The following is a 57,253-nucleotide window of genomic DNA, read 5'->3' on the forward strand; positions in this document are numbered from 1 at the left end:
TCCCAGAGTTTTGGGTCGGCACCCGGTCCTTGCAGAGCCTCCCACAAACCGTCGGCGTGACACGCCGGGTCGAGTTTTTCCAGGCGGATGAAACGCCCTTCGAGGGTTTGAACCGACGGTGCCGGAACGCCTTTCCAGTCGGCGAGTGAAATCGACATGCTGCTCTCCTTGAACCTTAAATGGCTTTGCGAAACTGGATGAAACCGGGGCGTTCGGCAATGCGCTCATAGAGCTGAATCGCAGTGGCATTGGTTTCGTGGGTCAGCCAGTGGACCTTGCAGCAACCGTCCTCTTTGGCTGTCGCGTAAACGAATTCGATCAACTGTCGGCCGACGCCAGTGCCGCGGGTTTCAGGCGTTACCAACAGGTCTTGCAGGTAGCAGGAGTTTTCGATGCTCCAGTTCGAACGATGGTAGATGAAGTGCACCATGCCCACCGCTTTGCCATCGGCCCAGGCCAGCGCGGCATGGGTCGGTTCGCTCGGGTCGAGCATGCGCTGCCAAGTGCTTTGGGTGACGGCCTCAGGCAGTTCGGTGTTGTAGAAACGCAGGTACGCTTGCCACAAGGGCAACCAGGCGGCGTGGTCGTCGGCGGTGACCTGGCGGATGTCGATCTGACTCATGTTCATTCCTTAACGCATCAAGTGGGCGAGGGCCTGGTCGTGCACATCAGGGCTGGCGGCAAGCCCCTCGCGCACACCGGCGATGTCTGCAGCGTTGCGGTTCTGGCTGAGCTTGCGTTTGCCTTCCAGGCGCTGGATCGGCAAGGCAAAACCGACGATGGCCTTGAGCATCCCATCAATGTAGTCGGCGGGGGCATCGGCGACTTTCCAAGGACTGGCACGACCCGCTTCATGACGATCAGTCAGCGCGCTGACCAGAGTGCGCAGGCGATCGGCGTCGGTGAACACTTCGGCCGTGCCGTAGGCATGCACGGCGACGTAGTTCCAGGTCGGCACGACTTTGCCGTGCTCGGCTTTGCTCGGGTAAAACCCCGGGCTGACATAAGCGTCGGCACCGGCAAAAATCACCAGGGCTTCGGCGCCGTTCTGCAATTCCCGCCATTGCGGATTGGCCTTGGCGAAGTGTCCATAAAGGGTGCCATTCGGGCCTTGGTCTGAACTCAACAGCAGCGGCAAATGGCTGGCTTGCAGACCTTGCTCCCCGTGTGTGACCAACACCGCGAGGCGGGTGCCGAGTATCTGCTGGTGCAGTTCATGCAAATCATCTATGGCAAAGCTGCTTGGCGTGTACATGGAGATTTTCCTTGGCGAATGCCTGCATCCTAGGCAGGCTATTGGTCTGTTGTAAGAGCCATTAGCGACCAATTTCATAGGTCCATTGCCATGACCAGCGAGCCACTGTCCTTGTCATTCAACCCGGCGGGTATCGAACTCGATCGCCGTCAGGGTTTGAGTCGTCAACTCTATCAAGCCTTGCGAGTGCGAGTGCTCGACGGTCGGCTGGCCAGCGGTACGCGATTACCGGCCAGTCGCGATCTGGCGGCGGCGTTGTCAATTTCCCGAAACAGCGTGGTCCGGGCCTACGATCAGCTCTACGCCGAGGGCTTTATTGAAGGGCGTGTGGGTGACGGGACGTATGTCGCGCAATTGCCTCAATCAGTGTTGCCGGTGAAAAAACCATCCACAAAAGTATCCACAGGGTTGTCAACAGGGTTACCCACAGCCTTATCCACAAATTGGCTGGATTTACCTGTGGTTTCATCCAGCAAAGTTATCCACAGCGGTGCGCTGGGACGCGTGGAAAAGAACCATTTGGCCTTGCCACCGAGTGGTCCGCCTCGTGCGTTTCGGGTCGGTGTACCGGCGTTCGATCTGTTTCCTTTCGAGGTTTGGGCCAAGCTGAATGCGGCTTTTTGGCGTAAACCGGATCTCCAGCAACTGTGTTACGGCGATCCAGCAGGCGACGCGCGCTTGCGCGGCCTGATTGCCGCGTATTTGCGCAGCTCGCGGGGGATGCAGTGCACGGCTGAGCAAATAGTGATCACCAGTGGCGCACAGCAGGGGATTAGCCTTTGTGCACAGCTGCTGGTAGAGCCCGGCGATGGCGTGGCGATCGAGAATCCGGGGTATCGGGCGGCGGGTCATGCGTTCGCCGTAGCCGGTGCGCGATTGCACGGGGTGGCGGTGGACAGCGAGGGCATCGACTGCAGCGAATTGAATGGGCTCAACGATTGTCGACTGGCCTATGTCACGCCGTCGCATCAGTACCCGACCGGGGTGGTGATGAGTCTGGCGCGGCGGCTGGAGTTGTTGGCCTGGGCCGAGCGAACCGAGGGGTGGATCGTCGAAGACGATTACGACGGCGAATATCGTTACAGCGGCGCGCCACTGGCACCGCTGGCTGCGCTTGATCGTCACGGGCGGGTGCTCTACGTCGGCACTTTCGGCAAAGTGGCTTTTCCGGCATTGCGCCTGGGCTATCTGGTGCTGCCACCGGCATTGGTAGACGCTTTCGCCCAGCGTCGCGCGGTCGATGTGCGCCATTCCGAGGTGAGCACCCAGGCCGTCATGGCCGAGTTCATGGCGGCCGGGCATTTCCAGCGGCATATCCGCCGCATGCGCCGCGCCGCGTTGAGTCGTCGCAATACGCTTCTGGCCAACTGGCCCTCGGACATTCCCGGGGTTGGCAGCCTGCCGAGTGTGGCGGCAGGGCTGCATTTGACGGTTTCGGTCGAGAGCCTGGCCCGCGAGTCTGAGCTGGTGGCCCAAGCGGAAGCGGTGGGTGTCGAGATCAATGCTTTGAGCAGTTATTGGCTGCCGGACTCGACCCGGCCAGCGGATCAGCGTGCCGGGTTGGTATTGGGCTTCGCTGCGGTGCCGGAGGCTGATATTGAGTCGGCGCTGATGCGGTTGCGTTCTGTTTGGTGTCGCTGATCAGCCGGTCGGTTATGGATTTGAGCACAGCAATCTTTGTGGGAGCAAGCTCGCTCCCACAGGTTCTGTGCTTTAACTGACTGGCATACGCATCAAGTCCCGGACTTGATCTTGGTCCAGGCTCGGGTCCGCGCTCGTTCGGCATCACGGGGCAGCGGTTGCAGGGTGTAGAGCGTACTCATCGCTGTTTCGGTCGGGTACAGATTCGGGTTGTTGCGGATCGCCGGGTCGACCATTTCGGTGGCGTCCTTGTTCGGGTTCGGGTAGCCGACGAAGTCGCTGACCGGTGCAATCACCTGCGGCTGCAACAAGTAGTTGATGAAGGTGTAGGCGTCTTCCGGGTTCTTCGCGCCTTTGGGGATCGAGAGCATGTCGAACCAGATCGGCGCGCCTTCTTTCGGCAGGCGCATGTCGACGATCACGCCGTTCTTGGCTTCCTTGGCGCGGTTCGCTGCCTGGGAGAAGCTGCCGGAGTAACCGACTGCGACACAGATGTCACCGTTGGCGATGTCGGCCATGTACTTCGAAGAATGGAAGTAGGTGACATACGGACGGATCTTCATCAACAGCGCTTCAGCCTTTTCGTAGTCCGCAGGCTTCTTGCTGTTGGGGTCCAGGCCCAGGTGTTGCAGGGCCAGTGGCAGGATCTCCGATGGCGAGTCGAGCAGGGCTACGCCGCACTGCTTGAGCTTGCTGATGTTCTCTTCCTTGAAGATCAGGTCCCAGCTGTCCACCGGTGCGTTGGCGCCCAGCGCAGCCTTGATTTTGTCCGGGTTGAAGCCGATCAGGATGGTGCCGTACATGTACGGCACGGCAAATTTGTTACCCGGATCGTTGGCTTCGATCAGCTTCATCAGCTTGGGATCGAGGTGGTTCCAGTTCGGCAGTTTGCTGCGGTCCAGTGGCTGGAAAACGCCGGCCTCGATCTGTTTGGCAAGGAATACGTTGGACGGCACGACCACGTCATAGCCGGAGTTGCCGGTCAGCAGCTTGGCCTCCAGCGCTTCGTTGGTGTCGAAGATGTCGTAGACCAGTTTGGTCTGGGTGTTCTGGGCCTTGAAGTCTTCCAGGGCTTTGGGGGTGATGTAGTCGAACCAGTTGTAGACGCGCAACGTTCGCTCTTCAGCGTGGACAGCACCACTGAGTACTGTGGCGCACAGCACTGTGGGGAAGAGTGCTGGCGCGATAAAACGCTTGAGACTTTTCATTGTTCTAATTCCTCATTGGGCGCTTTCAAAACCTTCGAGAACGTTCACGGCATTGATGCCGATTTCTTCTACCGCGTAGCCGCCTTCCATCACGAACAGCGTCGGCTTGCCGAGGCCGGCGATGCGCGCGCCCATGGCCAGGTAATCCGGGCTGTCGAGCTTGAATTGGGAAATCGGGTCGTCCTTGAACGTATCGACGCCCAGGGATACGACGACGATATCGGCGCCGTACTTTTCGATCTCTTTGCAGGCTTGTTCCAGCGCGGCGCTCCAACTGTCCCAACCGCTGCCGGCCGGCAAAGGGTAGTTGAAGTTGAAACCTTCGCCGGCCCCTTCACCCAGCTCATCTTCATAGCCGAGGAAGAACGGGAACTCGGCTTCCGGATGACCATGGATCGAGGTGAACAGCACGTCGCTGCGCTCATAGAAAATCGATTGAGTGCCGTTGCCGTGGTGGTAGTCGACGTCGAGGATCGCGACCTTTTTATGGCCCTGATCGAGAAAGGCCTGCGCGGCGATGGCGGCGTTGTTGAGGTAGCAATAACCGCCCATCAAATCGCTGGCGGCGTGGTGTCCCGGTGGCCGGCATAAGGCGAAGGCACTGCGGGCGCCGCGCTGAATGACGGCTTGCGCGGTCAACGCGACTTGCGCCGCACTGTATGCCGCTTGCCAGGTACCGGCGGTAATCGGTGCGCCACCGTCGAAGCTGTAATAACCGAGCTGGCCGTGCAGGCTGGTGGGCATGATCCGGCGCAGGGTGCGGGCTGGCCAGGTGTAGGGCAGCAAGTCGCCGTCGGTGCCGAATTCGGTCCAGCGCGTCCAGGCACCTTTGAAGAAGTCGAGGTAGTCGCGGCTGTGGACGCGCGCGATCGGGTCGAGGCCGAAATCCTGGGGCGCCTCCACAGGGCCGAGATCGCGGCACTGCACGCGTTGCAGAACATGGTCGGCCCGCGAGGGCATTTCGAAGCAGGGCATCAGTTGCCCGTCCATCAATTCGCAACGACCGTGGTGCAGGTGGTGATCGTCCGAGTAGATCGTCAGCATTTTCTTGTTCTCCGCAGGCTGATTCGGTTGAACACAGTCTTGCGGCGCGCGGCGTTTGAGAGAACGGCAGGAAAGGCCAAAAGGGGATCGATATGGCCAAAAGAATTGACCGAAATTCGCCCCCTTGTGGCGCGGCGGTGCTCCAGCTCAGGGCGCTAGCTTGTCCGTTATGTTGTTGGTGATTTTGAGGGCGTCATCGTCGGAGCGCCGCCCGGAGCAAGCTCGCTCCCACATTTGATCTTCAGCGAACACTGATTTTGTGTCCGACGCAGAACCAATGTGGGAGCGAGCTTGCTCGCGAGAGCAATATTTAAGACAACACATCATTCAAGGTCGGAACTGGCTGGGCGCCACGCCGCTCCAGCGCACAAAGGCATGGCGGAAACTCGCGGTCTCGCTGAACCCCAGCGCTTCTGCAATCCGATAGATCGGCAGTTCGTCCTCGCAGAGCATGCGTTTGGCCTGCTCGAACCGCAGTTCATCGAGCAACTCTTGATAGCTGCACCCCAGCTCCTTGAGATGTCGGCGCAAGGTGCGTGCCGAGCAGTTCAGCTGTTCGGCCAAACCTTCGAGGCCGGGCGCCGCATTCAACTGCGCACTGAGTAGCTGGCGGATTCGTCCCAGCCACACTTGGCGACCCGTGAACTCGGTGTTCTGTTTGCGGCAGCGTTCTGCCATGGCCTGATGGGTGATGGCGTCGGCCAGAGGCAGGGGGTGCTCTAGCCAGGCTTTGTCGAAGGCAAAGGCGTTGGACGCAGCGTCGAACTGCAAGGGGCAATCGAAACGTTCGGTGTAGCGTGCCTGATAGTCCGGTGCCGGGTAATCGAAGCGGGCGCCAAGCAGCGGCAACGGTTGGCCGAGCAGGTCTTCGCAAGTGACCTTCATCGAAACCAGGCAAAACTCGACATTGAATGGCGCCAGCGCAGGGTTTTCCCGATAGTCGCCAGCGGTGAGCCAGATGCGCTCGTTATCTTCTTCCAGGCTCAACTCGAACAGTGTTCCCAATAGCGCCGGATAGTGCAGTGCCAGCCGCAAGGCGTCACCTAAAGTGGCGCTGGTGAGTAAGGCGTACCCGAGCATGCCGTAGGACGAAACGTGCATCCTCCGGCCCAGTTCCAGGCCGATGTCACGCTTGAGCGCGACGGCGTTGGCGCAGACCTGCATCTCCTGATTGGTGGTGATGCGCGTGTCCGCCCGGCTCAGATCCGCCGTGGTGATGCCGCTGCCGGCCAGCAGCGCTTCGCTGGACAAGCCCTCGGCCTTGAAGGTGTTGAGCACCAGGGAGACAGCGTTGAGGGTGGTGAGGTGGGAGTGGAGCATGGGGGGTTCCAGCCTTGGGATGGCTGGAGGACAGCAAGTTGTATGCCGAGTGATGAACCTGTGGGAGCGGGCTTGCTCGCGAATGCGGTGTAGCAGTCACATAGATGTTGGATGTGCCGCCGCCTTCGCGAGCAAGCCCGCTCCCACAAGGTTTTGGGGTGTGTCAGCTCAGTTCGCCGCAGAGGTCGAGTTCTACAAGGCGCCGCACTTCAGCGGTGTCGAGCCCGGCACCCAGCAAGCCATGCAACTTGCCAAACGCCGCTTCACGGGTCATGCCACCACCGGACAACACGCCGACACCACGCAGACGACTGCCGGCCTCGTAAACATCCAGCTCGACGCCACCTTCATGGCACTGCGTAACCGCCACCACCACAACACCCTTGTCCCGCGCCCGTTCCAGGCTGGCGAGAAACTCCGGGTTGTCACTCGGTCCGGTGCCGCTGCCGTAGCACTCCAGCACCAGGCCCTGAATGCCGCTGTCGAGCAGGCCGTCCAGTATCTCGGCGCCGATGCCGGGGAACAGTGGTAGCACAGCGACTTTCGCCAATTGCTTGGGCTGGTTGTAGGTCAGCGATGCCGGTATTGAAGAAGCCTTCTCACCGCCACCCTGACGCTCCAGTCGCTTGAACGGATGACGACCGAAACTGCGCACCTTCGCGCAACGGGTCGGGTCCAGCAGTTCGCCGTGGAAATACAGATGAACGCCCGGCGCAAGGCCGTGACCCAAAGCAACCAGCGCGCCACTGAGGTTTTCCCAGGCATCACTGTCGGTCACGCCGGCCGGCAGCATGGAGCCGGTGAACACCACACGGGCATGCAGGCCGAGCAATTGAAAACTCATGGCCGCCGCGCTGTAGGCGAGGGTATCGGTGCCATGCAGGATCAGCACGCTGTCGCAGCCCTGGACATCGACGGCGTCGACCACCGCTTCACGCAGTTGCTGCCAGTAATCAGGAGTCATGTTGGCGCTGTCGATCAGCGGCGACATCTCGCGAAAGCGCCACTGCGGTACGACAAGGTCAGGCTGGCTGTGCAGATACTCGCGCATCCGTGCTTCGAAACCGGACGCCGGGGCCAGGCCGTGAGCACTGGTTTGCATACCGATGGTGCCGCCGGTGTAAAGCACCATGACGTGCTGGGCGGCAGGGTAGGTCGAGGAATTCATGGGGGTCTCCGAGAACGATGACAGCATGCGGCCGAGCATGACGCCGGCCGAACGCTGTGTCACGCCGGGCGCAGGGGGATGCGCCCGGTTTTTTACCGATCAGCGTTGCGCTGCGGGTACGCCTTGCAGCTCAGCTTCAGCCTTGGTGGCGGCAGCTGGCGGGTTGGCTGGCCAGGCTTTCAGGTCCAGGTCCAGATCCGGGAATTTGCTCGAATCGAACACGGGTGTCTTGATGCCGGCCGCGCGCTGGTCATCGTAGTCACGCAGGATGCGCATGCCGACTTTGAACAGCAGGAACAGCGCGATCAGGTTCACAAACGCCAGCAGGGTCATGGTGATGTCAGCGAAGGCGAACACCGTGCCGAGGTTTTCGATAGCGCCCCAGAAGATCAACACCAATACCAGCGCGCGGTAACCGATCAGCGCCTTGCGGTTTTCACCGATCAGGAAACGCAGGTTGCTCTCGCCCAGGTAGTAGTTGTAGAGGATCGAGGTGAACACGAACAACGACAGGGCCACGGAAATGAAACTCCGGCCCCAGTCACCGACCACGGCGGCCAGGGAGTTCTGGGTCAGGGCAATGCCGTCGCCTTCGAAGCCCGGGGTGTAGAAGCCCGAGAGCAGAATCAGCAACGCGGTGCAGGTGCAGATCACGAAGGTGTCGAGGAACACGCTGAACGCCTGAACCACACCTTGTGCCACCGGGTGCTCGACCGACGCGACCGCAGCCACGTTTGGCGCACTGCCCAGGCCCGCTTCGTTGGCGAACACGCCACGCTTCACGCCCATGACGATGGCGGTGCCGATCAGGCCACCGAAGGCTTGATCCAGACCGAAGGCGCTTTTGACGATGGTCATCAGCATCGCCGGAACGTGGTCGAATTGCAGCACGATCACATAGATGGTCACACCGATGTACACCAGGGTTTTCACCGGCACCAACAGGTCAGCGACCTTGGCGATGCGCTTGATACCACCGATGAACACCAGACCCAGCAACACCGCCAGGGCCAGGCCCGTGTAAGTGGGGTCGAGGTCGAAAGCGTTTTTCAGCGAGTGGGTCACGGCGTGGGATTGCAGACCGTTGAAGGCGAAGCCGAAGGTGATCAGTAGCAGGAACGCCATGATCATGCCCAGCCAGCGTTTCTGCAGGCCGTGCTGGATGTAATAGGACGGGCCGCCACGGTACGTGCCGTCGGAGTCGCAGCGCTTGTAGAGCTGGCCGAGGGAGCATTCGAAGAAGCTGCTGGACATGCCGACCAGCGCGGTCACCCACATCCAGAACACCGCACCCGGACCACCCAGGGTCACGGCGATACCGACACCGGCGATGTTGCCCGCACCGACACGACCGGCGAGGCTGAGCATCAGGGCCTGGAACGAGCTGAGTTGACCGGCGCTGCTTTTCAGGCTGTCGCGGAACACCGCGAACATATGGAAGAAGTGGCGCAGTTGAACGAAACGCGAGCGGATCGTGAAGTAGCTACCGAGCCCGACAATGAGCACGATCAGTACTTTCCCGGAGAGGAAGTCGTTAATGACTTCGAGCATGGATTATTCCTCGCTGTTTTTTGTTTAGGCAAATGCTGGGCGGGCCGAAACATCGCGTTACACCAGATTGCGCGCGGCAAAACAGGCAAGGCGAAGGTTCGTCCCGATTTCATATTGCGGGTTTGTTATTAGTTCGGGTTTCGCATGGGTTTGGGCCTCGTTACCGACGACCGCTCACGCGAAGAGGGGCGGCACTATACCTAGGAGAGTGCCGTCCGTCTTCACGGATGTGGTGCAAGCATCGAAACGAGGTGCTGCCAAGATCAAAAGATCGCAGCCTTCGGCAGCTCCTACAGGGTGTACGTCAAATCCTGCAGGAGCTGCCGAAGGCTGCGATCTTTGCGGTGTCAGACATATTCGCTATCCGCAAAAGAGTTAAAAAAAAGGGCTTGGGGAATAAATCCCCAAGCCCTCAAAAGGTGAGAGGTGTCTAGTCCCTCGACCTGGTGAGCGTGGCGCTTCGTGCTCTTCGTTAAAAGAGCAAGCGCCGGCGTTGCGTTCGGTTAAGCCTTCAGAGGCACCAGACGCGGAGCAATCATGTTTTCCGGGCGCAGGATGTCGGCGAGCATTTCGTCGTCGAGCAAGCCTTCTTCGCGCACCAGTTCCAGCACGCCGCGGCCGCTTTCTAGGGCGATACGGGCGATGCGGGTGGCGTTTTCATAGCCGATGTACGGGTTCAGCGCGGTGACCAGACCGATCGAGTGCTCGACCAGTTCACGGCAACGCTCTTCGTTGGCGGTGATGCCGACGATGCAGTGCTCGCGCAGCATGTCCATGGCGCGTTGCAGCAGGCGGATCGAGTCGAAGATCTTGAACGCGATCAGCGGCTCCATCACGTTCAATTGCAACTGGCCCCCTTCGGCAGCAATGGTCAGGGCCAGGTCGTTGCCGATGATCTGGAACGCCACCTGGTTGACCGCTTCCGGGATAACCGGGTTGACCTTGCCGGGCATGATCGAGCTACCTGGCTGACGCGCTGGCAAGTTGATTTCGTTGATGCCGGTGCGTGGGCCGCTGGACAGCAGGCGCAGGTCGTTGCAGATTTTCGACAGCTTGACCGCGGTGCGCTTGAGCATGCCGGAGAACAGCACGAAGGCACCCATGTCGGAGGTGGCTTCGATCAGGTCGGCGGCTGGAACCAGCGGTTGACCGCTGATCAGCGCCAGACGCTGAACGGCCAAGAGTTGGTAGCGCGGGTCGGCGTTGATGCCGGTGCCAATCGCGGTGCCGCCCAGGTTCACTTCGGTCAGCAGCTCGGGTGCCAGCGTTTTCAGGCGCGCCAGGTCTTCGCTCAGGGTCGTGGCGAAGGCGCGGAATTCCTGGCCGAGGGTCATCGGCACGGCGTCTTGCAGCTGGGTACGGCCCATCTTCAGGACGTGGCTGAACTCAACACCCTTGGCAGCGAACGCCTGGATCAGGCTGTCGAGGCTGGCCAGCAGCGCGTCGTGACCCAGCAGCAGACCCAGACGGATCGCGGTCGGGTAGGCGTCGTTGGTCGACTGCGCCATGTTCACGTCGTTGTTCGGGTGCAGGTATTGGTATTCGCCCTTCTGGTGACCCATGGCCTCCAGCGCGATGTTGGCGATGACTTCGTTGGCATTCATGTTGGTTGAAGTGCCAGCGCCGCCTTGAATCATGTCCACCACGAACTCTTCGTGGAAATCGCCGCGGATCAAACGTGCGCAGGCTTCGCTGATGGCAGCGTGCTTGGCTTCGCTCAGGTGACCCAGCTCGCGGTTGGCGTCAGCGGCGGCCTGTTTGACCATTGCCAGGCCGACAACCAGCTTCGGGTAATGCGAAATCGGAACGCCGGAGAGACGGAAGTTGTTCACCGCTCGCAAGGTCTGGATGCCGTAATACGCTTGAGCGGGTACTTCGAGTACGCCAAGCAGGTCTTTTTCTGTGCGGAAAGATGCAGCGGAGGACATGATAGAAATCATCTCGATAAGGACCCGGTCTGTGCCGGAACACTGCAAATGCTAGGCTTGTGGAGATTTTTGGGCCAATGCTGATAAACACTAGCCTATGCACATTCGGCATAATGCCCGTGTGACGCCGTGTCTGCGGCGAGCGTGTGACCTAAATTGGTGCGTGTCCGGGAGGGCGTGATGAACCTTGAAAGTAAATGGCTTGAGGACTTTAGTGCTCTGGCCGCCACCCGCAGCTTCTCCCAGGCTGCCGAACGACGCTTCGTGACTCAGCCGGCGTTCAGTCGACGGATCCGCAGCCTTGAAGCCGCGCTGGGGCTGACCCTGGTCAATCGCTCGCGCACGCCGATCGAACTGACGGCGGCGGGGCAGCTGTTTCTGGTCACCGCGCGAACGGTGGTCGAGCAGCTCGGTGAGGTGTTGCGTCACCTTCATCACCTGGAAGGCGGGCAGGGCGAGGTGATGCAGGTCGCCGCCGCTCACTCCCTGGCGCTGGGTTTCTTCCCGCGCTGGATCGCGCAGTTGCGTAATGAAGGCCTGAACATTGCGACGCGCCTGGTGGCAACCAACGTCGGTGATGCCGTGCATGCACTGCGCGAAGGCGGTTGCGATCTGATGTTGGCGTTCTATGACCCGGATGCCGCGATGCAGATGGACCCGGAAATCTTCCCGTCGCTGCACCTTGGCGACACCGAAATGCTCCCGGTCTGCGCGGCGGACGCCGAGGGCAAACCGCTGTTCGATCTGGAAGGCGAAGGCAGTGTGCCGCTGCTCGCTTACAGCGCTGGTGCGTTTCTTGGGCGTTCGGTGAACATGCTGCTGCGCCAGCGTGCGTTACGCTTCAGCACCATTTACGAAACCGCCATGGCCGACAGTCTTAAAAGCATGGCGCTGGAAGGACTGGGCATTGCCTGGGTTCCACGGCTCAGCGTGCGCGCCGAACTGGCTCGTGGGGAACTGGTGGTTTGCGGCGGCCCGCAATGGCATGTGCCGCTGGAGATTCGCTTGTACCGCTGCGCGCTGGTGCGCAAGGCGAATGTGCGGTTGTTGTGGCGCAAGCTCGAGGGCGGCGCCGCGCAAGGTACTTGAGCACATCGACTTACCCTGTGGGAGCGAGCTTGCTCGCGATGGCGGACTAACATTCAACATCAATAGTGACTGTCCCGACGCTATCGCGAGCAAGCTCGCTCCCACAGGGATTGGTGGTGTAATTGATTGACCTTCAAGTCAATAAAACCGGCACTTTGCGCCGAATGACAGATGGTCGTATCGGGGGCTGTTTATCTGCTTCATTGAGGTATACTGCGCGGCCTTCGGCCGGTTCGTCCGGCCATAATTCGTACAATCAAGCCACGCATTTTGCGTGGCTTGTTGTTTTTTGACGCGCCTGCGGGCGCCCAGAGAGAAGAGGCACGACGATGAGTGCACTGGTTGGCGTGATCATGGGCTCCAAGTCCGATTGGTCCACCCTTAGCCACACCGCCGATATGCTGGAAAAGCTCGGCATTCCTTACGAGGTGAAAGTGGTCTCTGCCCACCGCACCCCGGACCTGCTCTTCCAGTACGCCGAAGAGGCTGAGGCGCGTGGCATCGAGGTGATCATCGCCGGTGCTGGCGGCGCGGCCCACTTGCCAGGCATGTGTGCGGCCAAGACCCACCTGCCGGTACTGGGCGTGCCGGTACAGTCGTCGATGCTGTCGGGCGTCGATTCCCTGCTGTCTATCGTGCAGATGCCCGCGGGCATTCCGGTCGCCACCCTGGCCATCGGCAAGGCCGGCGCGATCAACGCCGCGCTGCTCTCGGCGAGCATCCTCGGCGCCAAGCACCCGCAGTTCCACGCGGTGCTGAAAAAATTCCGCGCTGAGCAGACAGACAGCGTCCTGGAAAATCCAGACCCACGCATCGCCTGAGGTTGTTGACGATGAAGATCGGTGTAATCGGTGGCGGCCAATTGGGTCGCATGTTGGCGCTGGCGGGCACCCCGCTGGGCATGAACTTCGCTTTCCTGGACCCCGCGCCGGATGCTTGCGCAGCCGCATTGGGCGAGCACCTGCGGGCCGATTACGGCGACCAGGATCACCTGCGTCAGCTGGCCGATGAAGTCGATCTGGTGACCTTCGAGTTCGAAAGCGTCCCGGCCGAAACCGTGGCCTTCCTGTCGCAATTCGTCCCGGTCTACCCGAGCGCCGAAGCCCTGCGCATCGCCCGTGATCGCTGGTTCGAGAAGAGCATGTTCAAGGACCTGGGGATTCCTACCCCGGCGTTCGCCGACATTCAATCGCAAGCCGATCTGGACGCTGCCGTGGCTTCCATCGGTCTGCCGGCCGTGCTGAAAACCCGCACCCTGGGTTACGACGGCAAGGGCCAGAAGGTTCTGCGCAAGCCTGAAGACGTGGCCGGCACGTTCGCCGAGCTGGGCAGCGTGGCCTGTCTGCTGGAAGGCTTCGTCCCGTTCACGGGTGAGGTTTCGTTGATCGCTGTGCGCGCTCGCGATGGCGAAACGAAGTTCTATCCGCTGGTTCACAATACTCACGACAGCGGCATTCTTAAACTGTCCGTGGCCAGCACCGATCACCCGTTGCAAGCCTTGGCGGAAGACTATTCCAGTCGTGTACTCAAGCAACTGAGCTATGTTGGCGTGATGGCGTTCGAGTTCTTTGAAGTCGACGGTGGCCTCAAGGCCAACGAAATCGCCCCACGGGTGCACAACTCAGGTCACTGGACCACTGAAGGTGCCGAGTGCAGCCAGTTCGAAAACCACCTGCGGGCCGTTGCCGGTCTGCCGTTGGGTTCGACGGCCAAGGTCGGCGAGAGCGCGATGCTCAACTTCATCGGTAAAGTGCCCGAGACCGAGAAAGTCATGGCCATTGCCGATTGCCATCTGCATCACTATGGCAAGGCGTTCAAGGTCGGTCGCAAGGTCGGTCACGCCAACCTGCGCTGCGCCGACAAGGCCACACTGGAGCAGCAGATCCTCAAGGTCGAAGCGCTTATCGCCGAATAGTTTCATGTGGCAGCGGCGGAACCATTCAGGGTCCGCCGTTCTCTCATGGCAGGATGCAGAAGACTGACTAGGCTTCTGCATAGCCATTCAATCAGAGGGAAATGCCATGGGAATTATCGGAACCATCTTTATCGGCTTGATCGTCGGCCTGCTGGCGCGGTTCCTGAAACCGGGCGATGACAGCATGGGCTGGATCATGACCATCCTGCTCGGTATCGGCGGTTCGCTGGCGGCCACTTACGGCGGCCAGGCTCTGGGCATCTACCACGCGGGCGAAGGCGCTGGCTTCATCGGTGCGCTGGTCGGCGCGGTGGTGTTGCTGGTGATCTTCGGCTTGATCAGAAAGAACTGACTCAAAGCGACAAAGCCCCCTCTGCGCCGCACGCAGAGAGGGCTAGAATGCTCGGCGTTGCACCGTCCTCTCCTTTGCCGAGCACCTCCATGCGCCGTCTTTTACTGACTTTCCTTTTATTGGGCTCGGGCCTCGCCCATGCCGGCGAGCTGCCGGAAACCGACTGGCTCGAACTGATGCCCAAGTCGGACCAGAAAGCCCTCGAGGCCATGCCCGAAATCGACCACAACTCCCCCGAAGCCAATGGCACCTTTACCCAAAAGGGTGGCATGAGGCAGAGCAAGGGCTTGCCGGCGGTGATGTATTCGACCAAAACCGTGCCGTCGATGAACGACAAGAACATCCGCATCGGCGGTTATCCGGTGCCGCTGGAATCCGACGCCCAGGGCCGCAGCACGCTGTTCTTCCTCGTGCCGTATCCGGGCGCCTGCATCCACGTGCCGCCACCACCACCTAATCAATTGGTGTTGGTGCGTTATCCGAAAGGTTTGAAGCTGAATGACATCTATACACCGCTGTGGGTGACCGGCACGCTGAAGGTCGAGAAGGTCAACAACGACCTGGCTGACGCAGCGTATGCGCTGGACGCGGCGAAGGTGCGGGTGGTGAAGGAATCAGACTTGTAGAGATTCAAATGTGGGAGCGGGCTTGCTCGCGAAGGCGGCGAGTCAGGCAACATTGATGTCGACTGACACATCGCATTCGCGAGCAAGCCCGCTCCCACATTGGTTTTGTGGTGCTAGAGGGATTTGCTGCCAATGCTGACGCCGAGGGTATAACTGGCCCCCGGCGCCAGCGTCACCACATCATCCATCACATTCGCCGTTTCAATGCACAGCATGCGCTGCCAGCCATCGTCGGCCATGTCGCTGAACGCCGCAGCGCGATCAATCCACGGATTCCAGATCACCGCCGAGCGTGAACCGCTGCTGGTCAGCTCGATGCGCCGTTCCCAGGCCGGATCGACAATGCTCAGCTTCGCCGGGGTATTGAGATAGATACGATCGGTCTCGCCGACAAAACGCAGATCGCCGGTCTGAGTGACGGTTTTCCAGTCGTCCAGGGTTTCGATGTAACTCAAGCCATCCAGCCCTTCGACATGCACATCACGTACATCGCTGACCGCGAAATAGCTGTGCAGTGCCTGGCTGATGGTGACTTTGTCAGCGCCCTGGTTATGGCTGGTCAGGCTGATGTGCAGTTGCTCATCCAGACGAATGCTCAGCTTCAAGTCCACTTGATGCGGCCAGCCTGGCAAGCCGCCTTCAGGGTAAGGCAGAACAAACTCCACCTTCAGGCTTTCGCCCTCGGTTTCAATGCCGCCCAGTTCCCAGTCCATCGCCCTTACCAGCCCGTGGGCGGTCGGCGCTTCGTTGCTGACGCGCATGGCCTGAACGCTCTGCGGGTTGCGCGGCAGATTGCCGAACCACGGCCAGCACACCGGAACCCCGGCGCGGATGCTCTTGCCAGTCTTGAACACTGCCTCGTCGTTGAGCCAGATCAGCGGCGGTTGACCGGCCACTTGATAACTGAGGATGTGCGCGCCCTGCTGGGCAACCAGCAGTTCGGCCTGACCGTGGCGGATGCGCCAGCAGTTCAGTTCATCCAGTTTTACGGCTTCAACGTTGGGCGTGCTCATGGGGCAACTCTCGATCAGGGACAATGACTGCAATGGACCGCAGAAAGGTCGCAGTGTTTAACGAGCTCTAGGCGGAACCGAACGGGTGCGACCGCTGCCGTCGATGGCGACGAACACAAACACGGCTTCAGTCACTTTACGCCACTCGCTGGACAGCGGATCGTCACTCCAGACTTCGACCATCATCTGAATCGAGCTGCGGCCGATTTCCAGCGCCTGGGTATAGAAGGAGAGCTGAGCGCCCACCGCTACCGGTACCAGAAATGCCATACGGTCGATCGCCACCGTCGCCACGCGGCCACCCGCGACCTTGCTGGCCATTGCGGTGCCGGCCAAATCCATCTGCGACACCAGCCAACCGCCGAAAATATCGCCAAAGCCGTTGGTTTCGCGGGGAAGCGCGGTAATTTGCAGGGCAAGGTCGCCTTGCGGGATTGGATCTTCTTGTTCGAGCTCTATCATGCCGGGGGTGCCTCTGACCCGTGACTCTTCATAAGTACTTCAGGTGAATAGCCGTCTCAAGGAAAAACGATTCAGCCCCGAACATACTACGTTCGTCACGTTTTTCGTAAGGCGCCTAAAGGGAAACTCTGCGAAATCGGCTGACAGGTGCCAACGACGTTTTCGCACAGCAACCCCTTACAAGCAGGTGCAGGATTGCGAGTATATCGATCGGTAGACTCCGAGACGACCGTCCGGTTCTCATTTCGACCGTCAAATACGCACCTCTATGTGCTTTTTCGAACAATTTGCTATCGTGCCGGACCTGCCCAAGCCTCCGCCAGCGTTGTTGGGGTTGCAGATCCGACTATAAGAGAAGCCTTGCCATGACCACAGCGCCTTCGAGCATCGCGCAGCCAACCCAGTCCGCACGTCCGCTGACTCGCAACGACTACAAGACGTTATCGCTGTCTGCCTTGGGCGGTGCGCTGGAGTTTTACGATTTCATCATCTTCGTGTTCTTCGCCACGGTGGTCGGCAAACTGTTCTTCCCGGCCGACATGCCCGAGTGGCTGCGCTTGATGCAGACCTTCGGGATCTTTGCCGCCGGCTATCTGGCGCGGCCATTGGGCGGCATTGTCATGGCGCACTTCGGCGACCTGCTGGGACGCAAGAAGATGTTCACCCTGAGCATTTTCATGATGGCGGTGCCAACCCTGATCATGGGTTTGCTGCCGACCTATGCGCAGATCGGTATGTGGGCGCCGATCCTGTTGCTGCTGATGCGGGTGATTCAAGGCGCTGCGATTGGCGGTGAAGTGCCGGGCGCGTGGGTATTCGTTTCCGAACACGTGCCGCAGCGGCACATCGGCTACGCCTGCGGCACCCTGACCTGCGGCCTGACGGCCGGTATCCTGCTGGGCTCGCTGGTCGCCACCGCGATCAACAGCATTTACACCCCGGTCGAAGTTTCGGATTACGCCTGGCGGATTCCGTTCCTGCTGGGTGGCGTATTCGGCCTGTTCTCGGTTTACCTGCGCCGCTGGCTGCACGAGACCCCGGTGTTCGCCGAGCTGCAACTGCGCAAGGCCCTGGCTGAAGAAGTGCCGCTGCGCGCCGTGTTGCGCGACCATCGCGGGGCGATCCTGATTTCCATGCTGCTGACCTGGCTGCTGTCCGCCGGCATCATCGTAGTCATCCTGATGACCCCGACCGTGCTGCAGACCGTCTACCACTTCTCGCCCACCACCGCATTGCAGGCCAACAGCCTGGCGATCGTGTTTCTGAGCCTGGGCTGCGTCGCCTCCGGTGCACTGGCTGACCGCTTCGGCGCCGGTCGTGTCTTCGTGTTCGGCAGTGCTCTGCTGCTGATCAGTTCGTGGACCTTCTACCACAGCCTGTTCAACCACCCGGACTGGCTGTTCCCGATGTACGCCGTGACCGGCTTGCTGGTCGGCACCATCGGTGCAGTGCCGTATGTGATGGTCAAAGCCTTCCCGGCGGTGGTGCGTTTTAGCGGGCTGTCGTTCTCCTACAACCTGGCCTACGCCATCTTCGGCGGCCTGACCCCGATGGTCGTTACGCTGCTGCTGAAGGAAAGCCCACTGGGGCCTGCCTATTACGTGGCGATCATTTGCGGTGTCGGGATTCTGGTGGGTGCGTACCTCTGGAAGAAAGGTCGCTAAGCTCCCTTTGCATTGACTGCATTGACTGCATTGACTGCACTGACTGCACTGACGCCTTCGCGAGCAAGCCCGCTCCCACAGTTGACCGCGTTCTCACTGAGGAACTCGGTTAAATGTGGGAGCGGGCTTGCTCGCGAAGAACGATGACGCGATCTCCCTGCAAAAGATCGAATGCTGGCCTTTCATCTAATTGTCATATTTCAGCCATAGAGTGTTCACACGGCCTGCTGATACTTGGCCCCGACTTAACACACCTATCTGCTAGGAGTAAGGCATGAAACTGAAGCGTTTGATGGCGGCAATGACTTTTGTCGCTGCTGGCGTTGCGACTGCCAACGCGGTTGCCGCTGTTGACCCTGCTATCCCGAGCTACACCAAAACCACTGGTGTGTCGGGCAACCTGTCCAGCGTCGGCTCCGATACCCTGGCCAACCTCATGACCCTGTGGGCTGAGAACTATAAAAAAGAATACCCGAACGTAAATATCCAGATTCAGGCCGCTGGCTCCGCCACTGCGCCACCTGCGCTGACTGAAGGCACCGCCAACCTGGGCCCGATGAGCCGCAAGATGAAGGACACCGAACTGGCTGCCTTCGAGCAGAAGTACGGCTACAAGCCAACCGCTATCCCGGTTGCAGTAGACGCCCTGGCGATCTTTGTACACAAAGACAACCCGATCCAGCACCTGACCATGGAACAGGTTGACGCAGTTTTCTCGTCCACTCGTCTGTGCGGCGCTAAAACCGAAGTCAAAACCTGGGGCGACCTGGGTGTTACCGGCGACCTGGCCAACAAGCCGGTTCAGCTGTTCGGTCGTAACTCGGTATCCGGCACTTATGGCTACTTCAAAGAAGAAGCCCTGTGCAAAGGCGACTACAAGCCAAACGTCAACGAACAACCAGGCTCGGCTTCGGTCGTGCAGTCGATCAGCTCCTCGCTGAACGGCATCGGTTACTCGGGCATCGGCTACAAAACCGCTAGCGTGAAGACCGTGGCCTTGGCCAAGAAGGGCAGCACTGACTTCATCGAAGACACCGAAGAAAACGCCCTGAACGGCAAGTACCCGCTGTCGCGTTTCCTCTACGTTTACGTCAACAAAGCCCCGAACAAGCCTCTGGCCCCGCTGGAAGCCGAGTTCGTGAAACTGGTTCTGTCCAAACAGGGCCAGGAAGTTGTAGTGAAAGACGGCTACATCCCACTGCCAGCCAAGGTTGCTGCAAAAGCACTGGCTGACCTGGGTCTGGCGGAAGGCGGCGCTGAAGTCGCAAAAAAGTAAAACCCTGAACCCGGGGTAATCCCCGGGTTCAATGTGGGAGCGGGCTTGCTCGCGAAAGCGGTGGATCATTCGACATTGACGTTGAAAGTGACGGCCCCTTCGCGAGCAAGCCCGCTCCCACATACCCCCAAATTTCCGGTCCGCTGCCAGTTCCCACAGGCGGCGGATTTGTTGTGTCACTGCATTGTCATCTTTCTGTCATACAGGATCGCTAGGGTGTGCGAATGAATGATCTGGCCAATTCCACCATGACGACTAATCCCCCCAAGCGAATTGACTTCAATACGCCTGAGCTGCAACGCAAGCGCCGCATCCGCGCGCTCAAAGATCGCCTGACCCGCTGGTACGTCCTCGTTGGCGGCCTCGCCGTTCTCGGCGCGATCACGCTGATCTTTTTCTTCCTCGCTTATGTTGTCGCGCCCCTGTTTCAGGGCGCCGACCTGACCGCCAAGGACGCCATCACGCCCGCCTGGATGCAAGACGCCGGCAGGCCGTTGATGATCTCCCTGGAAGAGCAGAACCAGGTCGCCATGCGGGTTTCCGACAAGGGCCAGGCGTTGTTTTTCGATATCGACAGTGGCGCTGAACTCAAGCGCGTCGATCTGCCGATTCCGGCTGGCACCACAGTGACCTCCATCGGCGAAGACCAACCAGGCCACCCATTGGTGGCGGTGGGCTTGTCCAACGGCCAGGTGCTGGTGTTCCGTCACACTTATAAAGTCAGCTACCCGGACGGCAAGAAAACCATCTCGCCGGCCATCGAATACCCGTATGGCGAAACGCCGATTGCGCTGAACGAGGCGGGCGGAGCCCTCGAGCACGTCAGTCTTAACGCCACCGACACGACCTTGATGCTGGTTGGCTCCACCGGTTCGCAACTCAATGTTTTGTCGCTGACCAGCGAAGAAAACATGATGACCGGCGAAGTCACCAACGAGCAGAAGCGCATCGATCTGCCGCAGATGACCGAGCCGGTGAAGAACATCTTCGTCGACCCGCGTCAGCAGTGGCTGTACGTGATTAACGGTCGTGCCCAGGCCGACGTGTTCAGCCTGCGCGACAAGAGCCTCAACGGTCGCTACAAACTGCTGGATGATGGCGAAGCGCAGATCACTGCCAGTACTCAACTGGTGGGCGGCATTTCGTTGATTCTCGGCGATTCCAAGGGTGGTCTGGCCCAGTGGTTCATGGCCCGCGACCACGATGGCGAGCTGCGTCTGAAGCAGATTCGTAACTTCCAGATGGGCACTGCGCCGATCGTTGAAATCACCGCTGAAGAACGTCGCAAAGGCTTTATCGCCCTCGACGCCTCCGGCAAGCTCGGCGTGTTCCACAGCACCGCTCACCGCACTTTGTTGGTGGATCAGGTGGTCGATGGCCAAGGCATTTTCGGTCTGTCGCCACGGGCCAACCGTGTGATCGTGGAGGCGGGTGGCAAGATTCAACCGCTGCTGCTCGACAACCCGCACCCAGAGGTTTCCTGGAGCGCGTTGTGGAGCAAGGTCTGGTACGAGAACTACGACGAGCCTAAATTCGTCTGGCAATCGACCGCCGCCAACACCGACTTCGAACCCAAGCTGAGCTTGTCTCCGCTGACCTTCGGTACCTTGAAAGCCGCGTTCTACGCCATGCTGCTGGCCGCACCTCTGGCCGTCGCCGCCGCCATCTACACCGCGTACTTCATGGCCCCAGGCATGCGCCGCAAGGTCAAACCGGTGATCGAACTGATGGAAGCGATGCCGACGGTGATCCTCGGTTTCTTCGCCGGCCTGTTCCTCGCACCGTATGTGGAAGGGCATTTGCCGGGCATCTTCAGCCTGCTGATGCTCTTGCCGATCGGCATTCTGGTAGCGGGTTTCACCTTCAGCCGCTTGCCTGAGTCCATCCGCCTGAAAGTGCCGGAAGGCTGGGAAAGCGCGATTCTGATTCCGGTGATCCTGTTCGTGGGCTGGCTCTCGCTGTACATGAGCCCGTACATGGAAACCTGGTTCTTCGGCGGCGACATGCGCATGTGGATCTCCCACGACCTGGGCATCACCTACGACCAGCGCAACGCACTGGTGGTCGGTCTGGCCATGGGCTTCGCGGTGATCCCGAACATCTACTCCATCGCCGAAGACGCCGTGTTCAGCGTGCCGCGCGGTTTGACCCTCGGTTCTCTGGCCCTCGGTGCCACGCCATGGCAGACCATGACTCGCGTGGTGATCCTCACCGCCAGCCCGGGCATTTTCTCGGCGCTGATGATCGGCATGGGCCGTGCGGTCGGTGAAACCATGATCGTGCTGATGGCCACCGGTAACACCCCGGTCATGGAAATGAACCTGTTCGAAGGCCTGCGCACCCTGGCCGCCAACGTTGCGGTGGAAATGCCCGAATCGGAAGTCGGCGGCAGCCACTACCGCGTGCTGTTCCTCTCGGCGCTGGTGCTGCTGTTGTTCACCTTCGTCATGAACACCCTCGCGGAACTGATTCGTCAGCGTCTGCGCAAGAAATACTCGTCGCTTTAAGAAAGGTAGAAGTCTGTGAAACAGAACTCCCTGAAAGGATGGTTCAAGAGCGGCGCCCCCGGCGTCTGGATCAGCGGTGGCGCGGTGTCCATCGCGGTCATCATGACCATTGGCCTGCTCGCGGTGATTGCCGTGCGCGGTCTGGGCCATTTCTGGCCGGCCGACCTGGTGCACGCCAGTTACGACGTGCCGGGCCAGGCCAACCACCTCGTCATCGGCGAAGTGGTGCAAAAAGAAGAAGTGCCGCGCGAGCGCCTGAAAAGCGCTGGCCTGCCGGTGCCCGATCAGGGCCCGGAGTTCATGACCCGCGAGCTGATCAAGGTCGGCAACCGTGATCTGAACGGCAACGACTTCACCTGGATCGTCGGCGAGTGGCTGACTAACCAGAAGACCCCGCCTGAGTTGATGGCCATTGAGCGTCGCGAGTGGGGCAACTTCTACGGTTACCTGGTCAACGTCAAACAGGACGGCAAGGTCATCGCTGAAGGCGAGGCTGCGTGGCCTGAGTTGCAGGCCCGTGTCGAGCGCGTCAACAAACTCGCGGCACAGCTCAAGAGCCTGGAAAAATCCGACATCGGCGCGATCAACGCAGGTCTTGAACGCGTCCGTCTGAACGGCCGCAAACTGGAACTGGCTGGCCAACTCGATGCCACCGCGCAAGCGGACATGGAGTCCGAGCGCGCCGAGCTCAACGCTCGTTATCAAGACATCGAAGTCCGCCTGAACGACCTGCACGCCCAGTTCAATCGCGACAGCCTGACGGCTCGCGATGCGAACGGCAAAGAGATCGAAATCGGCATCGGTAAAGTGGTTCACGCTTATCAGCCGAACGCGATGGGCACCTTCACCAAGATCGGTTTCTACTTCAGCAAGATGTGGGAATTCCTCAGCGACGACCCGCGTGAAGCGAACACCGAAGGCGGGATTTTCCCGGCGATTTTCGGCACCGTGATGATGACCCTGATCATGGCGATGATCGTGACGCCGTTCGGCGTGCTGGCGGCGGTTTACCTGCGTGAATATGCCAAGCAGAACGTGTTGACCCGGATTATCCGCATCGCGGTGAACAACCTGGCCGGTGTTCCGGCCATTGTTTACGGCGTGTTTGGCCTGGGCTTCTTCGTCTATGTATTGGGCGGTTCGGTTGACCGGTTGTTCTTCCCTGAAGCATTGCCGGCGCCGACCTTCGGTACGCCGGGTCTGCTCTGGGCGTCCCTGACCCTGGCGCTGCTGGCGGTGCCGGTGGTAATCGTGGCCACCGAAGAAGGCCTGGCGCGGATTCCTCGCACTGTGCGCGAAGGCTCGTTGGCCCTCGGCGCAACCAAGGCTGAAACCTTGTGGAAGATCGTGCTGCCGATGGCCAGTCCGGCAATGATGACCGGCATGATCCTCGCCGTGGCTCGCGCCGCGGGTGAAGTGGCGCCGCTGATGCTGGTGGGTGTGGTGAAACTGGCGCCGTCGCTGCCGGTGGACGGCAACTACCCATACCTTCACCTGGATCAGAAGATCATGCACTTGGGCTTCCACATCTATGACGTCGGCTTCCAGAGCCCGAACGTCGAGGCCGCGCGGCCGCTGGTGTACGCCACGGCGCTGCTGCTGGTGCTGGTGATCGCCACGCTCAACCTGTCGGCCGTCTATATCCGTAACCACCTGCGCGAAAAATACAAAGCGCTGGATAGCTGATTTTTATGTGGGAGCGAGCTTGCTCGCGATGCAGGCGGCGCGGTTTAAGTTTGATACCGCAGTGATGCCATCGCGAGCAAGCTCGCTCCCACACAACCGAACCGAATTTGTTAGCACAGGGAGCCTCCCATGCAGCACGAAGCACATACCCACGGCATCAACATGTCTGCCCTGGGCCGCGATAAACAGAGCCTGAGTCTTGAGCAGGAAACCGTGGCCATTGAAGTGCCCGGCCTGAGCCTGTTTTATGGCGACAAACAAGCGCTGTTCGACGTCAGCATGAACATCCCGAAACAGCGCGTGACGGCCTTCATCGGCCCGTCCGGCTGCGGCAAGTCCACGCTGCTGCGTACGTTCAACCGCATGAACGACCTGGTGGATGGCTGCCGTGTAGAAGGCGAGATCAACCTCTACGGCAACAACATCTACCGTAAGGGCGAAGATGTGGCCGAGTTGCGTCGTCGCGTGGGCATGGTGTTCCAGAAGCCCAACCCGTTCCCGAAAACCATTTATGAAAACGTGGTTTACGGCCTGCGCATCCAGGGCATCAACAAGAAGCGCATCCTCGACGAAGCCGTCGAGTGGGCTTTGAAGGGCGCGGCACTGTGGGACGAAGTCAAAGACCGTCTGCACGAGTCGGCACTCGGCCTGTCCGGTGGTCAGCAGCAACGTCTGGTCATTGCGCGCACCATCGCCGTGGAACCGGAAGTGCTGCTGCTCGACGAACCCTGCTCGGCACTCGACCCGATCTCCACGCTGAAAGTCGAAGAGCTGATCTACGAGCTGAAATCGAAGTTCACCATCGTCATCGTGACCCACAACATGCAACAGGCCGCGCGGGTTTCCGACTACACGGCGTTCATGTACATGGGCAAACTGGTGGAATTCGGCGACACCGATACCCTGTTCACCAATCCGGCGAAGAAGCAGACCGAAGACTACATCACGGGTCGCTACGGCTAGGAAGCTGTTGTTGCTCACTGAACTGACGCTGCGGTCCACCGCACCTTACCGGACGCTCCAAGGACGCCAACATGATTAGTAAAGAAGGCCTTACCCATCACATCTCTGCGCAGTTCAACGCTGAGCTCGAGGAAGTGCGCAGCCACCTCCTGGCCATGGGCGGGCTGGTGGAAAAGCAGGTCAACGACGCGGTCACCGCGCTGATCGAGGCCGACACCGGCCTGGCCCAGCAGGTTCGCGAGATCGACGACCAGATCAACCAGATGGAACGCAACATCGACGAAGAATGCCTGCGCATTCTGGCCCGCCGTCAGCCGGCAGCGTCGGACTTGCGTTTGATCATCAGCATCTCCAAGTCGGTCATCGACCTGGAGCGTATCGGTGACGAAGCGACCAAGATCGCCCGTCGAGCCATCCAGTTGTGCGAAGAAGGTGAAGCCCCGCGGGGTTACGTCGAGGTTCGCCACATCGGCGACCAGGTCCGCAACATGGTTCGCGATGCGCTGGACGCCTTTGCCCGCTTCGACGCCGACCTGGCGTTGTCGGTGGCCCAATACGACAAGATCATCGACCGTGAATACAAGACCGCCCTACGTGAACTTGCCACCTACATGATGGAAGACCCGCGCTCTATCTCGCGGGTCTTGAGCATCATTTGGGTGCTGCGTTCTCTGGAACGGATCGGCGACCACGCGCGCAATATCTCGGAGCTGGTGATTTACCTGGTGCGCGGCACCGACGTGCGGCATCTGGGCCTCAAGCGCATGAAAGAAGAAGTTGAAGGTACAAGTGGCGAAACCGCTAATGTTCCGGGCAAAGCTGACGATAAGTAAGATTGCCTGAGAAAAGCGCCCGGCCTTTTGGCCGGGCGTTTTTGTTTGTGGTCGATGAATTCGAAAGCAGCACCCGCGAACGAAAAGTCCCGGCGTGACTGAAGGTTTTTGGCAATGTGCCATCAGCAAAGCGGTATGCTTGCCGGGATTTTTTAAAGGGGTGATGGATGAGTAAGGTCAGTGTGTTGGTCGTGGACGACGCGTCGTTCATTCGTGACCTGGTGAAGAAGTGCTTGCGCAACTACTTCCCGGGGATCCGGATCGAAGACGCGGTCAATGGCAAAAAGGCTCAGGCCTTGCTGGCACGGGAAGCGTTCGACCTGGTCCTGTGCGATTGGGAAATGCCGGAAATGTCCGGCCTGGAGCTGCTGACCTGGTGCCGTGAGCAGGACAACCTCAAGACCATGCCGTTCGTGATGGTGACCAGCCGTGGCGATAAAGAGAACGTCGTCCAGGCGATCCAGGCCGGGGTTTCCGGCTACGTCAGCAAGCCGTTCACCAACGAGCAACTGCTGACCAAGGTCAAGCAGGCCCTGAACAAGGTGGGCAAGCTCGACACCTTGATGAACAGCGCACCGACCAAAATGAACTCGGCATTCGGCAACGATTCCCTGAGCGCATTGACCGGCGGTAAGGCTGCCGTGGTCGCACCCGCTGCGGCGCCGGTCAACCCGTTCGCCAAACCTGTTGCCGCCGCGCCAGCCCCGGCGGCTGCTCCGTCTCGCGGTCTGCTCAACAGCCCGCCGATCAAGCCTCCAGCGTCCTCCGCAGCGCCAACGGGCGGACGTGGCCAGGGCCAACTGCGCCTGCCGAACGGCATTCAGCAATGTGTGATCAAGGCCTTGAGCCTCAAGGAAGCATTGCTGGTGGTGAAGCGTACCGACACCCTGCCGCAAGTGCTCGACAGCGCCGTGCTCGACCTGGAGCAGGGCGATAACGCCGAAACCGCCCGCCTGAACGGCTACCTGCACGCCATCGTCGCCCACGAGCCAAAGCCCGACAGCGACTGGCTGCAACTGACCTTCCGCTTTGTCGACCAGGATGCGCAGAAGCTCGATTACATCTCGCGGTTGATAGCACGTGGTACGGCGCAGAAGCATTTCGTACCCGGCGCTTAAGGTCGGCATCGTCTGTTAGGCCGCCATCGCGAGCAAGCTCGCTCCCACATTGGAATGCGTTCCCTTGTGGGAGCTTGCTCGCGAAGGGGCCATCAGATTCACCGCACATCCGCTGAACGGCCCATTTTGAAACATCTGCCGACTACCCGGGTCCATTGCAGCTGCTAGGCTCCTACCCAGGCCTTACTCGACAGAACCTTGCCCATGCTCGCGCGCCTGCTGTTTTTCTGCGGTCTTTTCATGGCCTCCACCTCGGCGATGGCCATGACGATCTACAAGTCCACCGACGCCAATGGCGTGGTCTCCTACAGCGACCGCCCCACGACGGGCTCCAAGGTGTTCGTTTTTCGTGATCGCATGGTCGAGAATCTTGAGCGCCAGGTGTACCTCGTCATCACGAAGAAGAAGGGCGTGGACAGCGTTTACGTGCGCAACGACCTGTATGCGCCGGTAGAAATCGAGTTGAGCTTCGGCGGGCTGAAGAACGTCAGTGGTGCGCCGAGCCGACCGATTCGCCGGGTGATGCCGGCACGCAGCAGTATTCGTCTGGCGCTGCTCACGGCCACGCAGTCCGAAAGGCCGCTCGCGTATACCCCAAAATTTGAATACTCCCTGGGCGACCCCTCAGGGGCCGCCCAGGCCTACCGGTACCCACTGCCGTGGCGCGGCGGACCGTTTCGGCTGAGTCAGGGCGCCAACGGTCAATACAGCCACTTCGGTCCCAAGAACCGTTACGCCATGGACATCGCCATGCCCGAAGGCACGCCGATCATCGCGGCGCGTGGCGGTGTGGTGGTGAAAACCGAGAATGCCCAGACCGGACGCGGCACCGATCCGTCGGGTAATTTCGTGCGGGTGCTGCACGATGACGGGACGATGGGCGTGTACCTGCACCTCAAGCAAGGTTCGGTGAGCGTTCGCGAGGGGCAACGGGTGTCGGTGGGGAGTCCGCTGGCCTTGTCGGGCAATACCGGCAACAGCAACGGGCCGCACCTGCATTTCGTGGTGCAGCGCAATACCGGGTTGGGGCTGGTGTCGATCCCGTACCAGTTCAATCAACCGGTAGGCAGCCTGCCGAACTTTGCGCTCGGCAAACAGTGAGGTGTTGCCTGTTCTGACGCCTTCGCGAGCAAGCCCGCTCCCACATTGGATCTGCGTCGAGCCATTTATATGTGATCGACACAAAACTAATGTGGGGCTTGCTCGCGAAGGGATCGACGCGGTTTAGGCCAGGGGCGACTTAATCGAGCATCAACACCTTGGCCAGAATGATCTTCGGCCCCTTCATCTTCTTGATGATGATCCGCAAGCCTTCGACTTCCAGCACTTCTTCCTCTTCCGGCACCCGTTTCAGTGTTTCGTAGACCAGCCCGGCGAGGGTTTCGGCTTCGATGTGGTCCAGATCGATGCCCAGCAGGCGCTCGACCTTAAACAATGGCGTGTCGCCGCGCACCAGCAGCTTGCCCGGCTGGTACGCGAGGATCCCGCGCTCAGCCTTGCGGTGTTCGTCCTGAATATCGCCGACCAGTACTTCCAGCACGTCTTCCATGGTCAGGTAGCCGATGATGTTGCCATCGGCTTCTTCGACCAGGGCGAAGTGCGAGCCGCCTTTGCGAAACTGTTCCAGCAGCTGCGACAGCGGCATGTGACGGGATACGCGCTCCAGCGGCCGGGTCAGTTCGGCGAGGTTGAACGACTCGGGAATATGGTCCAGGGCTGCCAGTTCCAGCAGCAAATCCTTGATGTGCAGCAGGCCGACGAACTCCTGACGATCGCTGTCGTACACCGGATAACGGCTGAACTTGTGGCGACGGAACATCGCCAGGATTTCCTTCAGCGGCGCGTTGAACTCCAGGGTCACCAGATCTTCCCGGGAGTTGGCCCAGTCGACCACTTCCAGCTCGCCCATTTCCACCGCCGAGGCCAAAACGCGCATGCCTTGGTCACTCGGGTCCTGGCCACGGCTGGAGTGCAGGATCAGTTTCAGTTCTTCACGGCTGTAATGGTGCTCGTGATGAGGGCCGGGTTCACCCTGGCCGGCGATCCGCAGGATCGTGTTGGCGCTGGCGTTGAGCAGGTAAATGGCCGGGTACATCGCCCAGTAGAACAGGTACAGCGGCACGGCGGTCCAGAGCGACAGCAGCTCGGGTTTGCGGATGGCCCAGGATTTTGGGGCCAGCTCACCGACCACGATGTGCAGGTACGAGATGACGAAGAACGCGGCGAAGAACGATACGCCTTTGACCACTTCGGCCGACTGCACGCCGACGGCTTCAAGGATCGGTTCGAGGATGTGCGCGAACGCCGGCTCACCGACCCAGCCAAGGCCGAGGGAGGCGAGGGTGATACCCAATTGGCACGCCGAGAGGTACGCATCGAGCTGACTGTGAACGGTGCGCAGGATGTGTCCGCGCCAGCCGTTTTTTTCAGCGATGGCTTCGACCCGGGTCGAGCGCAATTTGACCATGGCAAATTCCGCCGCAACGAAAAAGCCGTTGAGCAAAACCAGGATCAGAGCAAAAAGAATCATGCCGAAATCGGCGAAGAGTGTCGCGAGGGTCAAGCCAGGGGAAGGGTCCATGATGGAGTTTTGCGGGTTCCGTGTATTCGAAAGGAAAGAAAAAAGTGCGCCTGAAGGGCAGGCACAAGTCAGCCAATGTAGCGGCTGACCAAGTGATTGACTAGGGGGCGTTCTCAATTAGTTTCCCCACCGCGCCGGGTCTGCTGTTGTGCAGGGCAAGGCGCGAGAAGCGTAGTTTGGTCATTCCAAATAAGCTTCGAGCAACGCAGCCCTGCGCAACAGCAGGCCCGGCCCTTCGGGTTGTGCCTTAAAGCGGGCCAGGCTGCGTTGCAGGCCTTGGAAAGGGAACAACCATTCCCAGCGGCCTGCGCCTTGCCTGGCCCGCTTTAAGGCGACAACGCGGTGGGGAAACTAATTGAGAACGCCCCCTAGCGCGTGCCGGCCGGTATCAGTCGGCGGCGCTGATGACCCGGGATTTGGTGACCTGAGCCGGCGCAAAATGGCAGGTAAAGGTGCTGCCATGGCCCGGCACACTGCTGATTTCCATCCGCGCGCGGTGGCGCAGCAGCACGTGTTTGACGATCGCCAGGCCGAGCCCCGTGCCGCCGGTGTTGGAGTTGCGGCTGGAATCGACGCGATAGAAGCGTTCGGTCAGGCGCGGCAGGTGTTTGCTGTCGATGCCGATGCCGGAATCCTGCACGCTCAAGTGTGCACCTTGCTCATCACCCCACCAGCGGATGCGGATATTGCCTTCGGCCGGGGTGTATTTCACCGCGTTGAACACCAGATTGGAAAACGCGCTGCGCAACTCGGCTTCGCTGCCCTTGAGCAGAATCGTCGGGTCGGCTTCCAGGGTGATCTTCTGATTGCGCTGAGCAGACAACTGCTGAGCGTCGCTCTTGATCGATTGCAGCAAGCCGTCGATGGCCACCGGCTGGTTGTCCGAGGGGTAATCGGTGGCTTCCAGTTTGGCCAACAGCAGCAAGTCGTTGAGCAGCGTCTGCATGCGCCCACCTTGTTGCTGCATTTGCTGCAAGGCACGGGTCCAGCGTGGGTTCACGTCCTCGACGTTGTCGAGCAGGGTTTCCAGATAACCGCAGATCACCGTCAAGGGCGTGCGCAGTTCATGGGAGACGTTGGCGATGAAGTCTTTGCGCATCTGTTCCAGTTGATGGATACGTGTCACGTCGCGTACCAGCATCAAGTGTTCGTTGTTGCCGTAGCGGGTGATGTACAGCTGAATGCGCAGACGGTCGTTGATCGGTGAAGGGATCTCCAGCGGCTCGGCGTAGCTGTCCTGCTCGAAGTATTCCTTGAAGAGCGGATGGCGGACGAGGTTGGTGACCGGTTGGCCGCTGTCTTGCGGGGTCTTGAGGCCGAGCAGGGTTTCGGCGGCGCGGTTCCACCATTCGAGGTTGCCGTCGCTGTCGAGCATGATCACCGCGTCTTTCAGCGCGGCAGTCGATTCCTGCACCCGGTCGATCACCGCTTGCAGGCGCCCGCGCACTCGTTGGTCGCGGCGTTGCAGGTGGTAGATGCTGTCGAACACTTCGCCCCACAGGCCATAGCCATCGGGCGGTGCCTCATCGGATTTGTGCAGGCGCAGCCATTCGTGCAGTCGCAGCAGTTGCTTGAGGGTCCAGGCCAGGTAAAGGCCCAGGCCCGCGGCGAGGCTCCAGCCGTAGTAGCCGGTAATCAGGCCGATCACCAGGCAACCGGTCACCAGCAAAAGCATGTGGCGGATCAGGGTGCCATGCCAGTTTTGGTTCAATTGAACGCGCGTCCTTGTCAGCTTGTCGGGCGGGAAAGGTCCGGATCAGGCCTTGGTGGAAAACCGGTAGCCGGTGCCGCGTACGGTTTGTACCAGATTTTCGTACGCATCACCGAGGGCTTTGCGCAGGCGACGGATGTGCACGTCGACGGTGCGCTCTTCAACATAGACGTTGCCGCCCCAGACCTGATCCAGCAACTGGCCGCGGGTGTAGGCACGTTCCTGGTGGGTCATGAAGAATTGCAGCAGGCGGTATTCGGTCGGGCCCATCTCGGCGGGTTTGCCGTCGATGGTCACACGGTGGCTGATCGGGTCCAGCAGCAGGCCGCCGACTTCGATCGGCGTCTCGCCATCGGTAGGGCCGGCACGGCGCAGCACGGCCTTCAGGCGCGCCACCAGCTCGCGTGGGGAAAAAGGCTTGGTGATGTAGTCATCGGCGCCGACTTCCAGGCCCTGGATCTTGTTGTCCTCTTCGCCCTTGGCGGTGAGCATGATGATCGGGATGTCCCCGGTCAGCTCATCGCGCTTGAGGCGTCGGGCCAGCTCGATGCCGGACGTGCCGGGCAGCATCCAGTCGAGCAGGATCAGGTCCGGCTTGCGGTCGACGATGATGGCGTGGGCCTGTTGCGAGTTCTCAGCCTCTATGCAGTCATAGCCGGCCATTTCCAACGCAACGGCGATCATTTCGCGAATGGGCGCTTCGTCGTCGACGATCAGAATGCTCCTGCCAACCATGCCTTTAATCCTCTTGTCATTTAACTGTCTTGCGCCGCATTAGATAACGGAATTATTGCAGTCGTGTGACAGTATTTTAGTCGCCCTGCGATTGTTGTGATCCTGAACTAAGCTCTAATTTCGAATCCTGACAACCACAAAAGGAAGGTTTCCATGAAGCAATACTCGCAATCCTTCAAAGCTTTGATGCTGACTGCGGTCATGGCGTTGCCATCGATGGCCTTCGCGGCTGAGCCAGCAATGATGAAAGACGGGATGATGGTCGATCATAAGGGTATGACGGTGTACACCTTCGACAAGGATGCTGGCGGCAAGTCAATGTGCAACGGTGAGTGTGCCAAGAACTGGCCGCCAATGATGGCTCCGGCGGGTGCCAAGGCCGAAGGCGAATGGAGCGTCATTAAGCGTGATGACGGCAAGATGCAATACGCTTACGACGGCAAGCCGCTGTACACGTTCATGAAGGACGAAAAACCTGGAGAAATGAAAGGTGACGGCATGAAAGACGTGTGGCACGTGATGCGCGAGCATAAGTAAGTGATTCGCTGAAGCCGTAAAAAGATCGCAGCCTGCGGCAGCTCCTTGTACACATTAGGAGCTGTTGCGGGCTGCGATCTTTGCGCTTCATAACTTCAGCGCAGCGCGTAATCCAACACAATCCCGACAAAAATCGCCAACCCGGCCCAGTGGTTGTGCAGAAACGCCTGGAAGCAGCGCATCCGGTCCTTGCCGAGGGTGTACCAGAACTCCCACGCAAAACAGCCCGCCGCCGCCAGCAATCCCAGGTGGAACCAGCCACCGAGCTCGAATTTCGACCCGGCCAGCAGCAGGCAACCCAGCGCCAGCCCTTGCAGGGTCAGGATGATCACCCGGTCCGCATCACCAAACAGAATCGCCGTGGATTTCACGCCGATCTTCAGGTCGTCGTCGCGGTCGGTCATGGCGTAATAGGTGTCGTAGCCCACCGTCCACAGAAGGTTCGCGATCCACAGCAACCACGCCGCCGCCGGCAGTTCACCGGTTTCGGCGGTGAACGCCATCGGCATCCCCCAAGAGAACGCCGCGCCCAGCACCACTTGCGGGTAATAGGTGTAGCGCTTCATGAACGGGTAAGTGAAGGCCAGTGCCAAACCGCCGAACGACAGCCAGACCGTTGCCGCATTAGTGCAGAGCACCAGCAGAAAACTCACGCCCATCAGCAGCGCGAAGAACACCAGTGCTTCTTTGGAACTGATCTTGCCGCTCACCAGTGGCCGTTGTTCGGTGCGTTTCACGTGGCCATCGACCTTGCGGTCCGCCCAGTCGTTAATTACGCAGCCGCCGGCGCGGGTCAGTACCACACCGAGGACGAAAATCACGACGTTGGCCAATGACGGTGAACCTTTGCCGGCAATCCACAGCGCCCACAGCGTCGGCCACAGCAGCAGATAAATGCCGATCGGTTTGTCCATACGGGTCAGCTGAATGAAATCCCAGGCCCGTGGATTCAAGCGATTCAGGGACTTGAGCAGGCTCTGGTACATCAGCAATTCTCCGGATGGGCGCGGGTAGCGTTCCACAGGGGCGGCAAGAAAATTTCGGCCACCAGCACGCTCAAGGCGCCGCGGTCGAAACGCGAACGGCGGCCCCACAGCTCAGGTGCCCGGGACTCCATCGGCAGCCACTCCTGAGGATAGTGACAAACCTCGATAGCGCGCCGTTGAAATGCCTGATCGCAAAACAGCAATTCGCCCAGGGAACGGCTGCCCAATTCGTCCATGTGCAGACCGTCGCCCTGCAACGCACTACGCGCCGCCACGCTGCGGGCAAACACCCAGGCCTCGCCGTGGCCGCGCAGATACACCTCGCGAACCCAACCCTCGCTGCCTTCGGCCAGATCCAGCGCGGCACATTCGTCGACGCGCAAGGGCTGCCAACCTTCGAAGAGAGGCGTGACGCTGAAGCCGTCATTCGACAAACGGATCAGCCGTCGGGTCAAAGAGCCTTCGTCGAACAACCAGTTGAGGGTAGACGTGTCGGGGAGGGGCGTCAGTTGGCTTCGAGGGAGCCAAAGCGGGGGCACGGCGGGGGATTTTGAGTGCGGCACAGTGAGTCATTATTGGCAGCAAATGAGGCGGCGAGCTTACCATGTCAGTCTGCGATTTTGATTGATCCGACCGGCCATTGCGTCGAACAGGCTTGCATCTGCCGGGCCCTATCAGTACAAAACGCGCTGAGCCGGACGGCAGCGCTGCAACCATCGACCATTCGCGCCGGTAAAAGACTGAACCCTGAGGAAGTACCTGAATGAAAAAGTGGCAATGTGTGGTCTGCGGCCTGATCTACAACGAAGCCGACGGCTGGCCGGATGACGGCATTGCGCCGGGCACCCGCTGGGAAGACGTACCGGCAGACTGGCTGTGCCCGGACTGCGGTGTGGGCAAGTTGGATTTTGAAATGATCGAAATCGCCGCTTAAATAACTGAGGAGTAAGGAATGAACGCACCTGTCGTGATCGTCGGCACCGGGCTGGCTGGCTACAACCTGGCCCGGGAGTTTCGCAAACTCGATGGCGAAACCCCACTGCTGCTGATTACTGCAGATGACGGACGCTCCTACTCCAAGCCGATGCTCTCCACCGGCTTCGGCAAAAACAAAGACGCCGACGGCCTGAGCATGGCCGAGCCAGGCACCATGGCCGAGCAATTGAAGGCCGAAGTGCGTACGCACACGCGCATCAGCGGCATCGACCCTGGTCATAAGCGCTTGTGGATCGGTGAGGAAGCGGTGTTTTACCGTGACCTGATCCTCGCCTGGGGCGCAGAAACCGTGCGAGTGCCGATCGAAGGCGACGCAGATGACGCAGTCTTCCCGATCAACGACCTGGAAGACTACGCGCGCTTTCGCGCAGCGGCGGACGGCAAACGTCGGGTGTTGTTGCTCGGCGCCGGCCTGATTGGCTGCGAGTTCGCCAACGACCTGATCCTTGGCGGCTACGAGGTGCAACTGGTTGCACCGTGCGAGCAGGTGATGCCGACCCTGTTGCACCCGGCGGCGGCCGCTGCGGTCCAGGCCGGGCTGGAAAGCCTGGGCGCACGCTTCCACCTTGGGCCGGTGCTCAATCGCTTGCAGCGCGTTGCTGACGGACTGGAAGCGCATCTGTCCGATGGCCAGGTGATCCCTTGCGACGTGGTGGTGTCGGCCATTGGTCTGCGTCCGCGCATCGACCTGGCGGCGGCGGCCGGTGTGCAGGTCAATCGCGGTGTGGTGGTCGATCGCCACCTGAAAACCTCCCACGCCAATATCTATGCCTTGGGCGACTGCGCCGAAGTCGAAGGACTGAATCTGTTGTACGTCATGCCCCTCATGAGCTGTGCGAGAGCGCTGGCTCAGACCCTCGCCGGAAACCCGACGCCGGTAAGTTATGGCCCGATGCCCATCACCGTAAAAACGCCAGTCTGCCCATTGGTGGTTTCACCGCCGCCACGGGGTTTGGAGGGCGTCTGGACGGTCGAAGGGCAGGGCGCGGACATCAAGGTATTGTGCCGCGATGCCAGCGGCAAACTGTTGGGTTATGCCCTGACAGGCGCGGCGGTGATGGAAAAACTGGCCCTGAACAAAGAGCTTCCGGCATTGCTGGCGTAAATACCGGTCGTTCTGTCGGAATCACCCCTCTTTTGCCCCTACAAAGGTCGCGCCGAGACTGGCGCGGCTCTTCGCTGCGTGCCATCCTCACTCCCGTCTGCCGCAGAGTAGAGCATCTGCGGCGCTTTGGGCGCTGTTCCAACGAGAACAGCACGGACATAACAACAAAAAACCGTCAAAGGGGCTTCACTAATGCGTAAACCAGAACTCGCCGCTGCAATTGCTGAAAAAGCAGACCTCACCAAAGAGCAGGCCAACCGCGTTCTCAACGCCGTTCTCGAAGAAATCACCGGCGCTCTGCACCGCAAGGACAGCGTTACGCTGGTGGGCTTCGGTACCTTCCTGCAACGCCACCGCGGTGCCCGCACCGGCAAAAACCCGCAAACCGGTGAGCCCGTCAAAATCAAGGCCAGCAACACTGTTGCGTTCAAGCCAGGCAAATCGTTGAAAGACAGCGTTAATCCGTAACACGCACCGACTTCCCGCGTAGCGGGTGAGCGGGATAAAAAATGGGCACGCCAACGAGGTTGGGTGCCCATTTTTTTATGGGGCTAGGGTAACGCCAATCAGTTAAGCCAAGACGCGATCCGTGTAGCAGCTGGCGAAGCCTGCGTTCGGCTGCGCAGCAGTCGTAAAATCAGACAATGCGGTGCGCCAGGCTCACCGTGCACTCAGGGTTTACGACTGCTTGGCGAGTATCGCTGCCATCTCCGGCTCATCCAGATGATCCAGCGTTCGCTCAACCATCAAATGCACGCCGTCAGCCATGCGGCTGAGCGCTAAGGCTACGGAACGGCGGGAACCGTCCACGTCGTCGGCGAGGTTCGCGGCGATGGCGCTGATGGACAGCAAATCTTCCGAGGCATTGGCGAGAAGGGTTTCAGGGTTGATGCCCGGGCAGACGCTGAAGAGCTGGCCGTTGCGTTTTGGTGGTTTGGGGTCGGCTGGCGGGAAGTGATGGTCGAGGGCGCGCTCGGCGGCTTCGTTGAGTTTGTTTGAATCGGGGCTTTCGTAGGGGGAGACCGGATCGGTGTCGGGTGGGTTGGGTGTGACCTTGAACATTTACTAACTCCTGAAATGGAGCCGTTCACACGTCGCTGCTAAACGAAGGGTGGCGGCTGTGCGCGGGTTAGCAGACCGGGGAGTTAGCAAACCGGCGCGCCCAAGGGCGCCCCACGCACAGCCACCATCAAGTGCAGGGATATGAATACCTGACTGAAGGAAACGCTATGCACCTCACTAACAACCGCGGGCTGCTAAACCCGATCACTGATGGGCAGTGACAGGAACCAAGTTACCGACCGCCCCCAAGGCGCACAAGCCGGCGGATTCTGGCGTAGCCGTAGGCAACGACGCAAGGTGTTGTAGCTTTCACGACGTTACCTACAAGGCTTTTAAACAAGCATGGTCAAGCGGTGTTTAGCCATCGAAAATCTTGGCGCTCCCTACCAACTTCCATAGGGAATGCCGAATTTGTCGATGTAGGCTTTGGACTCCTCTGAAAGCGGCCGATGTTTTCCATTGGACGTGCCCCCGTAGGGGCCTTTGGGACTGATCGTGCCTTGGACTCGGGTGACTTCGGTCGATTGAAGACAGGCCCCACCCAACCACACTTTGGCGACTCCTCCTGGCGCCAGGCCGATAGTCAAAAACTTTCGGTAATCGGTTTTCCATTTGCCTACCGCACCGCAATAAGCTGTTTCACCCTTGAGCATGGTGTTCCGCGCAGATTGGGGGATCTCGATGTAGGCCTCGTAGGTCTGCGGTTCTGCCATGGACTGCCAGCGCACATAAACCAAACGAGGCAGGTCAGCCCCCGTTACATATCGACCTTTTCCTCCCGGATCTTTAAACCATCCTTTTGCATCACCCTTGAAGTGAGCCGGTATACTTTTACTTAGCCCTCGGGGATAACCAGTCGAGGGTATTCCTCTACCAGCGCCCCGAAACACATGTGCATTGATATCCACGACGTCAGCGGTTTCAATCCAAACCTCCATATAGTCGGGCGCAAAAAAATTGAGGCTCCAAGCGTCGTAAGGTAAGGATCTACTCCCGTAAGAGGCACATCCTCCCAACAACACAAATAGCAGCGCAAGGCCGGCCTTAAGCGGGGATGAGCGCTTACGCATTGGGATGCATAACGCGCTCTTGGTACTCCGCGGGCCGATTGATAAACATGATGTCAGAAGCAATAGCTGTCGGATGGTGTTTAACCTTCGGAAGTATTGGCACTCCTTACCAACTCCCATAGGGGATTCCGAACTTTTCGATATAGGCTTTGGACTCTTCTGAAAGCGGCCGATGTTTTCCATTGGACGTGCCCCCGTAGGGGCCTTTGGAACTGATCGTGCCTTGGACACGGATGGCTTCGGTCGACAATAGGCATTGGCCGCCAAGCCATACCTTGGCGATTCCTCCTGGCGCCAGGCCCACTACCACCATGTCTCGATAATCCGTTATCCATTTACCGTCCGCACGGCAAAAGGTTCTTTCACCCTGGAGCATGGTTTTGCGCGCCGATTCGGGGATCTCTATGTACGCTTCATAAGTCTGCGGTTCGGCCATGGACTGCCAGCGTACGTAGACCAAACGTGGAAGGTCAGCACCCCTTACGAACCGACCTTTTCCTGTCGGATTTTTAAACCATCCTTTTGCATCACCCCTAAAACGGGTTGGTATGCCTTTACTTAGCCCTCGGGGATAACCAGTCGCGGGAACCCCGCTACCCGCACCTCGAAATACACGCTCCTTGATATCAACGACATCCGCCGTTTCGATCCAGACCTCCATGTAGTCGGGTGAAAAAAATCTGAGGCTCCAATCGTCATAGGGCAATGATCTGTGTTCGCCAAAGGCACATCCGCCCAACAGTGGGATCAGCAGCACAAAGCCTAATTTGAGCATCCATGGGCGCTTACTCATGGGGATGTACCACGCGTACATAGTTTTCGGCGGGTCGATCGATAAACACGATGTTCAGATCGCTCTCGTTCCAGCCCTTGGCAGCATTCCAATTGGCAGACAGATGTATGTAACGGCGAAAGAGCAACTCCTCTTCGTCAAGGCTCAAGCTCGCGCGCCGGGTGTCACCCAGCGCATAAGCCATCAGTTTTTCGGCAATCGGTTTCAACTCCTCTGGTAACGCGTACTTTTGATCCGCATCGTCAATAACCATGAACGGGACGTCGTGCCTGGCCCCCAACTCGCGCATGATTCGCAGGTAAACCAACGCCAGATCGTTGCGCACAGTCCGCTCGCTGTGGATCGCTGCATAGACATTTTTCGATTTGGATCTGTCGCCTTTTGCGTTGCTAGTCATCTCCACCGCCCAAGTTTTCACCTTCAGTGTCAGCCCATACAGATTGAGCTGATCCTGAAGGCGACCCAGTTCTTGCTCAGCCCAGCGATAGGCAGTTGACGCTGTAGAAGGCACGTAAAGATCTTCGTCGCGGCTACAGCGCGGCTTACTGAGCAGAACTCGTTCAATGATGTTCGGTAGATACCCGCCACCCAGGTCAGAGTGGACGCCGGGCAGCACGATATCGGCGGTGCCGGCGCTGTTGAGTGAGAAGTTGTGGCGACGCTCATCCCCTGCCACCAAATGCACAACTTTTTTTGCGATATCGGGCGCTAGAAACAAGTTGACGCCGGGGTTTATGGCGTCATGGACGCTCAAGTCGCCGTCGGTAATGCTAGCGACGGCGGCAGCGGTATCGAAGATGCCGATAAAGTTTATGGAGACGTCGGTGTTGGCGCGCCAGGCAAAATTTTCGATGAACAGTGAAGAGTCGCTTGGCAATAACTCTGCCAATGGACTTTGTTCTCCTTTCAATACTTCATTGGCAAAGTGCCGTGCGGCAGCGGCGCCGCGACTGAAGCCGAAGATATCAAACTCGACAGACTCAACTTTCCGGTTGGGGTTTGCCAATTCGAATAGACGAATTTCACTAAAGATACTTGCCGGGCTTTGCTTAACTCTTTCCAATACACCTTGGGCACCGACGCCGGTTGCCAGTGAAAAAGGCGAATCCCCTTCGCCACTGCTAGTACCGATGCCATCCAGATAAACGGGGATGTACCCTATGGTTTCGTCATCAGCCAAGAGCCGCTGACTGTCATTGGTGTACAGCTCATACAGCTTCGCCACATTACTCGTATCATTCCCATAGCTGCTCTCCGGCGTGCTCCCCAAACCGTCATACCCATTAGCCTGACAAAACTGCCGAATATCCTCAGCCTCCTCCAGCAGATTCACATCTCGCGCATAGCACCCGGCAACCATCTCACTGTTGGATCGGTTGTTCCCGGTGCCATCAAAAAACACCCCGATCCGCAAAGTAATCCCTTCTTCTTCAACTTCCTCCTCCTCTTCCTCCAGCTCATCCGATTCATTCTCTTCCGATGGTGGAGGCTCAGGCGCAACGGACACCAACAAGCCCGCCGCAGCCCCCTGCAGTAATGTATGTGCAGCCGTACCCGGCGTTGGAGAACCGCCGACCTCAATCGCGCTACTACTGAAAATACCGTCGGAGTTGAGCACGATGTGTTGATCGCCGACCTTTATGGAAAGGCTCTCACCCGCATCTATCACAAGGTGCGCGCCTGCCTTGATGTGCATGTGCTGACCGGCTTCGATAACCAGCGTTTTCTCAGATTTTGTGTGGCTGTCGCCAGAGACATGCAGGTAGTCGTTGCCGCTGACCTGGATTTTTCGATCCGACGTGATAGTGAGGTGCTCTTCAGATCCCAGCACCGTAATACGGTCGCCCTTGATGGTGACTCGACTCTTATTACCCACCTCAATCCGGCTGTCGTTCTCAACCTTCTGTTCCATATCCCGCTGAGCACGCAGGTAGATCAACTCATCGCCAGCGCGATCGTCCATCGACAGTTCGTTGTAGCCACCCGTAGTGGGGGAGCTGTGGGTTCGAAGTACGGTTTTGGTTTTATTTTCAGGCAATGAGTAGGGCGGCGGCGTGACCTTGTTGATCAGGCAACCGGTTATCAATGGATTATCGGGATTGCCCTCGAGGTAGGTAACGAGGACTTCCATCCCGATACGCGGAATGATCACCGTGCCAAAGTTATCGCCCGCCCAGCTGGACGCTACCCGCAGCCAGCAACTGCTTTTTTTTCGTTGTTGCGTTTAGACCGGTCCCAGAAAAATTTGACTTTCACGCGACCGTATTCGTCGCAGCAAATCTCCTCACCGACAGGCCCGGTGACGCGGGCGGTCTGGCAATTCAGCATGGGTCTAGGTGCAGGCATCGGTGGCCGGTAAAAAACGTCCCAGGGAATTGCGCTGAAGCTGTTGCGGTAGCCCTGGGTAAAGCCGTTCTCAGGTTCGGTCGCGCTGGTGATTGACTCCTGGAGCACCTGAGGTTGCTTACCGGTGTGAGTAACACTAAGTAGCAGCCAGAGATCGTTGTGCGTTTCTTGTGGGGAGTTATTCAGGCTGAAAAAGTGGCCGCTACGCAGCGTTGGCTGGTCGCTTTTTCCCTCCGCCAACTGATAATCGACTCGGTGCCGTTCCAGTGCCTGCTGGGCCAGTTGTTTACCGCGCTTTTCGCTCTCCAATGGCAGCGGGTAGCTATAGTCTTCCAGCTTGGGGTCGAACTCAGCGGTAAAGCGACTTTCCAGCAACGCGCTTGGGCGTTTCAGGTCGTAGTCACGGCGGGTAACGATGCTGGGGCGGGTTTTGAAACCCATGGAAAACTGGCTGACGACCGGATGCTCCGCCACCATGCCGGAGTCTTGCTGATACGGCGTTTCGCCCAGTTTGGGGAAGAATGTCTGGTCATCGGTGAACACCAGCACATGGCCTTGCGAGGAATGCTGGTGATGCCACGTAATGCCGTCCTCGGCGCAGAGCCGCTGGACGAACTCCAAATCATTTTCCCGGTATTGAGTGCAGTATTCGCGCGCGGGACTTGTTTTGACGTGGAAGGTAAAGGCATCGGCTTGAATGCCGTGCCCCTTGAGGACTTGATCGATGATTTGCGGCACCGTCTGATCCTGGAAAATTCTCTGATCCTGGCTGAACTGCAAATAATGCAGTGCCGGCACCAGGTTCACGCGATAGCGGGTCAGGCGTTTACCAGCATCACCTGCGGACACACCTTCGATGTGTCCGTGAACACCTTCGCCGTTCAGGCCGAATTGCAGAAATGCAGGTTGGTGAAGCAGGGTCTCCAGATCGATATCCGGGTACTCGCTGACCAGATCGACGCGGATTGAGTACAACGCGCTGATGGTTTCAGTGCCTTCAAAGGCCAGCACCTTAAAGTCGTTGCGAACCGTCGGGATTGCGAGGGTGAATTGAGGGGCATTAGCAGATGCGAACATGCGCTTATCCTTTTGCTTCTTTAGCTCGTCCTTAAGCTGAGAGAGAAAAAATCGCGATGCCCGAGTCGTGCCTGGCCCGAGCAGGTCGCCAAAATGCCCTGCACGCTAACAAGGCATCCAAAGTATTGATGTAGGAGGGGTCTTGAAGCCCGGTATGAAATTTCCGCGATACCGAAAGTTCCATTTTGGAACTTTGTTTGAAACATAAAAATGCCATCACAATGATGGCACTTTTCTTATTGGCTGTTGTCGCTCGCCGTTTAATTCATGGATATCGGTAACATTTCGGAATGCTCCTACATTTATCATTTTGTATTTTTGGCATGATTCGCGTCCGCCTCAGGGAGCGAATCGACAATGAATACGGCATTTATTAAGGTGAAAGAGTCGGAAGGCTCTATCTCAACGGTTTCCGGCCAGCGGGTCGCACAATGAACAATTAAACCAATCTCAGGGATTCCCCTGCTACATATAGGGAGATCTCCTGCGAGATGAAAAGACACTTCGTCTTGTTGTTTAATCGGATGCTTGCTAGTGGCCATCATCGTGAGTACGATGCGCGCACTTGAAAGAGCACGAACTCAATTGGATGAGACTCATCGCAGCTCTTTGATTCTGTCCCCGCGTCATTGGAACTCCAATGGGCGTATGACTGTAATCCTAATTAAAGGCCATGGATGTCCTACTCAAGCAAACTTTCCGCTCATTACCTCGAACTCGCAAAAGCCTCTGTTTCCAAAGAGAATTTCGCGGGCGAGGACGTTCGCTTTTCGAGCGAGTATGAGGCATTGGAAAGCGAGTTGGGCAAAGCCCAATCCATGCACGAAAGCGGTCAGATCGATTGGCTGAAAATCCGCGAAAACAGTGAAAACCTGCTGCGCACCCAGTCCAAGGACTTGCGGGTTGGCGCCTGGCTGACCTGGGCCCTGTACCAGCGCGAATCCTTCCAAGGGCTGCTGGCCGGCCTAGGACTTCTGCACCACCTGTGCGAGAACCACTGGGCCGAGGTTCATCCCAATAAGGCCCGCACCCGCTCCGCTGCCATCAGTTGGTTGGTACCGCGTCTTGAGCAGGTGCTGACCGAGAACGTCGCGATCAAAGAGCAGTTGCCGATGTTCCGGCGGCTGGTCGAACACCTTGAAGGTCTCGATGCTGCTTGCACCGAGCACTTGGGCGACGATGCGCCGTTGCTGCTGCCGATCTCCCGCCGCTTGAAAAACATGGTCCAGCGTGCCGCCGACAATCAGCCGGAACCTGGCGTCGTCGGCGCGGCGGTGGCTCAGGTCAAACAAGCCGCCACGCAACTGTTCACCCCCGGCGCACCGATCGATAACGAAAAAGAAGCCCACAAGGCGCTGCGTGCCCAGCAGGAAAGCGCGCGGCCGTTGTGCGCCTGGTGGCTCAAGCAGAAAGCCACCGACCTGCGCGCCTTGCGCCTCAATCGCACACTGTTGTGGTTGTCCATCGACGCGGTACCCGAGCGCAACGCCGAGCAGATCACCGTTCTGCGCGGTTTGCCAGCCGACAAGCTCAAGGCTTACCAGGACCGTTACGACCAGGCCAAATATGCCGATCTGCTGGTGGAACTGGAGGCGAGCCTGGCGAAGGCGCCGTTCTGGTTCGATGGCCAGCGAATGGTTTGGGAGTGCCTCCAGGGGCTCAACGCCGAGATGGCTATGCGCGAAGTGGAAATCCACTTCGCGCTTTTGATTCAGCGCCTGCCCAGCATCATCGAATTGCGATTTCATGACGGCGCCCCATTTGCCGATCCTGCCACTCGCGCCTGGGTCAGCGCCCATGTCATGCCGCATCTGCAAAGCGCCAGTGCGCCGCGCAAGGTCGAAGTCGCCGACACCCAGCCTGCCTGGGAACTGGCCCTGGAAGAAGTCTTGCCGATTTTGCGCAAGGACGGCCTCAAGGCCGCCGTGCAGATCCTCAAGCAAGGCCTGCAAAGCGCCCAGGGCGGGCGCGCCCGGTTCTTCTGGCAGTTCGCCCTCGCGCGGCTGTGCTTCATGGCCAAGAAATACGAACTGGCCAGGACCCAACTCGAAACCCTAGACCAAACATTACAGGACTCAGGCCTGAACGCCTGGGAGCCCGATCTTGCGCTGGAAGTGCTGCATTTACTGCATAGCTGCTGCGAGTTGTTACCGCAGAACCATGCCGTACGTGAACGCAAGGAAGAGATTTATCGCAGGCTGTGCCACCTCGATCTCGAAGTGGTACTCGAATAGGCCCCAGGGCCACAACCGCAAGGAGAATAGCCATGGCCAAAGAAGGCTCGGTAGCCCCCAAGGAACGCATCAACGTCACTTTCAAACCTGCCACCGGTGGTGCTCAGGAAGAGATTGAACTGCCGTTGAAGCTACTGGCAATCGGTGACTACACCCACCGCAAGGACGAACGTAAAGTCGAAGATCGCAAGCCGATCAGTATCGACAAGATGACCTTCGACGAAGTGCTGGCCAAGCAAGAGCTGACCCTGACGTTGAACGTGCCGAACCGCCTTCAGGAAGAGGGCAGCACTGAAGAGCTGGGCGTGCAACTGCGCGTCAACTCGATGAAGGACTTCAACCCGGCCAGCCTGGTCGAGCAAGTGCCTGAGCTGAAAAAACTGATGGAACTGCGCGACGCGCTGGTGGCCCTCAAAGGTCCGCTGGGTAACGCGCCTGCGTTCCGCAAAGCCATCGAAGGCGTTCTCGCCGACGACGAATCCCGCGGTCGCGTACTGGGTGAGCTGGGCTTGAACGCCGCAGCCCAGGACGCCCCCCAGAACGTCTGAGCCCCCATCAGTCAAGGAAGCCAACAATGAGCACTAGCGCAGCACAGCAAAAGAGCAAAGAGAACGGCGAATACAGCATTCTCGACAGCATCATCGCCGAAACCCGCCTGACGCCGGACGACGAAGCCTACGACATCGCCAAGCGCGGTGTGTCGGCCTTCATCGAAGAGCTGCTCAAGCCGCAGAACAACGGTGAGCCGGTCAAGAAGGCCATGGTTGACCGCATGATCGCCGAGATTGATGCCAAGCTCAGCCGCCAGATGGACGAAATCCTGCACCACCCGTCTTTCCAGTCCCTGGAATCGTCGTGGCGTGGTCTGCAGTTGCTGGTCGACCGCACCAACTTCCGCGAAAACATCAAGATCGAAATCCTCAACGTCTCCAAAGACGATCTGCTGGACGATTTCGAAGATTCGCCGGAAGTGATGCAGTCGGGCCTGTACAAGCACATCTACACCGCTGAATACGGTCAGTTCGGTGGTCAGCCGGTTGGCGCGATCATCGCCAACTACTTCATGTCCCCAAGCTCGCCGGACGTGAAACTGATGCAGTACGTGTCCAGCGTTGCCTGCATGTCCCACGCGCCGTTCATTGCCGCGGCCGGCCCGAAATTCTTCGGCCTGGAAAGCTTCACCGGTCTGCCGGACCTGAAGGATCTGAAAGATCACTTCGAAGGCCCGCAATTCGCCAAATGGCAGAGCTTCCGCCAGTCGGAAGACTCCCGTTACGTTGGCCTGACCGTGCCACGTTTCCTGCTGCGTAACCCGTACGACCCGGAAGAAAACCCGGTCAAATCGTTCGTGTACAAAGAAACCGTCGCCAACAGCCACGAGCACTACCTGTGGGGCAACACCGCCTACGCGTTCGGCACCAAGCTGACCGACAGCTTCGCCAAATTCCGCTGGTGCCCGAACATCATCGGCCCGCAGAGCGGCGGCGCGGTTGAAGACCTGCCGTTGCACCACTTCGAAAGCATGGGCGAAATCGAAACCAAGATTCCTACCGAGGTTCTGGTTAGCGACCGTCGTGAATACGAACTGGCCGAGGAAGGCTTCATCTCCCTGACCATGCGCAAAGGCTCCGACAACGCGGCGTTCTTCTCCGCAAGCTCGGTGCAGAAGCCGAAGTTCTTCGGCATCAGCGCAGAAGGCAAGGCCGCAGAGCTGAACTACAAGCTCGGCACCCAACTGCCGTACATGATGATCGTCAACCGCCTGGCTCACTACTTGAAAGTGCTGCAGCGCGAGCAACTCGGTTCGTGGAAAGAACGTACCGACCTCGAGCTGGAACTCAACAAGTGGATCCGCCAGTACGTGGCCGACCAGGAAAACCCAAGCGCCGAAGTCCGTGGCCGTCGTCCACTGCGCGCGGCCCAGATCATCGTCAGCGATGTTGAAGGCGAGCCTGGCTGGTACCGCGTCAGCCTGAACGTGCGCCCGCACTTCAAGTACATGGGTGCCGATTTCACCCTGTCGCTGGTTGGCAAGCTGGACAAAGAGTAAGCGGAGCTAACTCATGACTGGATACGGCAGCCTTTTCGAACGCCTGGGTGGCGACGCGGACAAACGCGTCGGCTGGAGCCGCGAGGTCTCCGCCATGGCGTCCGTGGCTGCCCATCTGGCCAAGATGCTCAGCACCCGTGCGGGCAGCGTGCAAACGCTGTCCGATTACGGGCTACCCGATCTCAATGACATGCGTCTGAGCCTGCACGACTCCCTGAGTCAGGCCCGTTTGGCCATCGAAAATTTCATCGAAGCCTACGAGCCACGCCTGAGCAATGTGCGTGTCATTTCCCTGCCGCGTGACCACGATCAGCTTCGCCTGTCCTTCAGCATCGAAGGCCTGCTGGAAGTTGATGGTTTCAAGCGTCAGGTCAGTTTCGCCGCGCGCCTGGATGGCAGCGGTCAAGTGAAGGTCAACTAAGGAGATTCGTATGTCCGGCAAACACGCAGCCCGCGTATCCGACCCTACCGCTTGCCCGCTCCCCGGCCACGGCACCAACCCGATTGCTGCCGGTTCCGGCGACGTGTTTTTCGACGGCCTCGCGGCCGCCCGCCAAGGCGATGCCTCGGCGTGTGGTGGTGCGATGTCGGGCGGGTTGGCGACGACGGTTTTGATCAACGGCAAACCGGCCGCAACGGTTGATTCCGTTGGGACGCATGGCAACAAGGTTACGGCTGGGTCCGGGACGGTAATTATCGGAAATTCGCATTCGGCGGTGCCGTTTGTGGCGCCGTTGCCGGTGGAGATTCAGTGGCCGTTCAACGAGCATTTTGTAATCAATTGTCAAGAAACCGGTAAGCCGCTCGCCGGGGTGGAATACACGCTTAAAACCGCATCGGGGAAAATCATCAACGGTGTGACGGGGGCGGACGGCAAAACGCAAAAGGTTTTTTCGGCTACTGCCGAGGCGGTTGAGTTGGTCATTGAACCCCAAACCAGAGTTGTACTCGCTTAGTTACTTGCTTTTGAGAGCCAACAACAGTCGGGCACTGGATATCTATCAGAGGGATATGAAAATGGCAGCAACAACAGTGGCAACGACCATGACTCCGGCAAGTAATAAAGTCGGACAGTCTGCGACTGCGCGCCAGTTCAAGATCACTGATATTCCGAACACAATGAAAAAAATAAACTGGCCTGTTGCTGCTGCTCTAATGAACCATTGGCTCATTGGTAAGCCATGGCCAATTGAAGGCGGTGGGATGGATGATGCGGTAAAACGGCATGAGGTTTTTGCGCCCGCAGAATATATCGAAGAGTCCATCGTTAAAATGAGTTGGGTCACCGGGTTCGAGCGCGCAAAGGCAGCGATCACGCATCTAAGGGCTACCTGGAACAGTCCGCGCGGGATCGATCTGATAAAAAGTAGAATACGTCGAGCATTCTCCGGCAAAGCGCCAGGACAATATCCAGTGGCGTTTAACGGTGTGGCCAGCGCTGCTGAAAGATTTGGTTACTCAAATAATAAAGTAGTCGAATTTGAGCAGGCGGGCTCTGATGAGGTCAACGAACTTCGAGCGGCGCTTGCAAACTTCAATATGCGCGTCATCGCTGAAGGTATGGTCGTTGTGACGGATAAGAACATTGTTTTTATACCTTCCCGGCTAGGCTTTTATATCGAAGACGCCTACGATTTCAATGATGGAACTGTTTTTTATAGTCAGGTTCTGGGTTACTGGAATTTTGATAAGTTAGTCACGGATCCCGTTGAAGGCGCGAAAGCAAACGCGAAATTGGCTGCCGAAATGACCACTGTTATGGCTGAGTCGAAATATCAGGAAACTAGAGGGCAGCAAAGCGCGCAGCAGAAAGGCGAAGCTGTACGTCGATACCGCGAGCTGGAAGGTAAACATTATATGCTCGTACAAAATAGCGACTTTCGAGACTATCGCGACCTCAGTAAAAAGGGTGGCGATTTTCGGGTGTATTCGGACATTCAGTATGAAGGCGTGACCGCAACCCCCATTGAGATATTTACTAGATGAAAACGTTACATAAGTATTTCATAAGCTTGGCCGCCTTGTTGGTCAGCTTGATCATCGCCGTTGCAATCATTTTGGCTGGCATCGTAGGTCGCGCATCGGACGTTTCGAAGAAGAGCCCGTCTGGGCAATATCTTATCGAATCTGTTCCTGCTAGCTCGCTTTTGACTCCTCGGGACTCCGTGTACCTGCGCTTCACTGATTTGAATAATCCTGATCAGGTATACCGAACGCCTCTTTTCTCAGAGTTGGAGCTGGATATGAGCGCTGATGAAGATGAGAAAACCGTGGGTGTTGTTTTCATAACACTTGATAAGTCTAGCAAAAAGTTCAAGTTGGAACTTTCCAGTCCTAGAACGAGCTTGTTGAATATCTTCATCAGCAATACCCCATACAAGGTATTGGAAAACTAATGCTTGGTCTAAGGAAGAGCGATGCTCTGTGCATGTGTACGGATAGAAAACGCCTGTCCCTAACTTTGCTCATCGCATTCCTGAGCTCCATTGGGCTGCTGGCGATTTTGGTTTTGTTTGCAGTGCTGTTGCGTATGGAGCGGTCTGTCGCCCCGACTTTGACTGCTCACCCCAATGCACTTTGGGTGGGTGGCGAGGATGGTGGGGTGTTTGTCGAAATAGCGAAGTCCGAGGCGCCGAATTATTACGTGCAGGTTCGTCATGAGAATGGCGAGATTTGGTCGGAGGGTTGGATTCGCTACGGCACGAAAACGGGTTTTCCTCTGAGTGCCGCCGGTATTACAGGGTTCGACGGCGAACAACTTTATTTACACACCAGCACGACGATTGCGCCTGAAAAGGTAAGGGGCCAGTAATCATGAGCATGATGAGTTTTCAAGCGAAAAATGGGACTGTCCCTAATATTTCTCTGGTTTGTTTGCTTGTCGTCCTGCTGCCGGTTTTAGTCCTTTTTGGATTAAAGCTGCAAAGCTCATGGGTTGCACAGCCAGTAAAAAAATATTGGAGCCCTTCGGCGCAGTGCTATATCGCCAGATATGTTCCGAGCTATCAGGTAGTTGGTGTGGCAGGCCGTATTCTGGAATTGTTTAGCAGTCAGTATTTTTATCGCGTGTATACCAAGGATGGAGAACTGCTCAAGACTTCCAAGTGGTATTTGTGGATGAGAGAGGGCAACGCCGGAGTTGCTCCTGAGTTTCAAGGAGAAATGGTGTTGTACCCCGGTGCAGACGGCTGGGAAAGCTGGATGGTTCCCGAATGTCGTTGAAGTTCGTAAATCAAGAAAACCCTTCTAGGTGGGATCGCCGTTGATCAGCCTAAGTCGTTTCAGATTCTTGAAGATTGCCCTGTGGACACCCGCTGTCGTGTTCGTGGTTCTGTTGTACCTCGATTGGGCAGAGGGATATTCGAGGGTTTCAGGCTGGGAGCAGTTTTTGGCGATTTACGTCCTGACATTTGGCATCCCGGCCTACATCGCCTTTGCCCTGTGGGCAACGCGAGCACTGAACGGAAAAACTGAACAGCAAATTTTGAAAAGTGTGTGGCGCGCACCGCTGACGTTCATCCCTTTTTACGCCGCCCCGTGGGTGATTTATGGGTTGGCCCATGTGCTTTTGGGGAGCCTCGCCGAGTTCCCGATGATGTTTGGCTGGCTGGCTTTTTTACCGTACCTGCTCATCGCAGGCTACGTGGTTGCCGGTCTGACGGTCGCGCTCTACAGGACGTTTTATTCATGAGATTCAATACCAGGCAGGTAACCCGTGTCCTTTAACCACTACTACCAAAGCGAACTCACCGCACTTCGCCAGTTAGGTCGTCGATTCGCCGAGCGTAGCCCGGCGTTGGCGCCTTTCCTGGGTCAGGCCGGGCGGGATCCGGACGTGGAGCGGTTGCTGGAAGGCTTTGCGTTCCTGACCGGTCGCCTGCGCCAAAAGCTCGACGACGAGCTGCCGGAGCTCAGCCATTCCCTGATGCATCTGCTGTGGCCCAACTACATGCGGCCGCTGCCGGCGTTCAGTATTTTGCAGTTCGACCCGTTGAAGCGTTCGGGTCCTGCGTTGATGGTCGAGCGCGATACGCCGGTGGAAAGCGTACCGATCGATGACGTGCGTTGCCGCTTTCGCACCTGCTACCCGACGGAAGTCTTGCCGCTGGATCTGGCCGCGCTGAATTACTCGGTGAAGGGCGACGGTTCGCTGTTGAGCCTGCGTCTGGAGATGAGTGCCGACGGCCATCTCGGTGAGCTGGAGCTGAGCCGTCTGCGTCTGCACTTTGCCGGCGAGCGTTACATCAGCCAGATGCTCTACCTGAGTCTGTTGCGCAACCTGGAAGGCATCGAGCTGATCCCGCTCGACGGCGCCGGCAAGCCCATCAACGGCGTCAACGGCACGCCGATGGCCTTCAAGATGCCCGGCGACCGGGTGCAGCCAGTGGGTTTTGCCGAAGAAGAAGCGTTGATCCCGTATCCGCTGAACACCTTCCGTGGCTACCGCTACCTGCAGGAATATTTCGCCTTCCAGGACAAATTCCTGTTCGTCGACATCAACGGCCTGGACCTGCTCAAGGCCCTGCCGGAAGACACGCTCAAGCAGATGCGCGGCCTGGAATTGCGCTTCGATATTCGCAAGAGCGGCATCCAGCGCCTTCGCCCGACGCTGGACAACGTGAAGCTCTATTGCACGCCGATCGTCAACCTGTTCAAGCACGATGCGCTGCCGATCCGCCTCGACGGCAAGCAGGACGAATACCTGTTGCTGCCAGCCGAATACGACCTGGAAAACTGCGGTGTGTTTTCGGTAGAAACCGTGACCGGGTGGAAGCCCGGCGGCCTTGGTTATCAGGAGTACGTGCCGTTCGAATCGTTCGAGCACGACCCGAGTTTCGACGTGCCCAACAGCCGTCCGCACTACAGCATCCGCCAGCGTTCGTCCTCGTTGCACGACGGCCTCGACACTTACCTGAGCTTCGGCATCCGTCACACCGAAGCCCACGAAACCCTGTCGATCGAGCTGATGTGCACCAACCAGAACCTGCCGCGCAAGCTCAAGCTCGGCGACATCTGCATGGCCTGCGAAGAGACGCCGGAGTTCCTCAGTTTCCGCAATATCACCCCGGCCACGCCCAGTTATGCGCCGCCGCTGAACCGTGACTTCCTCTGGAAGCTGATCAGCAACATGTCGCTTAACTATCTGTCGCTGGCCGACGTCAACGCGTTGAAGGTGATTCTCGAAACCTACGACCTGCCGCGCTACTACGACCAACACGCTGAAAAAGTCAGCAAGCGTCTGCTGGGCGGGCTCAAGTCGATCAAACACCAACACGTCGACCGCTTGCACCGAGGGTTGCCGGTACGCGGGTTGCGCACTGAGCTGACCATCGACCCGGAAGGGTATATCGGCGAGGGCGACCTGTTCGTTTTCGCTTCGGTTCTTAACGAGTTTTTCGCGCTCTACGCCAGTCTCAATTCGTACCACGAGCTGCGGGTAAAAAGCACACAGGGAGAGGTGTACCAATGGACACCACGTATGGGTCTGCAACCCCTGCTTTAAGCGGGCTGACCCGGGTAATACGCGAGTACTCGCTGTTTCAGGCCGTGCTGCTGGTGGTTGACCGGCTGCGCGAGGCGCACCCGTACCTGAGCGAAGACGATCTGTATGACCAGCTGGAATTTCAGGCCAACCCGAGCCTGGGTTTCCCCGGCAGTGACGTCGATCGCGTGGAGTTTTTCGAAGAGCACGGGCAGATGCGCGCGCGTCTGCGTTTCAACCTGATCGGCCTGGTCGGTTCCGGTTCGCCACTGCCGGCGTTCTACGGCGAACAGGCCCTGGGCGATAGCGAAGACGGCAACCCGACCCGCAACTTTCTCGACCTGTTCCACCATCGTCTGCAACGGCTGATGCTGCCGATCTGGAAAAAGTACCGCTACCGCGCAAGCTTCCAGAGCGGCGCCCTCGACCCGTTTTCGTCGCAGTTGTTTGCGTTGATCGGCCTCGGCGGCGAAGAGATCCGCAGGGCCCAGGAACTGAACTGGAAACGCCTGCTGCCGTATCTCGGCTTGCTCAGCTTGCGGGCGCACTCGGCGGCGCTGATCGAAGCGGTGCTGCGTTACTACTTCAAACACGCCGAACTGACCATCGAGCAGTGCATCGAGCGCCGCGTCGAAATCCTCGACGAGCAGCGCAATCGCTTGGGCCGCGCCAACAGCCTGCTCGGCGAAGACCTGGTTCTGGGCGAACACGTGCGCGACCGCAGCGGCAAATTCCGCATCCACATCCGCGAGCTCGACTGGCAACGCTTCCACGAGTTCCTGCCGATCGGTTTCGGCTACCAGCCGCTCTGCGCGCTGGTGCGGTTCACCCTGCGTGACCCGCTCGATTACGACATTCGCCTGGTGCTGCGCCAGGAAGAAATCCGCGAACTGCGCATCGGTGAGCAGAACGCCTGTCGCCTGGGATGGACCAGTTGGCTCGGCCGCGAAAAAGCGGACGGCGTGGTGACCCTGGGCAGCAAAATTCATTAAGGACGTGAGACCAATGATCAACGTAGACCTGCAACAACTTATCCAGGCGCTGGACGCCGAAACCCGTCGTGACCTGGAAAGTTCGGCCGAACGCTGCGTCGCCCGTGGCGGCAGCAAGATCCTCGTCGAAGACTTGCTGCTGGGCTTGCTGGAGCGCCCGCAAGGGTTGCTCGCACGCGCGCTGCAAGACGCCGAAGTGGATGCTGGTGAGCTGAGCGCCGCGTTGCAATCGCGGGTCGAGCACAGCGCTTCGCGCAACCCGGTGTTTGCCCCGGAACTGGTGCAGTGGCTGCAAGACGCGTTGCTGGTGGCCAACCTTGAACTGGGCCAAAGCCAGGTCGAACAAGCCGCGTTGATCCTCGCGCTGTTGCGCAATCCGATGCCCTACGCCGGCAGCCGCTACCAGTCGTTGCTGGCCAAGCTGAACATCGAGCGCCTGAAAGAGTTCGCCCTGTCGCAGAAAGAACAACCGGCGACGGGCAAACCCGCTGTGCCCGGTGAATCGTTGCTGCAGCGCTTCACCCACAACCTGACCCAACAAGCCCGCGACGGCAAACTCGACCCGGTGTTGTGCCGCGATGGCGCGATCCGTCAGATGGTCGACATCCTCGCCCGTCGCCGCAAGAACAACCCGATTGTGGTCGGCGAAGCCGGTGTCGGTAAGACCGCCATTGTCGAAGGCCTGGCCTCGCGCATCGCGGCCGGTGAAGTGCCGCAAGTCTTGAAAGGCGTCGAGCTGCTGTCGCTGGACATGGGCCTGTTGCAGGCCGGCGCCAGCGTCAAAGGTGAGTTCGAGCGTCGCCTCAAAGGCGTGATCGACGAAGTCAAAGCCTCGCCGAAACCGATCATCCTGTTCATCGACGAAGCCCACACGCTGATCGGCGCGGGCGGCAATGCCGGTGGTTCCGATGCGGCCAACCTGCTCAAACCAGCCCTGGCGCGTGGCGAGTTGCGCACCATCGCCGCTACCACGTGGGCGGAGTACAAGAAGTACTTCGAAAAAGACCCGGCCCTGGCCCGTCGTTTCCAACCGGTGCAACTGCACGAGCCGACCGTCAGCGAGGCGGTGACCATCCTGCGTGGCCTGGCTCAGGTCTACGAGAAGAGCCACGGCATCTACCTGCGCGACGACGCGGTGGTTGCGGCAGCCGAGTTGTCTGCGCGTTACCTCGCTGGCCGTCAGCTGCCGGACAAAGCCGTCGACGTGCTCGACACCGCGTGCGCCCGCGTGCGCATCAGCCTCGCCGCCGCGCCGGAAAGCCTTGAACGCCTGCGTGGTGAACTGGCGGAAGGTGGCCGTCAGCGTCAGGCCCTGCGCCGTGATGCCGAGGCCGGTCTGCTGATCGATCACGAAGCGCTGGACGCTTTGGAAGATCGCCTGGCCGAAGCCGAAGATGAAAGGGTCGCCCTCGAAACCCTTTGGACCGAGCAGAAAGAACTGGCAGAGCGCCTGCTGGACCTGCGTCAGCAACTGGCCAAGGCCCGCGAAGCTGCCGCCGTCGAGCCCACTGTCACGGTTGAGGAAGACGCCGAAGGCACCGTTATCGAAACCCTTGAAGTCCCAGTCGACGAAGCCCAAACCGTCGAAGCGCTGGAAGCCGCGCTCAACGAAACGCACAAAACCCTGACTGAACTGCAAGTCAAAGAACGTCTGGTGAGTTTTGAAGTCTGCCCGCGCTTGGTGGCTGAGGTGATCAGCGCCTGGACCGGCGTGCCGTTGGCGCAACTGGCCCGCGAGCACAACGCCAAGGTCGCGAGCTTCGCCACCGACTTGCGCACGCGCATTCGTGGTCAGGAACAAGCCGTTCACGCACTGGACCGCTCGATGCGCGCCACCGCTGCCGGCCTGAACAAACCCGATGCACCGGTCGGCGTGTTCCTGCTGGTCGGCCCGAGCGGCGTCGGCAAAACCGAAACTGCACTGGCCCTGGCGGACTTGCTGTACGGCGGTGATCGTTTCATCACCACCATCAACATGTCCGAGTTCCAGGAGAAGCACACCGTCTCGCGCCTGATCGGCGCGCCGCCGGGCTACGTCGGTTATGGCGAGGGTGGCATGCTCACCGAAGCCGTGCGCCAGAAACCGTACTCGGTGGTGCTGCTCGATGAAGTCGAGAAAGCCGACCCAGACGTGCTCAACCTGTTCTACCAAATCTTCGACAAAGGCGTGGCCAACGACGGCGAAGGGCGCGAGATCGATTTCCGCAACACGCTGATCCTGATGACTTCGAACCTGGGCAGCGACCGCATCGCCGAGCTCTGTGAAAACGGTGCGCGACCGTCGGCCGAAGTACTCGAAGAAACCATTCGCCCGGTCCTCAGCAAACACTTCAAACCGGCGCTGCTGGCGCGCATGCGTGTGGTGCCTTACTACCCGGTGGGTGGCCCGGTGCTGCGCGAGCTGATCGAAATCAAACTCGGCCGTTTGGGCGAACGCCTGAACCGTCGTCAGCTGGATTTCACGTACTCCCAGGACCTCGTCGATCACTTGGCCGAACGCTGCACCCAAAGCGACAGCGGCGCACGCCTGATCGACCATTTGCTGGACCTGCACGTGCTGCCGCTGGTAGCCGACCGCTTGCTCGATGCGATGGCCACGGGCGAAAGCCTCAAGCGTGTCCACGCGACGCTCGACGGCAACGCCAGCGTGACGTGCGAGTTCGCCTGAGGTGGGTGTGATGTTCACTCAAGTGCCGCAACCGCTGGTCTATGCCGAAGCCTTGCTGGCGCAGTTCGCCAGCCTGTCGCGGGCGGCGGACGGTGCTGCGCTGCTGGGTGACTTCGTGCGCGGCTTGGCCGAGCTCAGCGGTTGCGAGTTGACTCAGCTGTACCTGCTGGACGCGACTCACACGTGCCTGGGGATGAACGCCGAATGCCTGAACGGCATCCTGCAACCCCGGGAATCGGCGAGCCTGCCGGCGGATTACAACGGTGAGCAACTGCTGCAATTCGCCCTGTGCCAGAACCGCGTGGTGTGTCTCAGCGAGCTGAGCGGCAGCCTGCACGAAACCAGTTTCCTGCCGCCTCAGGCCATGCCTTGGCAGTCGCTGTTGTGCGTGCCGCTGGTCAATCAGCAGAAAGCCGTCGAAGGCTTGCTGCTGTGCGCCAGTCGCCGACACATCGACCTGCAAGGCTTTGCCGATTCCCTCGGGCAACTCGGTTCGTTCGTGCTTGGCCAACTGCATTTGCTGCAACGTTTGCGTCAGCCGACCGGTGATACACGGCTGCCGGCGAAAATCAGCGTCCCGAGCGCCAGCGGTTACGGTTTGATCGGCAAGAGTTCGGCCATGCGCCAGACCTATTCGCTGATCAGCAAAGTCCTGCACAGCCCGTATACCGTGCTGCTGCGCGGCGAAACCGGCACCGGCAAGGAAGTGGTGGCGCGGGCGATTCACGATTGCGGCCCGCGCCGTTCCCAGGCGTTCATCGTGCAGAACTGCGCGGCGTTCCCCGAGAACCTGTTGGAAAGCGAACTGTTCGGCTACCGCAAAGGTGCCTTCACCGGTGCAGATCGCGACCGTGCCGGGCTGTTCGACGCGGCCAACGGCGGCACCTTGCTGCTCGATGAAATCGGCGACATGCCGTTGTCCCTGCAAGCCAAGCTGTTGCGGGTGTTGCAGGAAGGCGAGATTCGTCCGCTGGGTTCCAACGACACCCACAAGATCGACGTGCGCATCATCGCCGCGACTCACCGGGATTTGTCGGTGTTGGTCAGCGAAGGAAAATTCCGCGAGGACTTGTACTACCGCCTCGCGCAATTCCCGATCGAGTTACCGGCGCTGCGTCAGCGCGAAGGCGACATCCTCGACCTGGCCCGGCACTTCGCCGACAAGGCGTGCTCGTTCTTGCAGCGCGATGCGGTGTGCTGGTCCGATGCGGCGCTGGATCACCTGTCCGGTTACGCCTTCCCCGGCAACGTGCGTGAACTCAAAGGCCTGGTCGAACGCGCGGTGCTGCTGTGCGAGGGAGGCGAGTTACTGGCCGAGCATTTCTCCCTGCGCATGGAAGCCATGCCGGAAGACAGCAGCGGTCTGAACCTGCGCGAACGCCTGGAGCAAGTCGAACGCAGTCTGTTGCTCGATTGCCTGCGCAAAAACGACGGCAACCAGACCCTCGCCGCCCGCGAGCTCGGGCTGCCACGCCGCACGCTGCTGTACCGCCTCGGGCGCCTGAATATCAACCTCGGTGACTTCGATGGATAGGCAAACGACCGTCGACTTCACCTCATCCGCTTCTAACAGCGCCGCCCAAACGGGTCGGCGCTTTGTACTTTGTCTACCCCTGGAGACCCTCTGATGCCTGTTCGTCACTGGCAAGCCGTCCTGCTGACCCTCGTCGTTCTATGCGGCCTCGGCGGCTGTAGCGGCAATTACAAATACAACGACAACACCTATCGCCCATTGGGTGATCCGCAGGCGGTCAATCGCGGCAAGTGACCGCAAGGAGTATCACCATGGAACTGGTTTTCGAAATGCTCAACACCAAGCAGTTCGTGCCCACGGATTTGTGCCAGAAGACCTTCAAACAGGCCGGTGGCGTGATCGGTCGGGGCGAGGATTGCGACTGGATCATCCCGGACCGCAAGCGTCACCTGTCCAACCACCACGCGTTGATCAGCTACCGCGAAGGTACGTTTTTCCTGACCGATACCAGCAGCAACGGTATCCAGGACAGCGAAAGCGGCGCGCGCCTGCGCAAGGGCGAAGCGATGCGCATCGAGCACGGCAGTGTCTACGTGCTGGGTGACTTCGAGATCCGTGCGCGGCTGGTGCGCGACCCGGCAACCTTCGACGTCGAAGTCGGCCGTCCGCAAGCGGCAGGCAGCATCATTCCTGATGACGCGTTTCTCGATCTCGACCCGCTCAATGCCCTCGATC

General features: G+C 59.1%; 53 protein-coding genes and 1 pseudogene (2 of these 54 cut by a window edge). 34 read left to right on the plus strand and 20 right to left on the minus strand.

The genetic code is table 11. The features are described from left to right. The 3 genes in view from CUN63_RS12775 to CUN63_RS12785 are tightly spaced (at most 17 nt apart) and all read right to left on the minus strand, a layout consistent with a single transcriptional unit that may run on beyond the window. On the minus strand, positions 1 to 158 hold the start of the coding sequence (locus tag CUN63_RS12775; RefSeq protein ID WP_129439867.1) for a GNAT family N-acetyltransferase. The gene continues 514 nt to the left of window position 1, outside the view; the window shows 158 of its 672 coding nt (coding positions 1–158); it begins with the start codon at positions 156 to 158; the stop codon falls past the left edge of the window. 17 nt (positions 159 to 175) lie between these two features. Next, positions 176 to 622 (minus strand): GNAT family N-acetyltransferase, encoded by a 447-nt coding sequence (locus tag CUN63_RS12780; protein WP_129439869.1) that lies wholly within the window; start codon positions 620 to 622, stop codon positions 176 to 178. A 9-nt stretch (positions 623 to 631) separates the two neighbouring features. Then, positions 632 to 1,255, minus strand: coding sequence for an FMN-binding negative transcriptional regulator (locus tag CUN63_RS12785; RefSeq protein WP_129439871.1), 624 nt, complete (start codon positions 1,253 to 1,255; stop codon positions 632 to 634). A 90-nt stretch (positions 1,256 to 1,345) separates the two neighbouring features. On the opposite strand from CUN63_RS12785, the gene CUN63_RS12790 reads away from it, so the two are divergent. Next, positions 1,346 to 2,896: a PLP-dependent aminotransferase family protein gene (locus CUN63_RS12790; protein ID WP_129439873.1), complete on the plus strand. Its 1,551-nt coding sequence runs from the start codon at positions 1,346 to 1,348 to the stop codon at positions 2,894 to 2,896. 92 nt (positions 2,897 to 2,988) lie between these two features. Here CUN63_RS12790 and CUN63_RS12795 read toward each other — a convergent pair whose 3' ends face one another. From CUN63_RS12795 to aspA, 6 genes are all read right to left on the minus strand, one after another. Further along, complete coding sequence (locus CUN63_RS12795) at positions 2,989 to 4,104, minus strand: polyamine ABC transporter substrate-binding protein (protein WP_129439875.1); 1,116 nt, start codon at positions 4,102 to 4,104, stop codon at positions 2,989 to 2,991. 12 nt (positions 4,105 to 4,116) lie between these two features. Then, a complete protein-coding gene (locus CUN63_RS12800; protein ID WP_129439877.1) occupies positions 4,117 to 5,148 on the minus strand; it encodes a histone deacetylase family protein in 1,032 nt (343 codons plus the stop codon). Between the two features lie 327 nt (positions 5,149 to 5,475). Then, the gene (locus CUN63_RS12805) at positions 5,476 to 6,468 is read right to left on the minus strand and encodes an AraC family transcriptional regulator (protein ID WP_129439879.1); all 993 of its coding nucleotides are present in this window, start codon (positions 6,466 to 6,468) and stop codon (positions 5,476 to 5,478) included. A 163-nt stretch (positions 6,469 to 6,631) separates the two neighbouring features. After that, positions 6,632 to 7,636 (minus strand): asparaginase, encoded by a 1,005-nt coding sequence (locus tag CUN63_RS12810; RefSeq protein ID WP_129439881.1) that lies wholly within the window; start codon positions 7,634 to 7,636, stop codon positions 6,632 to 6,634. 99 nt (positions 7,637 to 7,735) lie between these two features. Further along, positions 7,736 to 9,187: a sodium:alanine symporter family protein gene (locus CUN63_RS12815; protein WP_129439882.1), complete on the minus strand. Its 1,452-nt coding sequence runs from the start codon at positions 9,185 to 9,187 to the stop codon at positions 7,736 to 7,738. Between the two features lie 503 nt (positions 9,188 to 9,690). Next, complete coding sequence (aspA, locus tag CUN63_RS12820; protein WP_046044988.1) at positions 9,691 to 11,115, minus strand: aspartate ammonia-lyase; 1,425 nt, start codon at positions 11,113 to 11,115, stop codon at positions 9,691 to 9,693. A 180-nt stretch (positions 11,116 to 11,295) separates the two neighbouring features. Here aspA and CUN63_RS12825 point away from each other — a divergent pair, with 180 nt between their 5' ends. The 5 genes from CUN63_RS12825 to CUN63_RS12850 all read left to right on the plus strand — a co-directional run bounded on the left by CUN63_RS12825 (position 11,296) and on the right by CUN63_RS12850 (position 15,097). Then, positions 11,296 to 12,204 (plus strand): LysR substrate-binding domain-containing protein, encoded by a 909-nt coding sequence (locus CUN63_RS12825; protein ID WP_129439884.1) that lies wholly within the window; start codon positions 11,296 to 11,298, stop codon positions 12,202 to 12,204. A 329-nt stretch (positions 12,205 to 12,533) separates the two neighbouring features. Continuing rightward, positions 12,534 to 13,025, plus strand: a complete 492-nt coding sequence (purE, locus tag CUN63_RS12835; RefSeq protein ID WP_008150032.1) for a 5-(carboxyamino)imidazole ribonucleotide mutase — start codon at positions 12,534 to 12,536, stop codon at positions 13,023 to 13,025. Between the two features lie 11 nt (positions 13,026 to 13,036). Then, positions 13,037 to 14,119 carry a 5-(carboxyamino)imidazole ribonucleotide synthase gene (locus tag CUN63_RS12840; RefSeq protein ID WP_129439886.1) on the plus strand — a complete coding sequence of 361 codons (1,083 nt, stop codon included), beginning with the start codon at positions 13,037 to 13,039 and terminating at the stop codon, positions 14,117 to 14,119. A gap of 106 nt (positions 14,120 to 14,225) precedes the next feature. Next, on the plus strand, positions 14,226 to 14,471 hold the full coding sequence (locus CUN63_RS12845; RefSeq protein WP_129439888.1) for a GlsB/YeaQ/YmgE family stress response membrane protein: 246 nt from the start codon (positions 14,226 to 14,228) through the stop codon (positions 14,469 to 14,471). An 89-nt stretch (positions 14,472 to 14,560) separates the two neighbouring features. Next, the gene (locus CUN63_RS12850) at positions 14,561 to 15,097 is read left to right on the plus strand and encodes a DUF3299 domain-containing protein (RefSeq protein WP_129439890.1); all 537 of its coding nucleotides are present in this window, start codon (positions 14,561 to 14,563) and stop codon (positions 15,095 to 15,097) included. 113 nt (positions 15,098 to 15,210) lie between these two features. On the opposite strand, the gene CUN63_RS12855 is transcribed toward CUN63_RS12850, so the two are convergent. Further along, positions 15,211 to 16,110, minus strand: coding sequence for a D-hexose-6-phosphate mutarotase (locus CUN63_RS12855; RefSeq protein WP_129439892.1), 900 nt, complete (start codon positions 16,108 to 16,110; stop codon positions 15,211 to 15,213). Positions 16,111 to 16,167: 57 nt separating this feature from the next. After that, a complete protein-coding gene (locus tag CUN63_RS12860; protein ID WP_003177184.1) occupies positions 16,168 to 16,572 on the minus strand; it encodes an acyl-CoA thioesterase in 405 nt (134 codons plus the stop codon). 365 nt (positions 16,573 to 16,937) lie between these two features. Here CUN63_RS12860 and CUN63_RS12865 point away from each other — a divergent pair, with 365 nt between their 5' ends. The 8 genes from CUN63_RS12865 (at position 16,938) to CUN63_RS12900 (ending at position 27,720) form a co-directional block, all read left to right on the plus strand. Next, positions 16,938 to 18,236, plus strand: coding sequence for an MFS transporter (locus tag CUN63_RS12865; RefSeq protein ID WP_129439894.1), 1,299 nt, complete (start codon positions 16,938 to 16,940; stop codon positions 18,234 to 18,236). 274 nt (positions 18,237 to 18,510) lie between these two features. After that, a complete protein-coding gene (locus CUN63_RS12870; RefSeq protein WP_129439896.1) occupies positions 18,511 to 19,512 on the plus strand; it encodes a phosphate ABC transporter substrate-binding protein PstS family protein in 1,002 nt (333 codons plus the stop codon). Positions 19,513 to 19,985: 473 nt separating this feature from the next. Next, the gene (locus CUN63_RS12875; RefSeq protein WP_178082701.1) at positions 19,986 to 22,019 is read left to right on the plus strand and encodes an ABC transporter permease subunit; all 2,034 of its coding nucleotides are present in this window, start codon (positions 19,986 to 19,988) and stop codon (positions 22,017 to 22,019) included. A 15-nt stretch (positions 22,020 to 22,034) separates the two neighbouring features. After that, a complete protein-coding gene (gene pstA / locus CUN63_RS12880) occupies positions 22,035 to 23,705 on the plus strand; it encodes a phosphate ABC transporter permease PstA (protein WP_129439900.1) in 1,671 nt (556 codons plus the stop codon). Positions 23,706 to 23,834: 129 nt separating this feature from the next. Then, on the plus strand, positions 23,835 to 24,668 hold the full coding sequence (pstB, locus tag CUN63_RS12885) for a phosphate ABC transporter ATP-binding protein PstB (RefSeq protein ID WP_129439902.1): 834 nt from the start codon (positions 23,835 to 23,837) through the stop codon (positions 24,666 to 24,668). Between the two features lie 71 nt (positions 24,669 to 24,739). Continuing rightward, a complete protein-coding gene (gene phoU / locus CUN63_RS12890) occupies positions 24,740 to 25,501 on the plus strand; it encodes a phosphate signaling complex protein PhoU (RefSeq protein WP_129439904.1) in 762 nt (253 codons plus the stop codon). Between the two features lie 167 nt (positions 25,502 to 25,668). Beyond that, positions 25,669 to 26,619 (plus strand): response regulator, encoded by a 951-nt coding sequence (locus CUN63_RS12895; protein ID WP_129439905.1) that lies wholly within the window; start codon positions 25,669 to 25,671, stop codon positions 26,617 to 26,619. A gap of 204 nt (positions 26,620 to 26,823) precedes the next feature. Continuing rightward, positions 26,824 to 27,720: a peptidoglycan DD-metalloendopeptidase family protein gene (locus CUN63_RS12900; protein ID WP_129439907.1), complete on the plus strand. Its 897-nt coding sequence runs from the start codon at positions 26,824 to 26,826 to the stop codon at positions 27,718 to 27,720. Positions 27,721 to 27,859: 139 nt separating this feature from the next. Here CUN63_RS12900 and CUN63_RS12905 read toward each other — a convergent pair whose 3' ends face one another. The 3 genes from CUN63_RS12905 to phoB form a co-directional block, all read right to left on the minus strand. Beyond that, positions 27,860 to 29,200 carry a hemolysin family protein gene (locus tag CUN63_RS12905; RefSeq protein ID WP_129439909.1) on the minus strand — a complete coding sequence of 447 codons (1,341 nt, stop codon included), beginning with the start codon at positions 29,198 to 29,200 and terminating at the stop codon, positions 27,860 to 27,862. Between the two features lie 388 nt (positions 29,201 to 29,588). Then, the gene (phoR, locus tag CUN63_RS12915) at positions 29,589 to 30,875 is read right to left on the minus strand and encodes a phosphate regulon sensor histidine kinase PhoR (RefSeq protein WP_256657750.1); all 1,287 of its coding nucleotides are present in this window, start codon (positions 30,873 to 30,875) and stop codon (positions 29,589 to 29,591) included. An 81-nt stretch (positions 30,876 to 30,956) separates the two neighbouring features. Beyond that, on the minus strand, positions 30,957 to 31,646 hold the full coding sequence (gene phoB, locus CUN63_RS12920; protein WP_129439913.1) for a phosphate regulon transcriptional regulator PhoB: 690 nt from the start codon (positions 31,644 to 31,646) through the stop codon (positions 30,957 to 30,959). A gap of 153 nt (positions 31,647 to 31,799) precedes the next feature. Between phoB and CUN63_RS12925 the strand changes: the two genes are divergently transcribed. After that, positions 31,800 to 32,183 carry a hypothetical protein gene (locus CUN63_RS12925; RefSeq protein ID WP_129439915.1) on the plus strand — a complete coding sequence of 128 codons (384 nt, stop codon included), beginning with the start codon at positions 31,800 to 31,802 and terminating at the stop codon, positions 32,181 to 32,183. A 95-nt stretch (positions 32,184 to 32,278) separates the two neighbouring features. Here CUN63_RS12925 and ubiA read toward each other — a convergent pair whose 3' ends face one another. Continuing rightward, positions 32,279 to 33,169 carry a 4-hydroxybenzoate octaprenyltransferase gene (gene ubiA / locus CUN63_RS12930; protein WP_129439917.1) on the minus strand — a complete coding sequence of 297 codons (891 nt, stop codon included), beginning with the start codon at positions 33,167 to 33,169 and terminating at the stop codon, positions 32,279 to 32,281. Then, complete coding sequence (locus CUN63_RS12935) at positions 33,169 to 33,732, minus strand: chorismate lyase (RefSeq protein WP_129439919.1); 564 nt, start codon at positions 33,730 to 33,732, stop codon at positions 33,169 to 33,171. Before CUN63_RS12935 ends, ubiA begins: the two co-directional genes overlap by 1 nt. Before the next feature lie 200 nt (positions 33,733 to 33,932). Here CUN63_RS12935 and CUN63_RS12940 point away from each other — a divergent pair, with 200 nt between their 5' ends. The 3 genes from CUN63_RS12940 (at position 33,933) to CUN63_RS12950 (ending at position 35,738) form a co-directional block, all read left to right on the plus strand. Further along, positions 33,933 to 34,103, plus strand: a complete 171-nt coding sequence (locus CUN63_RS12940; RefSeq protein WP_033059298.1) for a rubredoxin — start codon at positions 33,933 to 33,935, stop codon at positions 34,101 to 34,103. A gap of 18 nt (positions 34,104 to 34,121) precedes the next feature. Next, positions 34,122 to 35,270 carry an NAD(P)/FAD-dependent oxidoreductase gene (locus CUN63_RS12945; protein WP_129439921.1) on the plus strand — a complete coding sequence of 383 codons (1,149 nt, stop codon included), beginning with the start codon at positions 34,122 to 34,124 and terminating at the stop codon, positions 35,268 to 35,270. Positions 35,271 to 35,462: 192 nt separating this feature from the next. Then, positions 35,463 to 35,738 (plus strand): HU family DNA-binding protein, encoded by a 276-nt coding sequence (locus CUN63_RS12950; protein ID WP_003213368.1) that lies wholly within the window; start codon positions 35,463 to 35,465, stop codon positions 35,736 to 35,738. A 210-nt stretch (positions 35,739 to 35,948) separates the two neighbouring features. Here CUN63_RS12950 and CUN63_RS12955 read toward each other — a convergent pair whose 3' ends face one another. The 4 genes and pseudogenes from CUN63_RS12955 to tssI form a co-directional block, all read right to left on the minus strand. After that, complete coding sequence (locus tag CUN63_RS12955) at positions 35,949 to 36,332, minus strand: DUF6124 family protein (protein ID WP_129439923.1); 384 nt, start codon at positions 36,330 to 36,332, stop codon at positions 35,949 to 35,951. 383 nt (positions 36,333 to 36,715) lie between these two features. Continuing rightward, positions 36,716 to 37,402 (minus strand): DUF2931 family protein, encoded by a 687-nt coding sequence (locus CUN63_RS12960; protein WP_129439925.1) that lies wholly within the window; start codon positions 37,400 to 37,402, stop codon positions 36,716 to 36,718. A 106-nt stretch (positions 37,403 to 37,508) separates the two neighbouring features. Then, positions 37,509 to 38,195 (minus strand): DUF2931 family protein, encoded by a 687-nt coding sequence (locus tag CUN63_RS12965; protein WP_129439927.1) that lies wholly within the window; start codon positions 38,193 to 38,195, stop codon positions 37,509 to 37,511. Further along, positions 38,188 to 41,618 (minus strand): annotated as a pseudogene (tssI, locus tag CUN63_RS12970) (type VI secretion system tip protein TssI/VgrG). The gene CUN63_RS12965 and the pseudogene tssI overlap by 8 nt, the downstream one beginning before the upstream one ends. Before the next feature lie 677 nt (positions 41,619 to 42,295). Between tssI and tssA the strand changes: the two are divergent. The 16 genes from tssA to tagH all read left to right on the plus strand — a co-directional run. Next, a complete protein-coding gene (gene tssA, locus CUN63_RS12975; protein ID WP_129439929.1) occupies positions 42,296 to 43,852 on the plus strand; it encodes a type VI secretion system protein TssA in 1,557 nt (518 codons plus the stop codon). Positions 43,853 to 43,884: 32 nt separating this feature from the next. Next, complete coding sequence (gene tssB, locus CUN63_RS12980; RefSeq protein WP_129439931.1) at positions 43,885 to 44,400, plus strand: type VI secretion system contractile sheath small subunit; 516 nt, start codon at positions 43,885 to 43,887, stop codon at positions 44,398 to 44,400. A gap of 26 nt (positions 44,401 to 44,426) precedes the next feature. Beyond that, positions 44,427 to 45,902, plus strand: coding sequence for a type VI secretion system contractile sheath large subunit (gene tssC, locus CUN63_RS12985; protein ID WP_123367531.1), 1,476 nt, complete (start codon positions 44,427 to 44,429; stop codon positions 45,900 to 45,902). A 13-nt stretch (positions 45,903 to 45,915) separates the two neighbouring features. Beyond that, entirely contained in the window at positions 45,916 to 46,323 is a 408-nt protein-coding gene (gene tssE / locus CUN63_RS12990) for a type VI secretion system baseplate subunit TssE (protein ID WP_008150080.1), read from the plus strand. A 10-nt stretch (positions 46,324 to 46,333) separates the two neighbouring features. Beyond that, on the plus strand, positions 46,334 to 46,858 hold the full coding sequence (locus CUN63_RS12995) for a PAAR domain-containing protein (RefSeq protein WP_129439933.1): 525 nt from the start codon (positions 46,334 to 46,336) through the stop codon (positions 46,856 to 46,858). 61 nt (positions 46,859 to 46,919) lie between these two features. Continuing rightward, a complete protein-coding gene (locus CUN63_RS13000) occupies positions 46,920 to 47,888 on the plus strand; it encodes a DUF6402 family protein (protein ID WP_129439935.1) in 969 nt (322 codons plus the stop codon). Beyond that, entirely contained in the window at positions 47,885 to 48,298 is a 414-nt protein-coding gene (locus CUN63_RS13005; protein WP_129439937.1) for a hypothetical protein, read from the plus strand. Before CUN63_RS13000 ends, CUN63_RS13005 begins: the two co-directional genes overlap by 4 nt. Before the next feature lie 65 nt (positions 48,299 to 48,363). Further along, the gene (locus CUN63_RS13010) at positions 48,364 to 48,714 is read left to right on the plus strand and encodes a hypothetical protein (RefSeq protein WP_256657718.1); all 351 of its coding nucleotides are present in this window, start codon (positions 48,364 to 48,366) and stop codon (positions 48,712 to 48,714) included. 2 nt (positions 48,715 to 48,716) lie between these two features. Continuing rightward, complete coding sequence (locus CUN63_RS13015) at positions 48,717 to 49,124, plus strand: hypothetical protein (protein ID WP_129439940.1); 408 nt, start codon at positions 48,717 to 48,719, stop codon at positions 49,122 to 49,124. A 67-nt stretch (positions 49,125 to 49,191) separates the two neighbouring features. After that, positions 49,192 to 49,593 (plus strand): hypothetical protein, encoded by a 402-nt coding sequence (locus CUN63_RS13020; RefSeq protein ID WP_256657719.1) that lies wholly within the window; start codon positions 49,192 to 49,194, stop codon positions 49,591 to 49,593. Between the two features lie 24 nt (positions 49,594 to 49,617). After that, the gene (tssF, locus tag CUN63_RS13025; RefSeq protein ID WP_129439942.1) at positions 49,618 to 51,405 is read left to right on the plus strand and encodes a type VI secretion system baseplate subunit TssF; all 1,788 of its coding nucleotides are present in this window, start codon (positions 49,618 to 49,620) and stop codon (positions 51,403 to 51,405) included. Beyond that, a complete protein-coding gene (tssG, locus tag CUN63_RS13030) occupies positions 51,369 to 52,376 on the plus strand; it encodes a type VI secretion system baseplate subunit TssG (RefSeq protein ID WP_033059313.1) in 1,008 nt (335 codons plus the stop codon). The genes tssF and tssG overlap by 37 nt, the downstream gene beginning before the upstream one ends. A gap of 13 nt (positions 52,377 to 52,389) precedes the next feature. Beyond that, complete coding sequence (gene tssH / locus CUN63_RS13035; RefSeq protein WP_129439944.1) at positions 52,390 to 55,044, plus strand: type VI secretion system ATPase TssH; 2,655 nt, start codon at positions 52,390 to 52,392, stop codon at positions 55,042 to 55,044. 10 nt (positions 55,045 to 55,054) lie between these two features. Continuing rightward, entirely contained in the window at positions 55,055 to 56,578 is a 1,524-nt protein-coding gene (locus tag CUN63_RS13040; protein WP_129439946.1) for a sigma-54-dependent Fis family transcriptional regulator, read from the plus strand. A gap of 93 nt (positions 56,579 to 56,671) precedes the next feature. Next, positions 56,672 to 56,812 (plus strand): hypothetical protein, encoded by a 141-nt coding sequence (locus tag CUN63_RS13045; protein WP_007894589.1) that lies wholly within the window; start codon positions 56,672 to 56,674, stop codon positions 56,810 to 56,812. Positions 56,813 to 56,829: 17 nt separating this feature from the next. Next, positions 56,830 to 57,253, plus strand: the 5' portion of a protein-coding gene (gene tagH / locus CUN63_RS13050; RefSeq protein WP_129439948.1) for a type VI secretion system-associated FHA domain protein TagH. The gene runs 773 nt beyond the window's last position; the window shows 424 of its 1,197 coding nt (coding positions 1–424); the start codon lies at positions 56,830 to 56,832; its stop codon lies off the right edge, out of view.

The organism is Pseudomonas sp. ACM7 (genome assembly GCF_004136015.1).
In the GTDB taxonomy this organism is placed as follows: Bacteria; Pseudomonadota; Gammaproteobacteria; order Pseudomonadales; family Pseudomonadaceae; genus Aquipseudomonas; species Aquipseudomonas frigoris.

Coding starts and splice junctions, on each gene's coding strand:
- tssB (WP_129439931.1), top strand. CDS start 43,885: ATGGCCAAAGAAGGCTCGGTAGCCCCCAAGGAACGCATCAACGTCACT.
- phoU (WP_129439904.1), top strand. CDS start 24,740: ATGATTAGTAAAGAAGGCCTTACCCATCACATCTCTGCGCAGTTCAAC.
- CUN63_RS12940 (WP_033059298.1), top strand. CDS start 33,933: ATGAAAAAGTGGCAATGTGTGGTCTGCGGCCTGATCTACAACGAAGCC.
- CUN63_RS12925 (WP_129439915.1), top strand. CDS start 31,800: ATGAAGCAATACTCGCAATCCTTCAAAGCTTTGATGCTGACTGCGGTC.
- CUN63_RS12860 (WP_003177184.1), bottom strand. CDS start 16,572: ATGATAGAGCTCGAACAAGAAGATCCAATCCCGCAAGGCGACCTTGCC.
- CUN63_RS12815 (WP_129439882.1), bottom strand. CDS start 9,187: ATGCTCGAAGTCATTAACGACTTCCTCTCCGGGAAAGTACTGATCGTG.
- CUN63_RS12960 (WP_129439925.1), bottom strand. CDS start 37,402: ATGCGTAAGCGCTCATCCCCGCTTAAGGCCGGCCTTGCGCTGCTATTT.
- purE (WP_008150032.1), top strand. CDS start 12,534: ATGAGTGCACTGGTTGGCGTGATCATGGGCTCCAAGTCCGATTGGTCC.
- CUN63_RS12870 (WP_129439896.1), top strand. CDS start 18,511: ATGAAACTGAAGCGTTTGATGGCGGCAATGACTTTTGTCGCTGCTGGC.
- CUN63_RS12795 (WP_129439875.1), bottom strand. CDS start 4,104: ATGAAAAGTCTCAAGCGTTTTATCGCGCCAGCACTCTTCCCCACAGTG.
- tssH (WP_129439944.1), top strand. CDS start 52,390: ATGATCAACGTAGACCTGCAACAACTTATCCAGGCGCTGGACGCCGAA.
- tssA (WP_129439929.1), top strand. CDS start 42,296: ATGTCCTACTCAAGCAAACTTTCCGCTCATTACCTCGAACTCGCAAAA.
- CUN63_RS12780 (WP_129439869.1), bottom strand. CDS start 622: ATGAGTCAGATCGACATCCGCCAGGTCACCGCCGACGACCACGCCGCC.
- CUN63_RS12805 (WP_129439879.1), bottom strand. CDS start 6,468: ATGCTCCACTCCCACCTCACCACCCTCAACGCTGTCTCCCTGGTGCTC.
- CUN63_RS12875 (WP_178082701.1), top strand. CDS start 19,986: ATGCAAGACGCCGGCAGGCCGTTGATGATCTCCCTGGAAGAGCAGAAC.
- CUN63_RS12825 (WP_129439884.1), top strand. CDS start 11,296: ATGAACCTTGAAAGTAAATGGCTTGAGGACTTTAGTGCTCTGGCCGCC.
- CUN63_RS13045 (WP_007894589.1), top strand. CDS start 56,672: ATGCCTGTTCGTCACTGGCAAGCCGTCCTGCTGACCCTCGTCGTTCTA.
- CUN63_RS12855 (WP_129439892.1), bottom strand. CDS start 16,110: ATGAGCACGCCCAACGTTGAAGCCGTAAAACTGGATGAACTGAACTGC.
- CUN63_RS13000 (WP_129439935.1), top strand. CDS start 46,920: ATGGCAGCAACAACAGTGGCAACGACCATGACTCCGGCAAGTAATAAA.
- pstB (WP_129439902.1), top strand. CDS start 23,835: ATGCAGCACGAAGCACATACCCACGGCATCAACATGTCTGCCCTGGGC.
- aspA (WP_046044988.1), bottom strand. CDS start 11,115: ATGTCCTCCGCTGCATCTTTCCGCACAGAAAAAGACCTGCTTGGCGTA.
- CUN63_RS12955 (WP_129439923.1), bottom strand. CDS start 36,332: ATGTTCAAGGTCACACCCAACCCACCCGACACCGATCCGGTCTCCCCC.
- tssE (WP_008150080.1), top strand. CDS start 45,916: ATGACTGGATACGGCAGCCTTTTCGAACGCCTGGGTGGCGACGCGGAC.
- CUN63_RS12905 (WP_129439909.1), bottom strand. CDS start 29,200: ATGGACCCTTCCCCTGGCTTGACCCTCGCGACACTCTTCGCCGATTTC.
- CUN63_RS12965 (WP_129439927.1), bottom strand. CDS start 38,195: ATGAGTAAGCGCCCATGGATGCTCAAATTAGGCTTTGTGCTGCTGATC.
- CUN63_RS12800 (WP_129439877.1), bottom strand. CDS start 5,148: ATGCTGACGATCTACTCGGACGATCACCACCTGCACCACGGTCGTTGC.
- CUN63_RS12865 (WP_129439894.1), top strand. CDS start 16,938: ATGACCACAGCGCCTTCGAGCATCGCGCAGCCAACCCAGTCCGCACGT.
- CUN63_RS12785 (WP_129439871.1), bottom strand. CDS start 1,255: ATGTACACGCCAAGCAGCTTTGCCATAGATGATTTGCATGAACTGCAC.
- CUN63_RS12810 (WP_129439881.1), bottom strand. CDS start 7,636: ATGAATTCCTCGACCTACCCTGCCGCCCAGCACGTCATGGTGCTTTAC.
- phoB (WP_129439913.1), bottom strand. CDS start 31,646: ATGGTTGGCAGGAGCATTCTGATCGTCGACGACGAAGCGCCCATTCGC.
- ubiA (WP_129439917.1), bottom strand. CDS start 33,169: ATGTACCAGAGCCTGCTCAAGTCCCTGAATCGCTTGAATCCACGGGCC.
- CUN63_RS13040 (WP_129439946.1), top strand. CDS start 55,055: ATGTTCACTCAAGTGCCGCAACCGCTGGTCTATGCCGAAGCCTTGCTG.
- CUN63_RS12900 (WP_129439907.1), top strand. CDS start 26,824: ATGCTCGCGCGCCTGCTGTTTTTCTGCGGTCTTTTCATGGCCTCCACC.
- CUN63_RS12790 (WP_129439873.1), top strand. CDS start 1,346: ATGACCAGCGAGCCACTGTCCTTGTCATTCAACCCGGCGGGTATCGAA.
- CUN63_RS12895 (WP_129439905.1), top strand. CDS start 25,669: ATGAGTAAGGTCAGTGTGTTGGTCGTGGACGACGCGTCGTTCATTCGT.
- tssG (WP_033059313.1), top strand. CDS start 51,369: ATGGACACCACGTATGGGTCTGCAACCCCTGCTTTAAGCGGGCTGACC.
- CUN63_RS12950 (WP_003213368.1), top strand. CDS start 35,463: ATGCGTAAACCAGAACTCGCCGCTGCAATTGCTGAAAAAGCAGACCTC.
- CUN63_RS12845 (WP_129439888.1), top strand. CDS start 14,226: ATGGGAATTATCGGAACCATCTTTATCGGCTTGATCGTCGGCCTGCTG.
- CUN63_RS12850 (WP_129439890.1), top strand. CDS start 14,561: ATGCGCCGTCTTTTACTGACTTTCCTTTTATTGGGCTCGGGCCTCGCC.
- phoR (WP_256657750.1), bottom strand. CDS start 30,875: ATGCTTTTGCTGGTGACCGGTTGCCTGGTGATCGGCCTGATTACCGGC.
- CUN63_RS12945 (WP_129439921.1), top strand. CDS start 34,122: ATGAACGCACCTGTCGTGATCGTCGGCACCGGGCTGGCTGGCTACAAC.
- CUN63_RS12995 (WP_129439933.1), top strand. CDS start 46,334: ATGTCCGGCAAACACGCAGCCCGCGTATCCGACCCTACCGCTTGCCCG.
- CUN63_RS13005 (WP_129439937.1), top strand. CDS start 47,885: ATGAAAACGTTACATAAGTATTTCATAAGCTTGGCCGCCTTGTTGGTC.
- tssC (WP_123367531.1), top strand. CDS start 44,427: ATGAGCACTAGCGCAGCACAGCAAAAGAGCAAAGAGAACGGCGAATAC.
- CUN63_RS13015 (WP_129439940.1), top strand. CDS start 48,717: ATGAGCATGATGAGTTTTCAAGCGAAAAATGGGACTGTCCCTAATATT.
- CUN63_RS12840 (WP_129439886.1), top strand. CDS start 13,037: ATGAAGATCGGTGTAATCGGTGGCGGCCAATTGGGTCGCATGTTGGCG.